We start from the raw sequence: 55,211 nt of genomic DNA, 5'->3' as shown, positions 1-55,211 counted from the left end.
GCACGGATCGGTCTACCACGGCGCCGGCGGGGTGGCCGGAGACATCACCCACACCCGGGTCAGCGCCGCGGGTGAGACACCGTGCTCGTGCGGCAACCACGGCTGCCTGGAGACCGTCGCCTCCGGGGCGGCGCTGGTGCGGTTGCTGCGCGAACAGGGCTATGACGTGACCTCGACGGCGGACGTGCTCGACCGCGTGCGCGATGCCGACCCCGTCGCCACCACCCTCGCCCGAACGGCCGGACGCCACCTCGGGGAGGTGATGTGCGCCGTCGTGAACTTCTTCAACCCCGGGGCGGTCTACCTGGGAGGGGCGCTGGCCACACTCGAGCCGTTCGTCTCCGCGATCCGCAGCCAGCTCTACGCCGGGTCGCACCCGATGATGACCCGGTCACTGGTGATCGAACCGGCGCGTCTGGGGGCCGATGCCACCCTCACCGGTGTGGTGCGAATGCTCGATGAGTCGCTGTTCCGCCTCGGGCGCTGAGTCCCCTCACCGCAGAGCCGGGTCATCGATCGTCACGACGGCCGATCGCGCCCGCGTCAGGGCCGAGCGCAGCACCACCAGACGTGGGTCGGGTAGGTCGTACAGTTCCCGCCGGGGCAGGTCGGCCAAGCGGGTCGCAGGACTGCCGGCCCGGGAACTGCCGGCTCCGGAACTGCCGGCACCAGCGCCGGGCAACTCGGCGAGCACCGCCGCGGCAAGCGCCTTGTCCCCGCCCAACACGAGACCGTTCAGCACGTAACCATCCGATCCGGTATCGCCCTGCCCGAGGTCGTCCCGCGACTCTCCCACCAGTTCTTCGACCACGCCCGCCACATGCACCACCAGCGCATCCGCCTGGTTACCGCGCCGCCGCGCGAACCGCTGCTGGGACCACCCGCCCGCCGCAGTGCGCGACTGCACATACCGCCGCCCGGTGCGGTGCCGGACGAGCCGGTCACTCTGGCTCAGGCCGACTGCCCATCCGCCACGGCGAATCAGCACGAACGCACAGGCCGGCGGCCCTGCAGCCCAGTCGGCCAAGGAATCCCAGCCGATCAGGCCGGTGGGCGATGGCTCCGGCCTGATCCCTGGCCAGGCGGTGACCTCCGCCCACGCGCCGTCCGGGGTGTCCAGCCGGACGCCGTCGGCGCTCACCTGCGCCGTGGCCCCCGGGTGCCGCGCGGCGAACCGCGCCATCCAGCCGGGCAGCCGCGCCGCACCGATCTCCAGGCGGCGGCTCACCCGAGACCTGCCCGACGGCGGGTGGTCCGGTTCGCGTGCACGCTCCAGCGTGGCACCCAGCGCCACAGCGCCAGCACGGCGAGCAACCCGATGCCGCCGGTGGCCGCGATCCCCGCGGCGAGGGAACCGAGAGCGGCACCGGCGGAGACGACGAGCGGGCCGGTGGCCATCCCGGCGTCGGAGTAGAGCCGCCAGACGCCGAGGAACTGTGGGCGGCCGTGCTCGGGGGCGGTGTCGGCCGCCAACGTCATCAGCACACCTGAGCCGATCCCATTGCCCAGCCCCAGCAGCACGGCGACGATCCCCACGGTCACAAGCGCATCGGTGAGTGGGAGAAACAGCATCGCAATCCCGGTCACGAGCATCGAGGGGATCGCGATCCAGAGCCGGCCCATGCGATCCATGACCTTGCCGGCCGGGTAGAACAGCAGCATGTCGACGGCGCCGGCGATACCGAAGACCACACTGGTGACGGCCGGGGTGTAACCGAGGCTCTCCGTCCACAGCGGCAGCACCGTCTGCCGGGCCCCACGCATAGCGCCCACGAGCACGACGGCGATACCGAGCGAGAGGAAGATGGCACGCTGCTCCCGCAGCACCGACCAGGTGGAGGCCCGGGGGCGGTCAGGGGTGTAGTGGCGCGGCGTTTCGTGCGGGGCACTCCGCCAGACCACAATCGCGGACAGGAGCGAGGTGCCGGCGGCGAGCCAGTACGAGGGCGCCGGGTCGGGGCGTCCCAGCACGAGTGCGGCACCGAGGAACGGGCCGACGAAGATCCCGATCCGGCCCACGCCGCCGAGAGAGGAGAGTGCGCGAGCCCGCTGCATCGGCGGGATGACCTCGGTCAGATAGGCCTGCCGGGCGAGCCCGTACACGGCGGCAGTCCCTCCGACGACGAGCACACCGGCACCGAGCACGGCGAGGTTCGGCGCGAGGGCGCACGCGGCCAGGGCGACCATCGCCACCGCGGAGGAACCGATCATCGTGGCACGTTCGCCGAAGCGGGACGTGAGAGCGCCGGCGGGCAGGTCGGCGAGGATGTGACCGACCGGGATGAGAGCTGCGAGAAGTGCGGCGGTCGCGCCATCGGCTCCGAGCGCGGTGGCACTGACGACGACCATCGGCGTCATCGCACCGATGCCCACGCTGAAGAGCAGGGCCGGCAGATACACCCCGCGGATCAGCGGGCGCAGCGCCTGGCCCTCGGCGGTGGAGGAACGAGGAGTGGCTGACGGTGACCGGCCCGGAACACCGGACCGGTCACCGTGGGGCGTAGGTTCAGATGACTTCTTCGTCTGCCCCGTTCCCTCCACCCTGGATCGTGAATCCACCGGCCGTGACCGGTGCATCGGAGCTGAGCGTGCTCGCCCCGGCTGCCACGGGTGCTGCAAGAAGCAGACCAACACCCGTCACGACGGCTGCGATCGTGCGACGTGCCCTCGAGTTGCCCTTCATGGGTCCATCCTCTCGTCACGGCACCGGCTCCCGAACGCCGGTGCCCGAGTTCCCAGCGTAGCGAGGGTTGGCCGGTTGGTCAGGTGGGGAATTCAGGAGTCGCTCGGCGAGCCCGTCTCATCCGTGGACTCCTGAGGGGCCTCAGGCTCCTGGACAGCCTCAGACTCCTGAGACGCCTCGGGTTCCGGGGCGGCCTCGCGCTCCGAGGAGGCCCCGGAGACTTCCGTGCTCTCCACCACGTCGATACCGTGCTCGTTGACGACGAGATCACTCTGAGACCACTCGTGCCCCTGCGGCGTCACATCCGTCTCGGAGTGCGCCCCGCACCCGTGGTCGAGGGAGACGACCTTGCCGTCGTCGGGAGACCACTCGTTGGCGCACACCCCGAAGAGCTGGCCGAGCGAACCGGCCAAGGGGACGACGAAGCCGCATGCTGCGCAGGACTTACCGGCGACGCGCGCGCCGCTGGATTCCGGGCCCTGAGAGCCGTGGTACCAGCGGGTGGCCGCGGCATCGAGCGCCTTGGCGTTCATCACCCGGTCGCGTCCTAGTCCGAGTTCGACGATCGCGATCCGGTCCAGCTCCGGGTCACCCGTGGCGACGTGTCCGCGTTCGAGCCGCTCGTCGTCGGACACGTGCGGGAGCCGGTCGGTCGGGCCGAGGTCGCCGGGGGCGAGGCGCTCCGACCACGGCAACCACGCGGGTGCGAGGAGGGAGCCGTCGCCGGGCAACAGCCCGCTCTCGCAGATGGTCGCGGTACGCGAACGAGGCGCACGGGAGACCGAGACGTACCAGCGCCAGCCGAGGTATCCGGGCATCGTGGCCGCGAACCAGTGGATCCCGAGCCGCTCGGACTCCAACTCGAACCCGAGGTGCTCCCCCACGCCGTCAGTCGTGGAGCTCAGCGCCTCCCGCGCGAGCTCGACCGCGCCCTCGAGCACGGCGTCCTTGGTGGAGCGCCGGGTCGAGGGCGCCTTCCCGGTGAAGGTGACAGTGCTCATGAGGTGCCTTCCATCGGCGGGTGCGGACTCGTCGCGCGAGTCAGGGTCATGCGTCGAACTCGTCGGCAACAGCTCGCAGCAGCTTGGCCAGGCGAGCCGAGTCCGCCGAGTCCGGGTACCGTCCGGAGCGCAGCCGGCCACCGGCCTTGTCGAGCCACTTGATCAGGTCCTCCACGATCGGAGCCATCTCGTCGGCGGGGCGCCGCTTGGCGCGCACGACGGAGGGCACCGGGTCCAGCAGGGTCACCGACAGTGCCTGCGGGCCGCGACGGCCGTCGGCGACGCTGAACTCGACGCGACTGCCCTTGCGCGGCGCGGTGACGTCGGTGGGCAGCGCGGAAGCGTGCAGGAAGACTTCGCCGCCGTCGTCGGCAGCGATGAAGCCGAAACCACGGTCGGCGTCGAAGTACTTGACCTTGCCGGTGGGCACGAGGATGTCCTGACTCTTGACGGGATCGAACGAACGGGCGCGCCCTGAGCGCACCCGCTCACCGAGTTTACCGGCCGGGAGCGGGCGTGGGCGACCTGATTGTGCTGGGCGCTGATCCGCCCGGTACGCCGTCGGTCCGTAGACTGGGCAGGATGTCCATCGGTGTGTCGACCGCGCCCGACCTCGCCGAGGTCCTGCGCTCCTGGGACGACGCCAGGATCACCTCGCTGTTGCGCCACCGACCGGACCTGGCCGCCCCGCCTCCGACGTCGATCACCGCGCTCGCGAGCCGGGCCGGGGCGCGCGGTTCGCTCGCACGGGCCCTGGCCACGCTCGACTCCCCCACCAGTGTGGTCGCCGAGGCGCTCGTGCTGCTGCAGCCGGGATGCACGTCCGAGGCGGTCTCCTCCGCCGTCGGAGCCGATGCAGCGCCACATCTCACGATCCTCACTGAGCTCGCCCTGGTGATGTCCGACGGCGGAGCCTTCCGTCCCGTACCCGGGCTCGCTGAGGCCGTGGGATCCCACCCGCTCGGGTTGGGTCCGCCGCTGGGTGAGCTCGGTGCCCGCCCGGATGCGGGCTGGCCGACCACGGCACACGCTCTCACCGAGACGATGGCCCGGGCACCAGATGGCGCACGGCGGATGCTCGAGGCCCTCACCTGGGGGCCGCCGGTGGGCACCGTGGCCCACGACATCCCGGCGGCGGCGCGCTGGCTGCTCGATCACCACGTGCTGATGCGTCGGTCCGGTACCGAACTGGTCCTTCCCCGCGAGGTCGGGATCGCCGCCCGGGGCGGCCGGCTGGTCCGCGGACTGCAGGCGGCTCCCCCGCTGGCCGAGGCGCCCACCCGGGGTGAGGAGACCGTGGCCGCGGAGTCGGTGCGCGCCGCCGAGACCCTGCTCGGTCAGATCGACCAGGCGTTGACGGCCTGGGGCCAGGAGCCGCCGCGGGTACTGCGAGCCGGTGGGGTCGGGGTACGCGAGCTGCGGCAGCTGGCGAGCCGGATCGGTGCGACCTCGGAGCGCGCGGTGCTGGCGGTGGAGCTCGCCACCATGCTTGGGCTGGTCGGGCGTCTCCACGATGACGACGGGACTGCCTGGGCACCGACCGTGGCGGCCGAGGAATGGGCCGGTGAGGGGATCGGCGAGCGGTGGGCGGATCTGGTGCTCGGCTGGATCGGGTGGCGGCGCACCCCCTGGTTGGCGGGGACGCGCGATGACCGCGGGACGCTACGGTCGGCGCTCGGCCCGGCACTGGAACGTCACTGGGCGCCGGTGCTACGCCGTCGGGTGCTGGCGGCTGTGGCGGCCTGGCCGCCCGGGAGTGCGCCGGAGGTGAGCGCCGTACGCGAACGGCTCTCCTGGTTCAGTGCGCGTTCGGTCCCACCCGAGGCTGCCGTGACGGCGGTACTCGCTGAGGCTGCAGGTCTCGGGCTGACCGGGGCGGGGGCACTGTCCGAGGCCGGTCGGGCGCTGGTGGCGGCTTATGGCAACGAGGCGGAACTGGCCAGCCCCGCTGAGCTCGTGGGTGAGCACTCCCGGGTGCGGGCCGCGCTCGTGGAGGCGTTCACGGCGCAACTACCCCCGGCCGTCGAGGAGCTGATCCTGCAGGGCGACCTGACGGGCATCGTGCCCGGCCGGCCGGGCGGGGTGCTCGCAGGTCTACTGGCCGATACGGCCGAGGTGGAGAGCCAGGGTGCCGCGGTGACGGTCCGGTTCACCGCGGGCAGTGTGCGGCGAGCGCTGGAGCGGGGTGGTACCGCGGAGGAACTGCTGGCACGGTTGCGCGCCGTCTCCCCGCGAGTTCCGCAGCCGTTGGAGTATCTGGTGCACGATACCGCCCGCACGCACGGGCAGGTGCGGGTGGGTACGGCACGGTCCTACGTGCGGGTGGACGAGGCAACCGCCGCCCGCTTGCTCGGAGCGCCGATGCTCGCCGGCCTGGGGCTGCGGGCGATCGCACCGACGGTGCTGATCGCCCGAGCCGAACCGGGTGAACTGGTAGCGGCACTGCGGGATGCGGGCGCGAACCCGGTGCTGGAGGCCACCGACGGCACGGTGGTCGCGGTCCCGGTCCCTCGCGCCCGGGCACCGCACCCGGCGGTCGATCCGGAGCCCGAGACCGGTCCGGACGAGGCGGATCTCCGGGAGTCGGTCCGGCACATGCGCGCCGGGGAGGAGCGAGCCCAGCGGCTGCTCGCCGACCGCGGGACGGACGTTCCGGAACCACCGCAGGTGCTCGAGGCGCTGCGGGTGGCGGCACGCTCCGGTACCGAGGTGGAACTCGTAATGGCGGGACCGCGCGGCGGGAGCGAGTCTCGCGTCGTGCTGCCCCTGACTGTGGACGGCGGATGGGTGCGGGTGCGGGACGTGCGGCGTGATGCCGAGATCACCGTGGCTCCGCACCGGATCGTGGCGGTGCGGCCGGTGTGAGGGTCACACAGAGGTGAGAGAATGATCCGATGCCCGACGGCCCCCTGATCGTCCAGTCCGACAAGTCCCTGCTGCTCGAAGTCGACCACGAGCAGGCCGGTGCGTGCCGGCGCGCCATCGCCCCATTCGCTGAGCTCGAACGCGCACCGGAGCATATCCACACCTACCGGCTCACCCCGCTGGGGCTGTGGAACGCCCGCGCCGCCGGCCACGATGCCGAGCAGGTGGTCGATACCCTCATCCAGTACTCGCGCTACCCGGTGCCGCACGCCCTGCTGGTCGACATCGCCGAGACGATGTCCCGCTACGGGCGGCTGCAACTGATGGAGCACCCCACCCACGGGCTCGTGCTGCACGCGCTGGACGTGCCCGTGCTCACCGAGGTGCTGCGTTCCAAGCGCACCGCCGGCCTGGTGGGCGCGAAGGTCGACGAGACGACCGTCGTCGTGCACCCGAGCGAGCGCGGCCACCTCAAGCAGGTGCTCGTCAAGCTTGGCTGGCCGGCCGAGGATCTCGCTGGCTACGTCGACGGCGAGAAGCACGCCATCTCCCTCAACACTGATGACTGGTCACTGCGCCCCTATCAGGAAGAGGCGGTGGAGACGTTCTGGCACGGCGGAAGCGGCGTCGTCGTGCTCCCCTGCGGGGCGGGCAAGACACTCGTGGGGGCCGGGGCGATGGCCCAGTCCGGCACCACCACCCTGATCCTGGTGACCAACACCGTCAGCGCCCGGCAGTGGCGCGATGAGCTGGTGCGCCGCACGTCCCTGACGGCGGAGGAGATCGGCGAGTACTCCGGCTCCCGCAAGGAGATCCGGCCGGTCACGATCGCCACCTACCAGGTGCTCACCACCCGCCGGAAGGGCGCCTACCCGCACCTGGACCTGCTGGACGCCCGCGACTGGGGCCTCATCGTCTACGACGAGGTGCACCTGCTGCCCGCCCCGATCTTCCGCATGACGGCGGACCTTCAGGCCCGTAGGCGCCTCGGCCTGACCGCCACGCTGGTGCGCGAGGACGGGCGCGAGGACGAGGTGTTCTCGCTCATCGGCCCCAAGCGCTACGACGCCCCGTGGAAGGACATCGAGTCCCAGGGCTACATCGCCCCCGCCGACTGCACCGAGGTGCGCCTCGACCTGCCGCACTCGGACCGGATGGCGTACGCGATGGCCGAGCCGGAGGACCGGTACCGGCTGGCAGCGACGGCGTCGGCGAAGACCGCGGTGGTGCGCGAACTGCTGAAGAAGCACGCTGGGGAGCAGACCCTCATCATCGGCCAGTACATCGACCAGCTGACCGAGCTCAGCGAGGCGCTGGACGCTCCGGTCATCACCGGCAGCACCACCGTGCCCGAGCGGCAGCGGCTGTTCGAGGCGTTCCGCACCGGTGAGCTGACCACCCTCGTGGTGAGCAAGGTCGCGAACTTCTCCATCGACCTGCCCGAGGCGGCGGTGGCGATCCAGATCTCCGGCTCGTTCGGCTCCCGGCAGGAGGAGGCGCAACGGCTCGGTCGGGTGATGCGGCCCAAAGCCGACGGGCGGACCGCGCACTTCTACGCGATCGTCACCCGCGACACCGTGGACCAGGACTTCGCCGCCCACCGGCAGCGGTTCCTCGCCGAGCAGGGATACGCCTACACGATCGTGGATGCGGTGGACCTGCTGGGGTCGGGGGCCTGACCGGTCAGCACGGATCGTACGATCTCCCGCAGCATCGGGCTCTCCCGCTCTGCGGTGAACGCGGGATCGGTGGCGATCTGCTCCAGAAAGCCGTCCATCAGCAACCGCACCCAGGCGACCAGGCGTTCCACCGGGAAATCGAGCCCAGAGAAGCAAATCAGCAACTCCAGCTGAACCATCGTCCTGCCTGCACCCAACCCACGTATAACACTTCTATCTACATCCGTATATAGTTGTGTTATGACGCAGATGATCAGCGTGTCCGAGGCCGCCCGCCGCCTTGGCGTCTCACGCCACCGCATCTACGCGAGGCTGCGCGCTGGCTCGGTCCTCGGCACCCGTACCGGCGGCACCTGGTTAGTGGACGCCGCGAGCCTCTCACCCGCATTGCGCGGGCGGCCGTTGTCGGCGCCGATGGCACTCGCCCTGGCGCAGATGTTCGATGGACACCTACCGCTGGTTCCTTTCGCGAGTCAGCTGGCACGACTGCGCGAGAAGGCAGAACGCATCAAGACCGAGCCCGTCGAGACTGTCATCGACCTCGTCCGCTCGTGGATGGCCGCACGCGCTCAAACGGTCGAGCTCGAAGCCGCCCCGGCTGACCTGGAAGCGATCGGTGAAGATCCGCGCCTCCTGGCGTCCGGCCTGAGCGATCCTCGGACCGATCTGGCAGTAGTCGGCGTCTGCGAGGGCTACATCCAGCGCGCAGAGCTGAACGCTTTCGCCGACCACCACTACCTCGACCCCACCGCACAGGACGCCCGGCCCAACGTCGTCGTACACGTGCTCGACCACCCACTGGAGTCGACCGGCATCGCACCGCGGCTACTCACCGCAGCAGACCTGTTAGACCATCACGGCCCGCGCGAGACTCAGTCCGCGCTGCGCATACTGGGCCGGGCATGAAGACGATCACTTTGCCCACCATGGTCCCTGCGCAGACCGCAGGATGGCTCGCGCTGCTCGAGATCTCCCATCACGTCCCCACCGGTTGGTCCCTGGTTGGTGGTCAACTGGTCCACCTGCACTGCATCGAGCGCGGCCACACCCCAGCACGACCGACGACCGACCTCGATGCAGTGCTGGACGTGCGCGGACGACCTCCGATGCTGCGGATCTTCACCGAGGCGCTCATCAGCGCCTCGGCTTCACCAGCGCCGGCCGCAGCCCGGCCGGCCACGAGCACCGCTGGGTGCGCAGCGACGGCGCCCAGTTTGACGTGCTCATCCCGCGCCACCTGGGCGAACGGGCCTCTGGACGACCCGGCGCTACGGGCGCACCAACCATCGAGGCACCTGGCACCCAGCAAGCGCTCAACCGCAGCGAGCAGGTACGCGTCCGAGTGGGAGACCAGGAAGGAGCGATCACTCGGCCCAACCTGTTCGGAGCGCTGGTCGGAAAAGCTGCCACCCGCGAGATCCTCGTCGACCCAGGCAAGGAGCGGCACGCCGCGGACTTCGTCCTACTCGCATCACTGCTCACTGCCGCAGACCTGCGCGCCGAGACGATCTCCCCGCGCGACGCCAGCCACCTGGGGCACATGATCTACCTTGTCACCCAAACCCATCTGCCCGGGGAGATCGAAGGTGGGCAGCGTGGTATCAGCATGCTCCGTTCTGCGCTTCGCCAGTTGAATTGAGTTGTCTCCACCCGCCACCGGCACCCGGCCTGTACCGGGTGGCACCGAGAAGAGGGCGCCACCTCGTACCGACCGACACCGATACGTCGAGCGCGACACGTGTGTGCTCAGCGCAACGTATACGTGTCGACCCGGTCACGATCGTCCGGCGCCACTGACCACGTAGCGCACCATCTCCCGCAACATCGGGCCCTCCCGCTCTGCGGTGAACGCGGGATCGGTGGCGATCTGCTCCAGGAAGCCGTCCATCAGCAACCGCACCCAGGCGACGAGACGCTCGACCGATAGATCGGTGCGCACCCGGCCGGCCTCCTGCCCCTGAGCAAGGATCTGCGTCAACAGCTCGCGCTGGGCCCGTTCGTCGGCTCCGAGTGCGGCCGCCACCCGCGGCTCGGTCATCACCGCTGCCACAGCACGGACAAAGCCACCCAGACGTGGATCGTTCGCATCCTCGATCTGCTGGTCGACGATCCGCAGCACGGCCGCCACCGGGTCCTCAATCCCCTCAACCGCTTCTCGGAGCCTGCGGACATCGTCGGTCCCCAACTCCAGGATCGCCAGCAGTACGTCTACCTTGGTCGGGAAATAGTGGAAGAAGGTGCCCGACCCGATCCGCGCCTGGCGGCAGATCGCGGCCGTGGTGGCGCCATCGTAGCCACAGGCGGCAATGACGGTGAGGGCCGCATCGATGATGTGCAGCCGTCGTTCCTCATGACGCTGCGGGTCGACGGTCCGTGCCATGACCCGGTTCTCCCGCCCGGCGCACCTGCACCCTGCCCTCCCGGTAGCGCACCACCAGATCCGCCTCACGCAGCGCGGACTCGGCCTCGGCCCGCTCCTTGCCCTTGCGCCGCACCTCCTGCCACCGGCCGATCAACCGGTGCTCAGCCGCGGTGAAACCCGGGCGCCCATCCATCCAGCGGTGATAGTCCGCCTCGAACGGGTCCTCCTCCTGCCACGGATAGTCGTACTCACGCAGGGTCTGCACCAGCCTCGAGCGGTCCAGCGCCTCGGCGTTCAGCCGCACCAAGGCCCGACCACCCGCATCGAGCACGACGACGTCGCTACCATCCCCATAAACGCTCGCCACGTCCGCGCGTTCGATCCACCCCTCCCGGCCCTCCTGGCGGTACTCCAGATGATCGGGCGCCACGGTCAGCTGCAGGGCCTCGTGCACGATCGTCATCGCGAGCAGCACACCGCCGACCACGCCGAGCAGCACCCCGATCGGGATCGACCAGGACCACGGCAGACCGGCGATCACCTGCAGCAGGCCGGGTGTCGGCAGCGGCGAGCGGTCGAGCAGGTCCACCAACCAGCCGGCCAGGGCCGGTCCGCCAAGCCCGAGCCCGATCCCGGGCACCAGCACAGCCACTCCGAATCCGGCCGGTACGGCACGGGCCTGCCGCAGTGTTGTCTCGTCCATGCTGCAATAGTAGAGCATGCACTCTATTAATTGTTCGAGCCGCGATAGGGGCGGTGCACCGGAACCGCCGGCTCAGCCGAGGTCAGGGTGCAATCGCGGGACTGACCGACCCGCCCTGCCACCACCTTCGGTGATCTGCAGCGCGAGTTCGCAGAACATCGAATCGGCCCAGGAGAACCAGGCCCTGGTGAACGTCGCCGGATCGTCCTGATGAAAACTCTCGTGCATCGACCCGGTGCCGGCGTCGGTGGCCATCAGCAGCTCGAGGAGACGGCGCTGCTCCTCCTCGTCAGTGCTGGTCAGTCCCTGGACCGCGAGCGCTATCGGCCAAATCTTGTCCGGACCGGTGTGCGGGCTCCCGATGCCGGCTCCGGCCGTGCCACGGAAGTACCACGGGTTGTCCTCGCTCAGCACGAGCGCACGGGTCGCGCTGTAGAGCGCGGGGTCGATCACGTCGGGGGCCAGGAGCGGAAGGCTGAGCAGGCTGGGCATGTTGGCGTCATCCATGAGCAGCTGCCCGCCCAGGCCGTCCACCTCGTAGGCGTAGACGGACCCCAGCCTCGGATGCTCGACGACACCGTGCTCGGCCACACCCGCCGTCAGCTCGCCCGCCAGCGACCGGGCGCGCTCGGCCAGGTCGCCTTCGACCCACACCTGTTCCGCGAGCTGGGCCAACCCGAGAAGCGCCTGGGCGAGCATGAGGTTGGCCGGCACGTTGTACCCGAAGGTGCAGGCGTCGTCGGAAGGCCGGAATCCGCTCCACGTCATGCCGGTGTATCCGAGCGGACTGCCCAGGCCCCCTCGCGGCAGGGTCTCAGTGACGATGGCACCAGGTCGCTCGAAACGATAGGCAGAGCGCGCCTCGTGATGCTGCTCGCGCGCGATCTGGTCGATGACGGTGTCTGCCACCCCGCGGGCGCGCTGGTCGAGGTGGTCAGTTCGCCCGGTGAGGGCCCAGAGGTGGTGGGCAAGCTGGAGCGGGAACGCGATCGAGTCCACCTCGTACTTCTGCTCCCACACCCATGGATCATCGTTGAGATCTTCCGGCTCATAGTGGGCGCCGCTGGCAGTCCGGTTGAACGCGTTCGCGTACGGGTCGTGATCGAGCTGGCGCATCTGCCGCTGCACCACGCCGACGACGAGGTCGGCCAAGGGTTCGCACGTGCTGACCATCCTCAGGTAGGGCAGCAGTTGGGTGGTGGAGTCACGCAGCCACATCGCCGGGATGTCGCCAGTGATCACAAAGACACCGTGGGAGTCGATCGTGATCGTCTCCCGCAGCGTGCGTTGCAATGCAGCACCGACGCGCCCGGCCACCCGCCGCCCGAGCACCTCGGCGACACGCTCGACCTGCGCGGTGATCTCGTGCGCGATCGCACCGGTCAGCGGGTCCCACCGACGCACGTCCTCTGATGCGCTCATGTTCACGACTTCTCCTCGATCTGGATCCGGCATCCACCTCGGGTCCGCGCCGAGGACGTGCTGGGACAGTCATCCGAAAGCTGGTCAGGACGCACGCAGGTCCTCGACATCGTCCGGGGTCACCACCCGGTCCAGGATCACGGCATCCAGACCGACAGCGAGCTTCTGCCCTGCTTCCAGGGCGATCGGCCCGTCCCATGCGATCGCCGGACCCGCCGCAACGTACTCCCCCAGCCGCACGTGCCACGGCACCAGCTCGGAACCCACCTGCGTCAGCACCACCGACCACGGGCGCTCGCCGTGGCACCGGAGCACGAGCCACGGGGTGCGAGCCCCATGCGGATCGGCCCCGCCCGCCGTGAACGCCTCGACGCCCTCGGCATCGGCGAAGCGCCAGAAGATTCCGCCGTAGCCGGCATCGGCGCGACCGCTGGCGTGCGGGCTCTCGATCACCACGCGCCCAGGGGTCGCCGTCAGGTCGCTACGCCATCGCAACCGCCACCCGGCATTGTCGGTCAGTAGCTGCGCCGTCAGGATCCGCTCCTCCTCCAGCTGCACGGCGCCGTCCTCGGCGTGCCAGCGCAGGCGTTCGGTCAGCTCGGTTCCCGCCACGGCGGCGTCATGCCCCAACTGCGAGCCGTGGTTGGGCAGCAGCACCGGGCCGACATCCCGTACGTGGGTACGACCTCCCCAGTAGCTCGTCCCGTTCACCAGCGGCACCGCGAACGAGAGCCCGTGCTGGTGCCGGTGCAACGGTGGGCTGGCGGCGGTGAGGGGGACTCCCGCCAAGGTGTACAGGGGGTGGAGATAGGGGCGCGGCGAGTACAGGTCCGGCATCACCGGCCGTCGCTCATACCGGGCGAGCACCGATCCGGCGAGTTCGAGAGTCGCGGCCACGTCCTCGTCACGGTGCCACGCGAAGGGCGCCGGCGACTCCTCCAGCAACCGCGGCTCCACACTCTCGCGCGGGGCCAGGCCGATGCTTCCGCGTTCGACCAGCCGAGGCGTGAACCGCAGCACCGGAAGGTCCGTGGCACCCTCGAGCACCCGTGTGAGCTGGTCGAAGGCGAGCCTGCCCAGTTCGGTCTGCGGCACCGCCATCGTCGTCAACGGTGGGGTGGAGTAGCGGGCGAAGGAGATGTCGTCGAAGCCGGCGAGTGAGAGATCCTCCGGGATGCGCACGCCGGCCTCGTTCAGCTTGCCGAGCAGGCCGAAGGCGATCACGTCGTTGTAGGCGATCACTGCGGTGGCCCCGGAGGCCAGCACCGGCCCGAGAGCAGCGGACCCGTCCTCGATGGAACCACCGCAGGCCACCACCTCCACAGCGACTCCCGGGTTCTCCCGCTCCACCGCACGCAACGAGTGCACCCGTGCTGCATTCGTCAGGCTCGCAGCCGGTCCCGCGAGGTAGAGCAGCCGCCGGTGCCCCAGGTCGATCAAACGCTCGGCGAGCAGGCGCACACCTGTGGCGTAGTCCACGATGACCGACGGCGTCCCACCGGCCTCCGCCTCCCGGTTCACCAGCACCACCGGTTGCGTCGCCGTCAGGACCCGGTGCAGCTCGGGTGCTGACATGCGCGGCGAGCACAGGATCAGGGCATCGCATCGCCGCCTGGCCTCGATCGCCAGTTCGGCCTCCCGATCGGGATCCTCGATGCTGTCGGTGACCAGCACCCGATATCCCTCGGCGGCTGCCGCGCGGTTCACGCCGCGCAGCACCTGCTGGAACATGGGATTCGACAGGTCAGGCATGAGCAGGGCCACCGTGTGCGTCCTGCCCAAGGAGAGACTGCGCGCCACATTGCTGGGCACGTAGTCGAGCTGGCCGGCGGCCTGGCGCACCTTCTGCTCGGTCTCGGCGGTCACCGAGGGATGCCCGTTGAGCGCCCGTGAGACCGTGGCTGAGCTGACACCCGCCAGCCGAGCCACGTCCGCGATCGTCACGCCGACCCGACCAGCCATGGCCCCAGCGTATCCGCGGCCGGCACCGCCCACGCCGGAGACCTGCCTGCGATCAGCCCGCCGTGGCATCCGGGGTACTCACTTCATCCCCGTGGTGGCGATGCCGTTGATCAGGTAGCGCTGACCGATGAAGAAGAACCCGATCACCGGGAGCAACGAGAGCACCGACATCGCGAACATCGGCCCCCATGCGCTCGACCCCTCGGCCGCGATGAACTGGCGCAGGGCGAGCGGCACGGTGAACAGCTTCTGGTCCGTGAGGTAGAGCAACGGACCGAAGAACTCGTTCCAGCTGGCGATGAACGTGAAGATCGAGACTGTCGCCAGGGCCGGGACCGTGAGCGGCATGATGACCGACCAGTAGGTGCGGATGGCACCGCAACCGTCGATCTTCGCTGCGTCCTGCAGTTCCATCGGCAACGCCCGCATGAACTGCACGAGGAGGAACACGAAGAACGCATTCGTCGCCAGGAACGCCGGCACGATCAACGGCAGATAGGTGTTGATCCAGCCGAGTTTGGAGAAGACCACGTATTGCGGGATCAGCACGACGTGCGAGGGCAGCAGCATCGTGGCGAGGGTCAGCGCGAACATCAGCCGCCGCCCGCGAAAGCGCAACCGGGCGAAGACGTAGGCCGTGATCGAACACGAGAACACGTTCCCCACGATGTTCGCCACCGCCAGCAGCAGCGAGTTGAACAGGTACAGCTGGAATCCGTGCTCGAGAGCGTTCCACCCGGTGCCGTAGTTCGACCAGTCGGTGGCGGCCGGGATGAGGCCGGTGTCGCTGAACACGTCCCCGCTGGGTTTGAAGGACGCCGAGAGCATCCACAGCAGCGGGTACATCATGAACAACCCGAGGCCGAGCAGCACCACATGGCGCAGGAACCGGGTGGCCGGGGTGCCGGTGAGCTCTTCGGTGTAGACCGCATCGCTGCCGAGCTTCTGGGCGATCGCTCGCCACGTGCTCCGGGTCGTACGAGGTGCGGTGAGCTCAGTCATTGTAGAAGACCCAATACGTCGAGACGAGGAAGTTGATCGCGGTGAAGATGGCGATCACCACGAACATCACCCAGGCCAGCGCGGAGGCGTAGCCCATATCGAACTGCTGGAACCCCTGCTGGTACAGGTAGAGGTTGAAGAACAGCGTGGAGTCGGCCGGGCCGCCGGTGCCGCCGCTGAACACGTACGCCTGGGTGAAGGTCTGCAGCGACCCGATCAGCCCGAGTACCAGGTTGAAGAACAGCACCGGGCTCAGTAGCGGCAGCGTGATCGACACGAACTGCCGGACCGGGGTGGCGCCGTCCACCGATGCTGCCTCGTAGTACATCCGCGGGATCTGCCGCAGCCCCGCCAGGAAGATCACCATCGCGGCACCGAAGCCCCACACGCTCAACGTGATGAGGGTGACCAGCGCCCAGGAGGGGTCCGAGGTCCAGCTCGGCCCCTCGATCCCGAACCGGGCGAGGAACCCGTTGACGATCCCGTCGAAGCCGAAGATCGAACGCCACAGCATCACGATCGCGACGCTCGCGCCGATCAGGGACGGCAGGTAGAACGCCGACCGGTAGAACTTCAGGCCCCGCACGCCGCGGTTCAGCAGCAGGGCAACCCCGAGCGCGGCCACCAGGGAGATGGGAACCGCGATGAAGGTGTACCGCAGCGTCACCTCCGCGGCGGTCATCGCCTTGGGATCGTTCACGAACGCGACGAAGTTGTCCCAGCCCACGAACTCGGCCGGCTGGAGCAGGTTGTAGTCGGTGAAGGCCAGGTAGAGCGAGACGCCGAACGGGATCAGGGTGAACAGCATCCCGATGACCCACGGGATGAGCATCACGTAGGCGGCGTTGTCCTGCCCGGCCGAGCGACGCCGTCGGGAAGGTTCTGAGAGAGCGGCAGACGTGCGCGGGCGAGGCGGAGCGGTGAGGGTGGCCATCGGGCTCAGCCCGCATCCTCGAGGGCCGCGCCGGCCTGGCTCATGAACTCCTCGCCGGCCTGCTGCGGCGTCATCCGCTCGAACTCCACCTCGGTGGACAGGGACACGAGGATGTTCTGCACCTCACCCGCCCCGGCCGGTTCCATCTCGTACGGCGCCAGCTCCTCTTCCTGCAGCGCAACCGTGAAATCGACGAACTCATGGGCGTCCTCATCGAGGCCGGTGGAGACCTCCTCGGCGACATCGGCGTTGATCGGCACCCCGAGCAGCGTGGAACGGGCCGCGAAGGAGTCCGGATCGTTGGTGAGGAAGTCGATCAGCCGGGCCGCCTCCGCGGGGTGCTCGGACGCCTCCGCCTGGCACCACAGCAGGGTGGGCGTCACCGTATAGCCGGGGCGCGGGCCCTCGGTCTCACCGGGCAGCCGGCGCAGCACCAGATCGCCGCCCATCACGGAGTTGTAGTCGCCGAAGGTGTTCGAGGGGATGATCTGCGAGGCGATGAAGTCCCGGCCCAGCGGCGACTGCTCCACCGAGGTGCCGTTGTCCTCCAGCGAACCGGGAGGAGCGAAGGCCCCGGTCGCGCGCATATCGGTGATCATCTGGAAGTACTCGGTGATCGTCTCGCCGCTCACCCCGAGTGTGCCGTCGGTGGTGAACAGATCCTGCCCGTGCTGGCGCGTGTACTGCGTGATCGTCGGCAACCACGGCACGTAGAAGCCGGCACCGTGCACACCGGTCGCGTCGTAGATCTGGGCGTTGAACTCGGCATAGTCCGCCCACGTCCACGTGCGGTCGTCGGGAAGTTCCAGCCCGGCATCGGCAACGATCCGCGTGTTGTAGATCATCGCGATCGCCGTGGAGCCGGTCGGCACCGCGTACTGCGCTCCCTGGTACTGCCCCTGCAGCAGCAGACCGGAGTTCATCGTGGAGAAGTCGAGCTGGTCCGAAGCGCTCAGGTCGGCCAGCACGCCGCGGGTGGCATACTCCCCCAGCCATCGTCCGACCATGAACATCACGTCCGGCGGGTCGCCGGCAGCGAAGAGGGTGTTGAGCTTGTCCTGGTAGCTGCCCACATCCATCCACTCGAGCGAGACAGCAATCTCGGGGTTCTTCTCGGTGAAGGTGGCGAACTCTTGCTCGTAGCGTTCGGCCTGGCCGGCGTCTGCCCACGCCATCACGGTGAGCTCAACGGCTTCCGAGCTCGATCCACTGCTGTTCGAACCGCAGGCGGTCAGCGCTCCCACGCTGACCGTTCCGGCGGCGGCGAGGAATCCCCGCCTGCTGAGCTGAGTCATCGTCGACTCCCTTGAATCATGGTCACGACATCGTGAAACCGGTTACTTGCTGATGACCTGATGGACTATAAACCATAGATACCCGCTCATGGAACCGCTTACATGAAATCGGAGAACCCGTTAGTGTGCTGGGCGGAGCACCGATGCCACCGACGACCGGACACACCGTGAACACCGACCGCACAGCACCCACCGAACCCACCCGCCTGCCAGAGCCTGCCGAACCAGCCGATCTAACGGGCCTGTCCGGCCTGTTGGACCTGGCTCGATCACATGGCCCGCTGTTCGGCTCCGACGAGCCCTCCGGCGCTCAGATCCGGCAGCGGTTGATCGACACCCTCGGCGTATGGACCGAGCCTGAGTTGCCCGAGGCGCAGGAGGTCGCGGCCTGGACGCGGGACGGCGTCACCGGGGTGGAGCTGGAGTGGGACACCGGCGTCGGGTCACCGGCGCGCGGACGGCTGCTACGCCCCGCCGGCGAGACCGACCCGCTCCCCGGGGCCGTGGTGCTGCACTGCCACGGCGGGGTGAAGTACGTCGGCAAGGAGAAGGTGGCTGACGGGCCCGATCCCACGCCAGCCGGGGTGCTGCGGACCCGCGAGACTGGGTACGGCGGGCGCGCCGTGGCCGACGATCTCGCCCGCCGCGGGTACACCGTGCTCGCCCATGACGCCTTCGGCTGGGGCAGCAGGCGCATCCCGGTGACGGCGATGCCCGGCCGCACGAGGGCCGTCGCCGAGTTGCAGCTCGCCCAGGCAGAGGCGCAAGCGCAACGAGGAGGGCGGGATCTCAGTGAGGCCGAACGCTACGACGTCCACGCCGGCCCGCACGAGGACGCGATGGCCAAGCTGCTGGGCGTGCTGGGCACCTCCTGGGGCGGGATGGTCGCCCGGGAGGATCTCATCGCCGTCGACCTGCTCGCCAGGCGGGCCGATGTACAGGGCGGAGGGGTCGCCGTCCTCGGGCTCTCCGGTGGAGGCGCACGCGCCGCCTTGCTGACGGCGTTGAGCGACCGGGTGCGTGCGGCCGCCGTGCTGTGCATGATGGCCGCGTTCGAGGAGATCCTCGACGGCTTCGTGCACACGCACACGTGGATGATGATGAACCCGGGGATCGGGCGGGTGGCTGACTGGCCCGACATCGCGGCCGCAGCCGCCCCCCGGCCGCTGCTGGTGGGCTACGGCGAACGCGACGCACTGTTTCCGATCGCGGGCATGCGGGCCGCACACGAGCGCATCACCGCCCGATACGAGCAGGCGGGGGCAGCATCGGCCTATCGAGGGGTGTTCCTGGATGCGCCACACGCGTTCGGGCCCGAGCTGCAGGCGCGGGTGTGGGAGTTCCTGGACCAGACGATGCGCTGAGCGCGCGTCAGAGGCCGAAACCCGCCGCACTCACCTGCCGGCGAATCTGCGCGGTGAACGCGACTCCGACCTGCTTGGCCACCATCGCGAGCGCCTCGCGGTGACTGTCATAGCCGGAGGCCAGTTCCTCGGGGTCGAGCCCCTCGCTGACGGCCCACCGGCGCATGATCTCCTCGTCCGCCTCCGGGTGGAACTGCAGGCCCAGGGCGCTGCGGAGCCGGAACGCCTGGTAGGGGTACTGCAGCGAGGACGCGAGCCAGGTGGCGCTCTTGGGTAGCACGGTGATCGCGTCGCTGTGCATCGAGGGCACCGGCACGTCCCGCCCGATCGCCTCAGCGAGGGGGCCGAGCACTGGGTCCTTGTACGCGTCCGGGCGCATCCGCACCTCGACTACGCCACGCTCGGGTCCGATCGGCGCCGACACCTCGAGCTGCCCGCCACCGGCGAGGGCAAGCATCTGGGCCCCGAGGCAGATCGCCAGTGTGGGGACGTCGCGATCGACGGCATCGGCCAGCAGGTCGCGCACCGCCGGCAACCACGGGTGCTCGGCATCGTCGATCGCAGCCATGGTGCCGCCGAGCACGATCAGGGCATCGATCTCGGCAGCGGTGGGCAACGGGTCACCGGCGTCGGGTCGCACGATACGCACGTCCACGTCGGCCAGGGTCTCGGCGAGCAGGCCCAGCGGGACGTCGTCCTGGTGCTGGATCACCGTAACCATCGGAGTGACGTGTTCGAGGGAAGGATTCTGGGGCACGGCAGGCAACATAGCTCCGGATGTCGGCACAACCCAATCGGCTCGTGACAGCGGTCACAACGCCGTGTTCGTGCGGCGCAGCGCCGATGTGGTCAGGCCTGCCCTCCGGGTGTCATTGCGCCGGCGCGGCCGAACGGCGAAGATCGAGGAGTGAACCGCACCATCTCGCGCCTGCTCGCCGTCGCCGCCTCTGCCGGGATCCTGACATTGCTGACGGCGGCGCCCGGGCTGGCGGAGGAGCCCTTCCGTGTGGGAAGTCACGTGGAGGACCGCACCTCCGATGCGGTCCTCTCGGCGGATACGGACGTCGAGGCCGCGACCGAGCGGCTTGCCACGGAGACCGATCTGGACCTGTTCGTGGTCTACGTGGACTCCTTCGACGGGGCGACAGCGCAGGCCTGGGCGGACGAGACGGCCCTCATGTCCGACCTGGGGGTCAACGACGCGCTGCTCGCGGTCGCCGTCGAGGACCGCGCGTACTCCTGGTCGCTGGACCAAGGCTTCCCACTCACCGACGCCCAGGTCCAACGGGTCGCGGCCGACGCCGAGAACTACCTGGCCACCGACGACTGGTCCGGGGCCGCGATCGCGTTCGCCGACGGGCTGCGGGACGAGGCGACCGGGGGGTCAGGTGGATCGGGCGGATCGACGATCTGGTGGCTGCTCGGTGGCGGTGTGGTCGTCATCATCGCCGTCGTGGTGCTGCGCTCCTGGTCGCGCTCGCGGCGGCGGGCGGGCGCTCCAGCCCGGGGCGGCGCGTCCGGACGGCCTGCGACGCCACCGCCTCCGCCGGATTCGCTGGAGGCACAGCTGGCGCAGGTGCCGTTACCAGAGCTGGAGCAGCGGGCCGGCTCGGCCCTGGTTGCCCTGGACGACGCCGTCCGCAGCTCCGAGCAGGAACTCGCCTTCGCCGAAGCGCAGTTCGGTTTGCAGGCGATCCAGGAGTTCCGTTCGACGCTGGACGGTGCGAAGAAGCAGTTGGGTGAGGCGTTCGCGACGCAGAACCGGCTCGAGGGTGCCGGGTCTGCGACCTCAGAGTCTGAGCAACGTGCCCAGCTCATCCGCATTCTCACCCTCTGCGACGAGGCGGACCAGGCCCTGGATGACCAGGCGGAGGGCTTCGCCGAACTGCGCAATGTGCAAGCCCGCGCTCCGCAAGCGCTCGATGAGATCGAGCAGCGCGTCCAGGAGATCGCCGACACCATCGGCCCGGCCGAGCACGCGCTCGGCCAGCTGCGTGCCACGTATCCGGCCACGGCGCTGGAGTCGGTGGCCAAGGCGCCCGACCAGGCGCGTCAGCTCCTCACGGCTGCGACGGAGGCGGTGCGAGCCGGTCGCGACCGGCTCGCCGAGGAGGACCGAAGCGGGGCGGTGGCCTATGTGCGCACCGCCGAAGACGCACTCGGCCAGGCCGTGGCACTGGTCGAGTCGGTGCACCACGGCAGCCTGCAGCTGGCGGAGGCCCGCTCGAAGCTGGATCCGGCCCTGGCCTCCATCCGGGCCGACCTGGTGGATGTGGAGCGGCTCGCCGGCCAGGACTCGCGGGTGCAGGGACTGCTCCCGCGAGCGCATGCCGCGATCGAGCAGGCCGAGGCGGCCCGCGAGAGCGGGGACCCGATCGCCGCTCTCGCCGAGATCACCGGAGCCGAGGATGCCCTCGACGACGCCCTGGCACCTCACCGGGAGGAGGCCGAGTCCCGGCAACGAGCGGTCGCGAAGATCCCGGCCGGGTTGCAACGGACTGAGGACCTCATCCGGCAGGTCAACGCCTACATCGAGACCCATCGCGGGGCCATCGGCCCGCAGGCGCGCACCCGGCTGGCCGATGCGACGGATCTGCTCGGGCAGGCGCGCACCGATCGGGAGTCCGATCCTGCCCGCACCATCGAACGGATCAACAACGCCTGGCACGCAGCCTCGCAGGCACGCGACCTCGCTCACGCGGACGTACGCCGCTGGGAGGAGAGCCACCATGACGGTGGCTTCGGTGGCAGCGGATACGGCGGTCGCAGCAGCTACGGGCGGCGCGGAGGATCCGGGGTCGATGTCGGTTCGCTGATCCTCGGCGGCATCCTCGGCCAGACACTCGGGGGCGGTCGTAGCAGAGGCGGCGGGCTCGGCGGTCTCGGCGGCTTCGGTGGCGGTTTCAACGGTGGCTTCGGCGGCAGTCGCTCGCGCGGCGGCGGAGGCGGCTTCGGCGGCGGTTTCGGAGGCGGCGGTGGCCGCGGACGAGGAGGTGGTGGTCGCTTCTGAGAGGGACACCCGCCCGAGACGATCTCGGGTACTCGCACGTTGAACATCACGAGACAGACCCGACTTTCACGCGAAAGGACCGTCCATGACGGAGAAGCAGACCATCCTCGGCCGGATCGCCCAGCTCACCCGGGCGAACATCAACTCCCTGATCGACCGCGCCGAAGACCCGCAGAAGATGCTCGATCAGCTCGTGCGCGACTACACCAACAACATCGCCGAGGCCGAGCAGGCCGTGGCCCAGACCATCGGCAACCTGCGCCTGGCCGAGCAGGACTACCACGACGACGTCGCCGCCGTGCGCGAGTGGGGGAACAAGGCGCTGGCCGCCTCCCGCAAGGCCGACGAGATGCGTCAGGCGAACGACGCGGCCGGAGCCGACCGCTACGACAACCTCGCCAAGGTGGCACTCGGCAAGCAGCTGGAGTTCGAGCGCGAGGTCAAGCAGGCCGAGCCGATCCTCGCCTCCCAGAACGAGGTCGTGGAGAAGCTGAAGAACGGCCTCGCCGTGATGAAGGACAAGCTCGGGCAGCTCAAGGTGAAGCGGGATCAGCTCGCCGCACGCGCCAAGTCGGCCGAGGCACAGGCGAAGGTGCAGGAGGCCGTGTCCTCGATCAACGTGCTCGACCCCACGAGCGAGCTCTCCCGCTACGAGGAACAGGTGCGCCGTCAGGAAGCCCTGGTGGCCGGACAGGCGGAGATCGCTGCCAGCTCGCTCGACGCTCAGTTCGACGAGCTGGAGACCACCGGTGACACGCTCGAGGTGGAGGCACGCCTGGCAGCGCTGAAGTCGGGCGGTGCGGCCGGGCAGATCGGCAGCTGAGGCACGCGCCGGCTGACGCGCGACTGACGCGCCGGCCCGACGCGCCGCTGACGTCACCCCGGGCGCTTCGCGCCCCCACCCGAAATCCCTCGTCGATGTGGCTGGTCACATGACCAGCCACATCGACGAGGGATTTCTTCGTGGGGTGGTGTCGATGGCACCACCCACGCTGCGCACTACTGTGGGTCCATGTCGCAGACCCCGGACGGCCCCCGCACCTATCTGCTGGTGGACGGTGAGAACATCGACGCCACCCTCGGGATGAGCGTGCTGGGACGCCGCCCCAACCCGGACGAACGCCCGCGCTGGGATCGGATCACCGAGCACGCGCGCTCGCGCTGGGGCAATCCGGTCACGGCGCTGTTCTTCCTCAACGCCACCAACGGCCAGATGCCGATGAGTTTCGTGCAGGCGCTGCTCGCGATGGGCTACCACCCGATCCCGCTGTCAGGCGATCCGGGCGAGAAGGTCGTCGACATCGGTATCCAGCGCACGCTCGCCGAGTTGCGCTCACGGCCCGGGGACGTGCTGTTGGCCAGCCACGACGGCGACTTCCTCCCCCAGGTCGAGGACTTGCTGGACGGCGAGCGCCGGGTCGGCCTCATCGCGTTCCGGGAGTTCGTCAACCTCCAGTTCGCCGAGCTGGCCGACCGCGGCCTGGAGGTGGTGGACCTGGAGGATGACATCCACGCCTTCACTGTGCCACTGCCGCGCGTGCGCATCATCCCGCTCGCCTCCTTCGACCCGGCGCGCTACCTGTAGCAGCCGGTCGCGGAGCCGACGGGGCCGAGTTCCGACGGGTTCGCGGGCCCACACTCAGGGCCGAGCCGCTCCATGGGCCCGATAATCGGGGTCGCCCCCTCTCAGGGGTCGAATAATCGGCCCCTGAACGGGGTTGACCCTCACTTTCGGACCCTTCTCCTGGAATCGAGCACCGCGACGTAGGCAACTCCCAGCACCTTCCCAGGAAACATCCAGCCATCGCGCGCAGACTGGAGCCATGAGCACAGCACAGGACACCTCCGCCGAGGCGCGGTTGCTGGTGGTCGACGACGAGCCGAACATCCGCGAGCTGCTCTCGGCCTCCCTCAGGTTCGCCGGCTTCGAGGTGAGCGTCGCCGCCGACGGGCAGGAAGCACTGCGCCTGGCGCGCGAGTGTGACCCCGATCTGATCGTGCTGGACGTGATGCTGCCCGATCTCGACGGTTTCGCCGTGACCCGGCGGCTGCGCCAGAACGGTACGCACGTACCGGTGCTGTTCCTCACTGCCAAGGACGACACCGGCGACAAGGTGGCCGGCCTGACCGTCGGCGGCGACGACTATGTGACCAAGCCCTTCAGCCTGGATGAGGTGATCGCCCGGATTCGCGCGGTGCTGCGCCGTGCCCAGACGGCTGCAGTAGCCGAGGAGGAATCGCTGCTGCGGGTTGGTGACCTGGTGATGGACGACGATGCGCACGAGGTGCGCCGTGCCGGTGAGGAGATCGACCTCTCCCCCACCGAGTTCACACTGCTGCGCTATCTGATGCTCAATGCCGGCCGGGTGCTGTCGAAGGCGCAGATCCTCGACCATGTCTGGGCCTACAACTGGGGTGGCGACGGCGCCATCGTGGAGTCCTACATCTCCTATCTGCGCCGCAAGGTGGACGCCCCGTTCGCCGAGTCCTCACCGTCCGGATCGTTGATCCACACCAAACGCGGCGTGGGGTACGTACTCCGTGAACAGTGAGGCACACGACGAGCCGGAGCAGGAGCCTGCCCAGCAGCGCGACACTGCCCTGACGCGGATGCCGCTGCGGGTGCGCCTCGTGATGATCATGGTGGCCCTGCTCGTGGCGGCGCTCGTGGCCACCGGCGTGGTGACGATGACGCTGCTCAAGCAGTCCCTGATCGCCCAGGTCGATGACAATCTCGACAACGCCGTCCAGTTGCTGGAGAACCGTGGCCCGTTCGACCCGCAGGACGAACGGGAGCAACCGGTCACGACCTACTACGTGCGCGTGCTGGCCGCCGACGGCTCCACGTTCATGGACATCCCCGCCACCACCGGGACCGACGCAGTGCCCGATATCCCGTCGGTCACCTACGAGCAGCTCGACACTCTGGCAGGCAAAACCCAGACCATCGGTTCCGTCGAGGGCACCTCCATGTGGCGGATGGTGTTGCTGCGGGGGTTCGTCGGCCAGGACACGCCCGTCACCGTAGCCGTCGCCCTCCCAATGGACGATGTGACGGCGACCCTCGCCCGGATGCAGCTGTTCACCCTGCTCGTGGGCCTGGGCGTGGTGACCCTCGCTGCCGCCGCGGGGTACGTCGCCGTGCAGCGCTCCCTTCGCGGGTTGCGTGACATCGAGGACACTGCCGCCGCCGTCGCCTCCGGAGATCTCAGCCGCCGCGCCCCGGTCGCCCCCGACACCACCGAGGTGGGCCGCCTGGGGATGTCCTTCAATGCGATGGTGGCCAACTTGGAGACTTCCTTCGCCGCACAGGCGGCTTCCGAGGCGCGGATGCGACGCTTCGTCTCCGATGCCTCGCACGAGCTGCGCACACCGCTGGCCTCGATCCGGGGCTACGGAGAGCTCTACCGCATGGGAGCCGTACCGTCGGCGGAGCTGGCCACCACCATGGGGCGGATCGAGAGCGAGGCGATCCGGATGGGGTCCCTGGTGAACGACCTGCTCGCCCTCGCACGCCTCGACGAGGGCCGGGACCTGCACCGCGACGACGTGGACCTGACGGCGATCGCACGGGACGCCGTCGGGGATCTGAAGGCATTGGACCCCTCCCGCCCGGTGGAACTGATCGCCTCCGGGCCGGTGCGGGTGACCGGCGACGCCGACCGGCTGCGGCAGGTGGTGACCAACCTCATCGGCAACGTCGTCCAGCACACCCCTGCCGGCACGCCCGTCGAGCTGCACGCGGGCACGATCGACGGCGATGCGATGCTGGCGGTCGTCGATCATGGCCCTGGTGTGCCCGAACAGGACGCCGACCGGATCTTCGAACGCTTCTACCGGCCCGACACCTCCCGCACCCGCTCCTCCGGCGGCTCTGGACTGGGCCTGGCGATCGTGGCAACCATCGTGGCCGCGCACGGCGGAACCGTCGCACATCAGCCCACACCCGGTGGCGGGGCGACCATCACCGTCCGGCTCAGACGATCAGCGACGCCGGAGTGAACCGGATCGGGAACGGGTCGGCGACCTCGAACCCTTCCTCACTCGTGGCGCGGGCGGCCTGGCGGAACGCACCCTCGGCCAGGGCCCATGCCGTGACCGACGGCTCGTCCGGGTCGACCACCCAGTAGTTCGCACAGCCAGCGCGTTCGAGCCGGTCCTTCTTCAGCAGCAAGTCGATTCCCCGGGTCGAGGGCGAGAGCACCTCGATCGCCAGCAGCGGCGCCGTCGGGAGGTCCCGCGCCGTGAACGCCTCCCGTTGGGCTACCAGCAGGTCCGGCTGCATCACCGTGTCGTCCGCGAGTGCCACATCGAAGGGCGCAAAGAGGACCTCGACGGCGCCCGTGGCAGCGGCGCGCAGCACGAGGTGCAGGTTGCCCAGGGCCCGCTGATGGATGTGGCGCGGCGCCGGGCTCACGATGAGGACCCCGTCGATGAGCTCGTAGCGGTGCCCGTCATCGGGATCGAGCGCGTCCAGGTCGGCGCGCGTGAGTGGCCGTCCGTGCGGCAACCCGGGCGCCCGCGTGGTCATAGCAGTCATGGTAGTCAGTCCCTTCGGTCACGACAGCATGAAACCGCGCGCCACCCGCACTTCGCCGGACCGGTCCGCCCGGGTTGTGGACAGACCAGCATCTACCCAGCCCCGACGCTCACCCGCCCCGGATCCAACCGCACCCCCACGGTCGCCCCCACTTCCAGACCCGGCGCCACCTGCGCCGGGTCGACGTCGGCGAGCAGCTCCGCACCGTCGGCACCGTCGGCATGGATCAGGCGCGCCCGAATCCCGCCCGCGGCGGGTTCGAGCCACCGCACTCTGGCCGGCACGCCGTCACGCTCACCGGTCACCACCACGGCGGCCGGCGGCACACGCACGGCGCACCGGACGCCGTCCGGAATCTCCGACGGCACCGGCCCCCAGACGGTGTGCACGTTCCCGCCCCGGGCGCGGCCTGGAACGAGCGTCACGCCCATCAACGCCGCGGTGAACGCGGTGGCCGGGGCCGCCAGCACCTGCGCGACCCGGCCGTGCTCGACCACCTCTCCGTCGCGCAACACCATGATCTCGTCGGCGAGCAACGCGGCGTCGAGGATGTCGTGGGAGACCACGATCGCCGTGGTGCGGGTCGCGCGGAGTTGATCCCCGAGCAGCTGGCGGATCTCCGGTGCGGCCTCGGCATCCATAGCGGCCAACGGTTCGTCCAGCAGCAGCACCTGCGGCTGCGCGGCCAGCGCCCGGGCGAGCGCCACCCGCTGCCCCTGCCCGCCGGAGATCGTGCTCGGACGCCGGTCCCCCAGGCCGGCCATCCCCACCCGTTCCAGCCACCGTGCCGCCGACTCACGGGCCGGACCCCGGCGCATCCCCGCCGCCCGCGGACCGAAGGCGACGTTCTCCAGCAGACTCAGGTGGCCGAACAGCAGCGGGTCCTGGCCGAGCAGCCCGATCCCACGCCGCTCCGGCGGCACATGGAGACCGTCCCCGGTCAGCACCCGCTCTCCCAGCCGCACCGATCCGGATGTCGGTCGCGCCAGCCCGGCCAGCACCTGCAGCAGGGTCGACTTGCCGGCCGCATTCGGCCCGACGACCGCCAGCACGCGCCCAGCCGGGACCTCCAGCTCGACGTGGAGCCGGAAGTCGGGGCGCTCCAGGCTCACCTCGGCGTGAAGATCACTCACCAGGCCTCCCGGCGGCGCCAGTCCCGCAACCCGATGAGGATCACCAGCGCGACGACCACCAGCAGCACGGCGAGCGCCAGGGCCGAGTCGCGGCTGACCCCGGCACCATTGAACGCGGTGTAGATGGCCATCGGGATGGTCTGCGTGCGCCCGGGGGCATTCCCGGCGACCATCGCTGTGGCGCCGAACTCCCCGACGGCCCGCGCGAACGCGAGCACGGTGCCGGCGATCAGCCCCGGCATGGCCCGTGGCAGCGTGATCCGGCGCAGCACCGTCCACCGGCCGGCCCCGAGAGTCGCGGCCACCGAGGCGTAGCGCCCGCCTGCAGTCCGGAGCGCACCCTCCAGGGAGATCACCAGGAACGGCAGCGCCACGAACGTCTGCGCCAACACCACCGCCGCCGTGGTGAACGGCACGGAGATCCCGACGGCGACCGTGGCCTGCCCGAGCCAGCCCTGCCTGCCGAACAGGTACAGCAAGGCGAGGCCGCCGACGAGCGGCGGCAGCACCAGCGGGAGCGTCACCAGCACCCGCAGCACGGCCGCGACCGGTCCAGGTGCGCGGGCAAGGACCAGTGCGAGCGGGATCCCGAGGATCAGGCAGCACCCGACGGCGACCAGTCCGGTCCGCAGGGAGAGGCTCACCGCGGCGAGTGCTTCCGGTGAGGTGAGCGCCTGCGGCGCACCCGCCCAGTCCACCCGGGGCAGCAGCGCGAGCAGCGGGAGGGTGAGCAGCGCGACGGCGACGACTGCGGGAGCCAGGAGCACCGGCGGGATACGACCGCCGGGTTCGCGTGCCGGGCGCGGGCTGCTCACCGGGAACCGAACCCGTAGTCAGCGAGCACCGCAGTGCCGCGTGCGGAGCCGAGCAGCTCCAGGAACTCGGCACCGGCAGGGCCCGCGGTGGTCAGCGCGGCGGCCGGATAGCGGTTGACGACTTCCTCGGCGTGTTCGGGCACGATCGCGTCGAGCTGGTCCTCACGGGAGGCGACGTCAGTGGCGTAGACGAGGGCGGCGTCGGCTGCGCCGGACGTCACGCGCTCGGCGGCTGCGGTGACATTCTGCTCGAGACTGAGGGGATCCACCTCAACCTGGTTCAGCTGCAGCAGCGTGGCGGCGGCGTCGCCGCAGGGCACCTGGGGTGCGCACAGAACGGTGTCGACATCTGCGAGATCGGTCAGGGAGGCGATACCGGCAGGGTTCCCTTCGGGGACGGCGATGACGAGACTGTTGGTGGCGACGACATGGGGCTGGTCGACCAGCCCGGCTGCGGTCAGGTCGGCCATGGTGGTCTCGTTGGCGGTGACGATCACATCCGGGGCGGCACCCTCGCTGATCTGGGTGACGAGAGTGGAGGACCCGTCGAAGACAGCGGGTTCGACGCTCACCTCGGGGTGGTCGGTGGCGTACTCGGCGAGCAGGTCGCTGACGGGCCCGGCCAGGGAGGCTGCGGCGTAGACGGTGAGAGATTCCGCTGGTTCGGGCGCCGCGGCGGTGCCGCACCCGGCCAGCCCAAGGAGACCAGCGACCAGGGCGGGCACGCCGACGGCGGCGAGCCTGCGCCGTCGTGATGTCATCTCGGCGCCTCGACGATCACCGTGGTCGCCTTGACCACGGCGGCGGCGCGGGAGCCGACCTCGAGGCCGAGATCACGCACGGCTTCCGAGGACATCAGCGAGACGATCCGGAACGGCCCGCACTGGAGTTCCACCTGGGCCATCACAGTGTCGGTGGTGATCGCGGTGACCAGGCCCTCGAGCCGGTTCCGGGCGCTGGAGACGCCGCTCTGTCCCGGCCCAGCAGGCACAGCGGCTCGCTGCTGCGCCCACCGCGCGAGCGCCTCCCCTGGCACGACCGCGCGGCCGGACTCATCGGTAGCGGCGGGAAGGTCACCGGCGTCGATGCGGCGGCGCACGGTGTCATCGCTCACCCCGAGCAGGGCGGCGGCTTCGCTGATCCGGAAACGCGGCATGATCTCATGCTACGTTCCGCATCTGCGCTACCAGGAACGGAGGTCTCACGAACCTGAGACAAGCAGCCCACCCTCGCGCGTCCGTTGCCCCGGACGTGCCGGACAGGCCTGTGGATGGCGCCTGCACTGATCCCTGGTGTGCTCCTACCGTGCTCCTATGGGCTCCCAAGCACTACAGGACTGGCGGGGCGTTCGACGCGAGCGGCTCGACAAGCTCGTCGCTGCCCACCGCGCAGTTGCGGGTGCCGGGCCCGGGCGGCGGTGGGTCACAGAGGAGATCAACCACGCGTTGCTGATCCGGCTGGCGTCGGAGTTCCAGGGGTTCTGCCGCGATCTGCACGACGAGTCCGTTGGACGTTTCGTCTCCCTCGGGGTTCGCAACCATCCCGACATCACGAGCATCGTGAGGCTCAGCCTGATGGGCAGTCGACGAATCGACCGCGGAAACGCTTCATGGGGCAACGTGAAGCACGACTTCATGAGCAGCCTGGGGATCGATCTGGCGCGCAGCCTCAAGAACCAAGCCGTTCAGTACCCCCACTGGGTGCGCTACTTGGAGTGGCTCAACGCCACCAGGAACGCACTCGCTCATGCCGACGAGGAGAAGCAAGCGCTCTGTGCCGAGCAGCACCCGCTCACGCTGGCCACGTACCGAAAGTGCCGTGCAGCCGTGAACGCAATCTGCACCCACATGGACCGGTCCCTCGACGTACACTTGAGCGATATACGCGACTCCACTCGCGACAGGAGCACACGATGAGCAAGACGACCCAGAAGCAGCCTCTGACGCTCAAGTCGTTCAAGCGCGGTGACCTGGTGCTGGCCCAGCTGGGGGTGGAGCGGCGACGGGCCACCGTCATCGAGGTGACGCGCCAGTTCGTGCGCGTACGCTTCTCGGTCGACGAACTCCCTGAAGAGGACCACCCCACCTCGATCTACAAGCCCGACGAGCTCGAGTTGATCTCGGAGTAGGGTCACCCGATCCGAGGCGGCCGACCGGTCGACGACGTACGGTCAGGTCATGAACATCACCGACGAGTCCGTTGCCCTCATCTCAGGCGGTGCCTCCGGCCTCGGCGAGGCCACGGCCCGCAGGTTCATCGCCGACGGCGCCCGCGTCGTCTTGCTGGACCTGCCCACCTCCCGCGGGGCTGCTCTGGCCGAGGAACTGGGCCCCGTCGCAAGCTTCGCCCCCGCAGACGTGACGGACGAGGGACAGGTCAGGGCCGCCGTCGAGCAGGCGACGCGACGGGGAGAGCTGCGGGCCGCCGTCTGCTGCGCCGGAGTGGCCACCCCGGGCCGGATTCTCGGCAAACAGGGGATGCTCCTCCTAGCCGAGTACCGGCGGGTAGTGGAGATCAACCTGATCGGCACGTTCGCGGTGCTGGAGGCCGCCGCGGAGGCGATGGCCGGCAACGATCCGCTGGACGGCGACCGCGGGGTGATCGTGATGACCGCGTCCGTGGCCGCCTTCGACGGGCAGATCGGTCAGGCGGCGTACTCCTCGTCCAAGGGCGGGGTGGCGAGCCTGACGCTGCCGGCTGCCCGGGATCTCGCGAGCCGGGCGATCCGGGTGATGACGATTGCCCCCGGAGTGTTCGAGACGCCGATGATGGCGGGCCTCGGGGAGGAGGTGCGTGAGTCGTTGGAGGCACTGGTACCGCACCCCGCACGCCTCGGCCGACCCGCGGAGTACGCCGACCTTGTGGCACACATCGTGGCCAACCCGCTGCTCAACGGTGAGGTGATCCGCCTGGACGGTGCCCTGCGGATGCCGCCGCGGTGAATCCAGGGCATCTGCACCCTGGCACCACCCTCGTGGCAGGATCACCGGCACTCACTGACGCAATCGACGGCCCTCAGCGAACCTGTGCCACATCTGGCACGGCATGGCTGTGGGCAGTCGTCTGTGTTCGCACATCGGGCGGAACCGGCCGGGCTAGGCGAGCGGCTACCCGGCCTACCCTGGCCCACAGTGCCCAGCCCCACGCGCCGCGGCGCGCCACGAGCCGACTACCGTAGGACCATGCCGCTACCGCCGCTCGTCGAACCGGGTCCGGCGCTCAGCCGCGCCGAGACCGACCGTCTCTCCCGCCACATCCTGCTGCCGCAGTTGGGGGAGATCGGGCAGCGTCGGCTGCGCGGGGCCACCGTGGCGATGGTGGGCGCCGGGGGGCTCGGCTCCCCCGCGCTGATGTACCTGGCCGCTGCGGGGATCGGCACGCTGCGGATCATCGATCACGATGTGGTCGAACGGTCCAATCTGCACCGGCAGATCGCCCACGGGGTCTCCGACCTGGGCCGGCCCAAGGTGGACTCGGCCGCCGCCACCCTGTGGGAACTGGCGCCGGACCTGACCGTCGACCGTCGAAACGAGCAGCTCACCGCCTACAACGCCGATGATCTCCTACGTGGCGCGGACGTGGTGCTCGACGGCACGGACACGTTCGCCACCCGGTACGTGGTCGACGACGCCTGCGCGCGGCTCGGTCTGCCGCTGGTGTGGGGGTCGGTCCTACGTTTCGATGCGCAGGTCTCGGTGTTCTGGGCGTCTCCGCCGCAGGGCCGGGATCCGGTGCGGCTGCGTACCCTCTTCCCACACGAACCCGGCGAGGGTGAGATCCCCTCGTGCGCCGAGGCCGGAGTGCTGGGTGCCCTGTGCGGGCAGGTGGGCGCGGTGATGGCACACGAGACGATCAAGCTGATCGCAGGGATCGGGGAACCGCTGCTGGGCCGGGTACTGGTGCTGGATGCGCTCAACGCCCGGTGGAGCGAGGTGCCGCTGCGGTCCGGATCCACCACCGGCTCCCCCGACGAGCGTGGCCTGAGTGTCGATGTCAACGCGAGTTCCGACACTGAGCCCACCCTCGGCGCACCCGGGCGGCCAGAATCGCCGCCCCTCGCCCGCCTCACCCCCGCCGAGCTCGACCGTCGCCTCACCGAACGACGCCACCGCCGCGACGACTTCATCCTCCTCGACGTGCGTGAGCCCGAGGAGTACATGCGCTCCTCCATCCCGGGCTCCCGCCTGGTCCCCCTGGCGCGCGCCCTCACCGAGGCCGGCCGGGCCGAGATCGGCGAGACCCCGGAGGTGATCGCGTACTGCGCCCTCGGACCGCGCGCCGAGCAGGCCGCCACCGACCTCGCCGCCCACGGGTACGCCGTCACCGTGCTCGAGGGCGGCATCGCCGCCTGGGAGAGCCGATGACCCGCACTGCGGCCGAGCACCGCCGCGCCGTCCTGACCACCGTCACCCCGCTCCCGCCGGTCACCGTAGACCTCACCGAGACCGGCGGCCTCGTCCTCGCCGAGGACGTCGCCTCCACCACGCCGATCCCGCTGTTCGACAACTCCGCGATGGACGGGTACGCCGTCCGCGCAGCCGAGCTGACCGGCACCAGCGAGCAGCACCCGCGCACCCTGGAGGTCTGCGCCGACATCCCCGCCGGCGCCACCCGGATCGCCCCGCTCGTCCCGGGTGCTGTCGCGCGCATCATGACCGGCGCCCCGCTGCCCGAGGGCGCTGATGCGATCGTGCCGGTGGAGTACTCCGACGGCGGAACCGAGCACGTGCGCCTCACCCTCGCCCCCGATGTGGGCCGGCATGTGCGCCGCGCCGGGGACGATCTGAGTGCCGGAGACGTGGTGCTGACCGCTGGCACCACCCTGGGCGCGCGACAGGTCGCCGCCGCGGCCGCCGCCGGTCACGGCCGGCTTCGGGTCCACCCCCGCCCGCGGGTGGCCGTCATCTCCACCGGCACCGAGCTCATCACCCCCGGCACCCGGCCCGAGCATGGGCAGATCCCGGACTCCAACTCCTACCTGCTCGCTGAGCTGGTGCGGCAGGCCGGCGCTGAGCCGGTGCGCATCGGTGCCGTCCCCGACGACGAGGCCGCGTTCGCGCGCCTGATCGCCGAGACCAGCGGCCAGGTGGATGCGATCGTCTGCTCCGGCGGCGTCAGCGTCGGCGCCTACGACGTGGTCAAGGCCGTGCTGGCACCGGAGCCGCAGATGTGGTTCGGCCCGGTCGCGATGCAGCCCGGCAAGCCGCAGGGATTCGGTCGCCTGGGCGACGGCACGCTCGTGTTCACCCTGCCGGGCAACCCGGTGAGCGTGTACGTCTCCTTCGAGGTGTTCGTCGCCCCCGCCCTGCACCGGCTCGCCGGCCGTCTGGTCCCCGAGAAGATCCCGGTGACGGCGGCCCGTGCGTGGCAGGGATGGGCCTCACCTGCCGGGCGGGAACAGTTCATGCCCGTGCGGGTGGTCACCGCCGCCACGGGAACCGACCCGGTGGAGGTGGTGCGGGTCCAGCCCGCGAGCGCCCGCGGGTCGGGATCACACCTGGTGGGCACCCTCGCCTCCGCCGATGCGCTGGCGCGCGTTCCGGCAGACGTCACGGACGTGCACGCCGGAGACATGATCGAACTGCTGGAGGGAACCGACCCATGACCGAAGCACCCCGCTTCACTCACCTCGACGACGCCGGCCATGCGCGCATGGTGGACGTGACCGAGAAGCAGCCGACGGTGCGCTCTGCGACGGCCGAGGGACTGGTGCGCTGCGCCGGCCACGTGGTCGCGGCACTGCGCGAGGGGTCGGTGCCCAAGGGTGACGTGCTCGCCGTGGCGCGGGTCGCCGGGATCGCGGCCGCGAAACGCACCCCGGAGCTGCTCCCGCTCGCACACGTGATCGGCGTGCACGGCGTCGTACTCGACGCCGAGATCACCGACGAGGGCGTCGTGCTGCGGGCCACCGCACGCACCGCCGACCGCACCGGGGTCGAGATGGAGGCCTTGACGGCGGTCAGCGTGGCTGCGCTGAACGTGCTCGATATGGTCAAGGGGCTGGACAAGAGCACCTCGATCGAGCAGGTCCGGCTGGTCGCGAAGACCGGTGGGAAGTCCGGCGACTGGCACCGGGCGGAGTAGCCCGATGTCCGACGGCGATCCCACCCCTCGGCCTGGTGCGCCGGCCGGGGTGGTGCGGGACGCCGTCGTGCTGGCCGGTGGGCGGGCCTCCCGCCTCGGCGGGGCGGACAAGCCATCGCTGGAGGTCGGCGGGCAGACCTTGCTGCACCGGGCTCTGCGCGCGAGCGCTGGGTCGCGGCGCACCGTGGTGGTCGGGCCGGAGCATCACGCGCTGCCGGACGGGGTGCTCCGCACCCGGGAGGAGCCGGCATTCGCGGGGCCGGTGGCCGCGCTGCACGCCGGTCTTCAAGCCCTGTCGGACGCGATACCGCCGACGTCACCCAGAACGGCCGGACCGGCGCCCTGGGTGCTGCTGCTGGCAGCCGATCTGCCCAACGCTGAGGAAGCGGTGGCCGACCTGCTGTCCGTGGCGGCGCATGCGGAGACAGGCACAGACGGGGTGTGTCTGCAGGACCCGGAGGGGCGCTGGCAGTGGCTCGCCGGTCTCCATCGCCGGACGTCACTGCAGAGCGCGCTCGACCGGTTGGGTCAGGTGGAGGGTGCCTCACTTCGGCAGTTGCTCTCGCCCCTGCGTCTGCGCGCGGTCACAAGTTCGGCCGGGCGCGATGTGGACACCGAGGACGATCTGCGGGCGGCGCGATCGGCCCAGCGTCTGGCAGACTCGGCACCAGCCCTGCGGCAGCGGAGAATCGAGGCACGCGATGAGCACTGATCTTCCCCCGATCGACGCCTGGGTGCAGCATGTCTGCACCCAGTTGGACGTTCATCCGGGCCTGGTCGACCTGCGGCCGTTGCTGGATATGACCCGCGACGTCGCGCACCAGGTGGATCGTCCGGCCGCACCCGTGACGGCGTTCATCGCCGGCATCGCCGTCGCCTCCGGCGGTGACGCGCGCGTCGTCGCGGAACGAATCAGCGAACTGGCACATGCCTGGAAGAGCGAGCAGCAGGAGGTGGACCGATGACCGAGGTGCGCTACTTCGCCGCCGCTGCGGAGGCCGCAGGCCGGCACGGGGAGTCACTGGCCGCGAACACGATCGGGGAACTGCGGGCGCTGATGGTCGAGCGGCACGGGGAGCCGCTGGAGCGGGTGCTGACCCGTTGCTCGCTGTTGGTCGATGGGGTCGTCGCGGAGAACGACACTGCGTTGGAGGAGACCGACGTGGTCGACGTGCTCCCGCCGTTCGCGGGTGGCTGAGCCTCAGACACTCGGGTGAGTGCCCACCCGCATCCGATGGGTGTTCAGATCAAGACGGATGTGCCACCATTGGTGTGAGAGCACCGCTCACATCAGGCAGCACCGCTCATGTCGAGAAGAGGCAGAATGCCCGCCCGAACCACATCGGCCATCGCCTTCACCGCCGCAGGCTTGGGATTCGTTCTGTTCCCCACGCTCCGGCCATGGTCGGATGAGGACCTGAGCACTCGCGCGGAGACCTTCGCCTCCACCGGCTGGGTCGTCTCGCACACGTTGGGCATGGCGGCCTTCATCGCCCTCGGTCTCGCGGTGGCCGCCGCCATGATCGCCGACGGCGGCCCTCGCCACCGCGATCCCCTCACCGTGGCTGCCGTGCTGGCCTGGGTGGGCACGGTGCTGGTGCTGCCGTACTTCGGGGCGGAGACCTTCGGCTTGCAGGCACTCGGCGAGTACGCCACCGGCGACGAGGAATGGCTGGCGGCCGTCTCCGAGCAGGTGCGCGGAGGTGGAGTCCAGACCGTGATGTTCGGTCTCGGCCTGCTCGCTGTGGCGGCTGCCGGCGTGGCTGTGGCAGTGCGGACCTGGGCCCACGGGCCGATCGCGCGGGTTGCCGGCGTCCTCACCGGACTGGGCCTGGTCACCTACTTGCCGCAGTTCTTCCTCAGCCCCGCGCTGCGGACCGCGCACGGTGTGGTGCTGGCGATCGGGTGCCTGCTGGTCGCGGTCTACCTCACCCGCATGATCGCCCCACTGCGCGGCCTCAACGAGCGCCGAGCGCCCGCGCAATCGGCGGACTGACCGCCTCGAAGATCTGCGGCGTCGCTGCGGCCACCATCCACCCGGTGAGCACGCGCGGGTCGTAGGCTCGGCCGTCGAGACGTCCGACGTACCCACCGGTCTCGGTGACCAGCAGCGAACCGGGCGCGTGATCCCACGGCCAGTCCTTGCGGTAGGCGAGGTAGTCGATCGTGCCGGTCACGAGGTTCGGGTAGTCCACCCCGGCGCACCACCAGGACTCCTGCATGGCGGGCAGCTCAGCCGGTGCCGCGGAACCGCCGAGCACCGACGACGTCGCACCCCGCAGTCCCGCCGGCCCGCTCTCCCGGGCGATCGGTGCCACCCGCTCACCGTTGCGGTAGGTACCGGCACCCTTCTCGGCGACCCACGCCACCTGGTGCTCGGGCTGCCAGATCAGCGCCCGCACGACCTCCGAACCACGCAGTTCGGAGAGCATCACCGCATGATCGGGTGAGCCGTTCACAAAGTTCTTCGTCCCGTCCACCGGGTCGATCGTGAAGCTGTGCTCGGCGGCGGCGAACGCCTCCAGCAGGCTCGGGTCGGCAGCCGTGGCCTCCTCGCCGAGGATCAGGGCATCCGGGTAGGCCTCCTGCAGCGCCTTGGTGAGAACCACCTCCGACTCACGGTCGGCAACGGTGACGAGATCACCGGGGCTCTTCTCGATCACCTCCTCGCTGGCCAGGGCGCGGAACCGCGGGGTGATGACGGTTGCGGCCGTCTCCTTGAGCAGATCGAGCAGCGCGGCAGAGTCCATACCCCTAACCTGCCAGAGTGGCTCGGGCCGTGTGGGTCCGTCTCACCGACCGGGTCGCACCGTTCACCCGGCGTTCAGACGCCGTCCGCCTCGGCGAGCCAGTTGCGCAGCATCGCAGCCTTCTCCCGGCGCCCCATCAGCCGGTACGCGAGTACCCAGTCGCGCGGATCGGAGAGCCACAGGCCGTGCCATCGGCGGAACGGACGCACCGGGATCGGCACAACCTGCCCGCCGTCGACGATCGCGAAATCCACCATGATGTCGATCTCCCGGCCCGTTCCTGGGTCGGTCAGCTCGAACAGCGCACGGGTGGCGAACCTGGTGCTGTCACCGGCGACTTCCTGGGCAGAGAGGCCCAGCCCCTCGGCCACACCACGTACGAGGTCCGGGGCGACGTCGGTGAGGAGGTCCCAGTCGTTGACCGCCACGTCGAGGCCGAGAGCGCGCAACAGACCAGATCCGCCGAGCGCCACGGTGCCATGGGCGACGAGTGCGTCATGGAGCTGCGGGAGAACGCCCAACTCCGGCGGCACCTGCGGTGCGGGAGTCTCAGCCACCGATCGCACTCATCGGCCGGTCCGGCTGCAGGAAGCCGGGATCGTCGATCCCGTGGCCCGGCAGCTTGCCGGCGATGCACCGGTGCATGAGTGCGGCCACATCATCGTCACTCCCGCCGGAGCGCAACACCGTCAGCAAGTCCGACTCTTCCCGTGCGAACAGACAGTTGCGCAACTGTCCGTCAGCGGTGATCCGGACCCGGTCGCACGCTCCGCAGAACGGTTTCGTCACCGACCGGATGACGCCCACAGTGGTGGGGCCGCCGTCGACGAGGAACCGTTCCGCAGGCGCCGCCCCACGCCCGGGAAGCGGAGTGAGTTCGAACGCCTGCTCCAGCTGCGCCAGGATCTCCTCCCCGCGCACCATCGCCACCCGGGACCAGATGTGCCCGGCATCCAGGGGCATCTGCTCGATGAACCGCATCTCGCACCCGGCGCGGGCAGCGAAGCGCACCAGTTCCACGAGCTCATCGTCGTTCACGTCCCTCATCGCGACGGCGTTGATCTTCACAGGGTTCAGCCCGGCCGCCAGCGCCGCATCGATCCCGGCGAGCACATCCTCGAGCCGATCGCGGTGGGTGAGTTCGTGGAAGCGTTCCTCGTTCAAGGTGTCGAGGCTGATGTTGACCCGCGCCAGGCCGGCATCGGCGAGATCGGCGGCCACCCGCGGCAGCGCCATCCCGTTCGTGGTCATCGAGACCTCGAGTTTCCCGGTGGCCCCCTCGATCGCCGCCATCCGGCGCACCACGTCCACCGCGTCCTGCCGCAGCAGCGGTTCCCCGCCAGTCAGCCGGACCTCCACGATGCCCAACGCTGCCGCCACCTCGGCGACACGTACGAGCTCATCGGTGGTGAGGATGTTGTTCTTGCTCAGCCACGGCACGCCCTCAGGCGGCATGCAGTAGGCGCAGCGCAGATTGCACTTGTCCGTCAGAGAGATGCGCAGATCCCGGTGCACCCGGCCGAAGGAGTCGACCAGGGGCCGGGCGAGGTGTTCGGATACCATCAGAGCGCACCCACCCACGTGTGCGATCCGTCCGCCAGCACCTGCTTCTTCCAGATCGGCAGCTCGGCCTTGACGGTCTCCACCAGGTCCCGGCAGGCATCGAACGCCGCCGCCCGGTGGGCTGACGCCACACACGCCACGATCGCTGCGTCCCCCACGCCCAGTTCACCGGTGCGATGGCTGACGGCGACGCGCACCTGCCCGTACCGGCCGGCCACGTCCGCGGCGATCCGCTCCAGCGTCTCCTGCGCATCCGGATGCGCCACATACTCCAGCAGCACGACGCGTCCGGCGGCATCCGGGCTGTGGTCACGCACCGTCCCGACGAAGCACGCCATCGCACCGTCCGCGGGCCCGGTCACGGCGTCCTGGTGGGCGCCCACGTCCAACGGTTGTGCGGAGATCGTCGCGCGGACCACCGGTGCCAGATTCGATGGGGAACTCACGCGTGATCACCCCCGTCCAGCTGATCGAGCAGGTGCTGGATCAGGGGCAAGATCACGCGCACGGCTGCGGTGGCGCCCCCGACCGAACCGGGTGCGTTCACGACCAGGGCCTGCCCAGCCACCCCCGCGAGCCCACGGCTGAGGACTGCGGTGGGGACGTCGTCGGCGTCCTGCCTGCGGATCTGCTCGGCCACCCCGGGAAGCTGCCGTTCCAGCACACGAGCGGTGCCCTCCGGCGTCAGATCTCGGGGTGAGACCCCGGTGCCGCCTGTGGTCAGCACCACCCGGGTTCCCTGGGCCAGCGCGGAGCGGATGGCGTTCTCGACCGTGTCCTCCCCGTCCGGGATCAGCAGCACAGGTGCAACGGCGTAGCCCGCCTCGGCGAGCATCGCGGCAGCCGCGGGCCCCGACCGGTCCGCCCGCTCACCGCGGGCGCAACGGTCCGAGACCGTGATCACGGCGGCCGGAACAGCTGCTGACATGGTCCCAGCGTAGTCGCGGGTGGGCCTGCTCCCCGCTGGCGCAGATGACATGGCGGTAACAGTTGGCGCCGGGCCCCCGCTCGTCGGTCCGAGAAATGGCTGTGCGGGTCTACGATGACGTGAACCTGTTCTCCGAACGAGGAACGTGAGCGTGATGGGCGTCGTTGACGCACCGGGATGGGTACTTGCGGCATGGCGCCGGAGCCTGGAGGCCGTGGGTGCCACGGCCGACCGCGAGGCGATCGAATCCTGCGGTGAGCGGCTGATCGAGCGTTGGTCCGATCCCAGCCGGATCCACCACAACCTCAAGCGGCTCATCGGGGTGCTGGCCCGGGTGGACGAGCTCGGTCCCGAGACCCACAACCCGGACGTGGTGCGGATCGCGGCCTGGTTCCACGGTGCCGCCTTCGACGCGGCCGCCCGCCAGGCCTACGCGCACCGCGGCGGTGTGGACGAGATCGCCTCGGCCGACCTGGCCCGCGCGGAGCTGACCGAGTTGGGCGTGCCGAGTGACGTGGTCGACAGGGTCTCGGAGCTGATCATCGCCATCTCGCGGCACTCCGCACCGAAGGGTGATATCGACGCCCAGGCGCTCTGCGATGCCGACCTGGGCGGGCTGGCCGCCGAACCGCAGCGCTACCAGGCCTACCGCCGTGAGGTGCGCGAGGAGTACCGCCACATCCCGGACCGGGACTACCTGGAGGCCCGGCTGGCGATCGTGACCAAGTTGCTCGGCCGGAACAATCTGTTCGCCAGCCCACTGGCCCAGTCGTGGGAGGACGCCGCGCGCGAGAACCTCACCGCCGAGCACGACCGGCTGACCGCTGCACTCGCCGAGATCCCGGCCGCCGGTAGTGCCGATGCCGAGGCGACACTGGCCGAGGAGGAGCGGCCGGATCTCGAGGACCACGACCGCCCGGCCCCTGCTCATGCGGACCCCGAACAGGAGTCCGAGTCCGAACAGAGGTCTGAGGCCGAGGAAGAATCCGACGCAGAACGGACGGCATCACGTGCCGGTCAGGGCGAGCAGGTGGAGGACCGCTCGGACGCGGGGACCGTACCGTCGCTCAGCCGCCCCCCGAAGATGCCGGCTATCAAGTACGGGCGGCGCGCTTCCCGCCAGTGAGGTGGGAAGCATCGGTGCAGGTGCTCATTCTGCCGTGGGTGCCGATTCATGCGTGTCGATGCACATGCATCCACAACCCCCACGACGGCGCACCTCACCTGTGCGCCCGTCTTCCTAGCCTCCTGGTACCGGGCGCGCACAGGGCCGCCCGGAAGACGAGGAGGACGAGATGGCACAGTTCCAGGTGGACAGCGCGGAAGTGGCGCGGGCGGGTGCGAGTGCCCGGGTGTCGGCGGCGGCGATCCGGACCGAAGTAACGAACATGATGCGGCACCTCACGTCGCTGCAGAGCTCGTGGCACGGCAGCGCCGCGGCCTCGTTCTCGGCGCTCATCACTGACTGGCGTGCCACGCAGCAGCAGGTGGAAGCATCGTTGGAGCAGATCTCGCTGGCGCTGGACACCGGCGCCCGTGAGTACGAGGCTGCCGAGACAGCGAACACCAGACTCTTCGCCCGCTGAGCGGGTCGGCTCGCCCCGGATCTACGCTGAGGAGGTGGCCATCCTCATCGACCCGCCGCTGTGGCCGGCGCACGGCACCTGGTTCTCGCACCTGGTCTCGGACGTCTCGCTCGCCGAGTTGCACGCGTTCGCCGCAGCGGCCGGGGTCAGCACCCGGGCCTTCGATGCCGACCACTACGACGTGCCCGCGCGGATGCACGACGATCTGGTCACGCGCGGCGCAGTGAGCGTTCCGGCCGGCGAACTGATCAGGCGCCTACGGGCGAGCGGGCTGCGGATCCCGGCACGGCAGCGCCCGCACTACCGCCGGGCCGCATTGCTGAACCGCTGGGAGCGGATAGTGCCCGAACTCGCGCCAGGCACAGCCATGACCACGGGGAACGACCTGCTCGACCGGTGGGAGGAGACGCATCGCAGCTATCACACGAGTGCGCACCTGCTCGATGTGCTGGAGGCGCTGGACCTCCTCTGCGCACCCGCGACTGCGCCGCGGCCGGTGTTGCTCGCTGCCTGGTTCCACGACGCCGTCTACCGCGGAGTCGCCGGTGCGGACGAGCGGGCGTCCGCCGAGCTGGCGCAGTCCACGCTCGCCGCGGCCGGTCTGGAGCGCATGGAGATCGACGAGGTGGTGCGTCTGGTGCTGCTCACGCGGGGCCACTCCCCCGGGCCCGGCGATACGAACGGTGCGCTGCTCTGCGATGCCGACCTGGCGGTCCTGGGCCGGGACGAGGCCGGCTACCGCCGCTACCTGCGGCAGGTGCGGGCGGAGTACGCCCACGTCACGGACGCGGACTGGCGGACGGGTCGCTCCGCCGTCGTGAAGCACCTCCTCGCTCAGGAACCGCTCTTCCGCACGACGGTCGGTGCCGCACGGTGGCAGGAGCAGGCGCGCACGAACCTCGAGGCGGAGCTGCGCGGGCTCTGAGCTACCCGGAGTTGCTGGCGGCCGGCGGAGAACGGTGCCGGCAATGCGAAAGCCCCCGGCTCCGCAAGGGAACCGGGGCCTTTCGGCAGGGTGCTGAGCTCAGCGGCTCAAGCGGTGCCGGCTTCTCAGAAGCCTTGCCCGCCCTGGCTTATCAGAAGCCCATACCGCCCATGCCACCCATGTCGTCGCCACCAGCCGGTGCGGCCGGAGCCTTCTCCGGCTTGTCGGCCACGACGGCCTCGGTGGTGAGGAACAGCCCGGCGATGGAGGCCGCGTTCTGCAGAGCGGAACGGGTGACCTTCACCGGGTCGTTGATGCCGGCGGCGAGCAGGTCCTCGTACTCGCCGGTCGCGGCGTTGAGGCCGTGGCCGGTGGGCAGTCCGCGCACCTTCTCCACCACGACGCCGCCCTCGAGACCAGCGTTGACCGCGATCTGCTTGAGCGGGGCGTCCACTGCGATCTGCACGATCGAGGCACCGGTGGCCTCGTCGCCTTCCAGCTCGAGCTTGGCGAAGGCGAGCGCAGCAGCCTGGATGAGCGCGACGCCACCACCGGCGACGATGCCCTCCTCTACGGCAGCCTTGGCGTTGCGCACCGCGTCCTCGATGCGGTGCTTGCGCTCCTTGAGCTCGACCTCCGTGGCGGCACCGGCCTTGATGACCGCGACACCACCGGCGAGCTTGGCGAGGCGCTCCTGGAGCTTCTCGCGGTCGTAGTCGGAGTCGGAGTTCTCGATCTCGGCGCGGATCTGGGCCACGCGTCCGGCGATGGCGTCGGCGTCGCCGGCACCCTCGACGATCGTGGTCTCGTCCTTGGTCACGACGACCTTGCGCGCGGTACCGAGCACCTCGAGGCCGACGTTGTCGAGCTTGAGGCCCACGGTCTCGGAGACGACCTCACCACCGGTCAGGATGGCGATGTCGTTGAGCATGGCCTTGCGGCGGTCGCCGAAGCCCGGGGCCTTGACGGCAACGGACTTGAAGGTGCCGCGGATCTTGTTGAGCACCAGGGTGGCCAAGGCTTCGCCCTCGACATCCTCGGAGATGATCAGCAGCGGCTTGCCGGACTGGATGACCTTCTCCAGCAGCGGCAGGACCTCCTTGACGTTGGAGATCTTGCCCTCGACGAGCAGGACGTAGGCGTCCTCCAGGACGGCCTCCTGGCGGTCCTGGTCGGTGACGAAGTAGGCCGAGAGGTAGCCCTTGTCGAAGCGCATACCTTCGGTCAGCTCGAGCTCGAGACCCAGCGCCTGGGACTCCTCGACCGTGATGACGCCTTCCTTGCCCACCTTGTCGAGGGCCTCGGCGATCAGTTCACCGATCTGCGGGTCACCGGCGGAGATGCCAGCGGTGGCCGCGATCTGCGCCTTGGTGTCGACCTCGGTGGCCGAGGAGAGCAGCTGCTCGGTGACGGCGTCGACAGCCTTCTCGATGCCCCGCTTCAGGGCGATCGGGTTGGCGCCGGCGACGACGTTGCGCAGGCCCTCGCGCACGAGCGCCTGGGCGAGCACGGTAGCGGTGGTGGTGCCGTCGCCCGCGACGTCGTCAGTCTTCTTGGCGACCTCCTTGACGAGCTCTGCACCGATCTTCTCGTAGGGCTCCTCGAGCTCGATCTCCTTGGCGATGGACACACCATCGTTGGTGATCGTGGGAGCGCCCCACTTCTTCTCGAGGACGACATTGCGTCCCCGCGGGCCGAGGGTGACCTTCACGGTGTCGGCGAGGCTGTTGAGGCCACGCTCCATCCCGCGACGGGCCTCCTCGTTGAAGGCAATCTGCTTAGCCATTGGCGGTTCGATCCTCCGGAACTGGCTTTCGGTTTCGGTCGGCGGGACGCCCGCGACGGACGACGTCGATCCGATGCGTTCACGTCACGCACCGGGCCGGCGCCTCATCTCGCTGACCACAGTTGTCACTCTCAGTGCGAGAGTGCTAATGCCATTATTGGCACTCTCGGGCCGAGAGTGCAAGCAGCGGGACGAATCGGCTCACCGGAGGTGGGCCCGCGTGACCGGCGCGACACGGATACGTGGAGTGCGGCACCATGTCGCCGCACTCCACGTATCCGTGTCGGCCCGGTCAGCACGCCCGTCAGACCAGCAAGCAGCAGTCAAGATCGGCAGGAAGTATCAGGGTGCGAGCGAGGGCACCGGGAGCGAGAACCGCTGCGCGAGGGCGCGACGGGCGGCGTGCCATCCGGACATCCCGTGCACCCCGGGTGCGGGCGGAGTGGACTGCGAGCACAGGTACACCCCCGGGATCGAGGTGGCGTACGGATCCCACGCCAGCCGTGGCCGCGCCAGCAGCCCCCAGGTGGAGAGGGCGCCGGCGGCGATGTCCCCGCCCACGTAGTTGGCGTTGTGCTCACTCATCTGGGATGCCGGGGTGCAGCGGGCACTCACGACGACGTCCCTGAAGCCGGGCGCGAAGCGTTCGATCTGCGCCGTCACGGCCTCGGTCACGTCTCCCGGATACCAGGCGGGCACATGGGCGTAGGCCCATCCGGGGCGCAGGCCGCCCACGATCCGGCCAGCATCGGCGATGCTGGGATCAGAGAAGAGCGCCATGGGCCGCTGCGGCATCCGCCCGGCCGCGACCTCAGCCTCGGCGAACGCCATCTCCGCCCGCGTTCCCCCCAGGTGCACCGTGGCGGCGGCACCCACGCGCGGGTCCGCCCACGGCACGGGCTCGGAGAGTACGTAGTCGACCTTGGCGGCGGCGTCGCCGTAGCGGAACCGTTCGAGCGCGCGTCGCACCGCTGGGCGCATCCGATCGCCCCAGATCCGGAGCAGACCGGCGGGTGAAGTGTCGGCAAGGTAGGCGCGCGCGCGTGGCAGCTCCTTCCACGAGCGCACCTCGGCCCCGGTGACCACACGGCCGCCGTGCGCCTCCAGATCGGAGATCAGGGACGCCGTCAGGGCGCCGGATCCACCCACAGGGATGGGCCAGCCGACGGTGTGGGCGTGGGTGGCCAGCATCACGGACGTGCCGGAGGCGGCGGGGCTGGGCAGTGGGGAGATGGCGTGTGCGGCCACCCCGGTCAGCAGCGCTGGGCCGAGATCGGTGCGAAAGCGCATGTTCCAGGCGGGCGTGGCCTGTTCGATCACCCGGAGGCCGGCGCGCACGAGGGCACCGATTCCCTGCGGGTTCAACAGACCACCCGGCAGGTGGCGTCGGTCACCCAGGGCGACCTCGGTGAGCAGGTCCACATTCTCGACCAGCGGGTCGAAGAAGTTGCGCCACGCGGGTCCGTCGGCGCCCAGCTCGGCCGCGGTGCGCTCCAGGGACCGGTAGGCGATCGCTGCCTGGTGGGCGTCGATGGGCTGGGCGTAGGACGTTTCGGGAGCGATCAGCTCGACGCCGCGGGCGGCGAAGTCGAACTGGCGGAATGCCGGGCTGGCCAGGGCCAGAGGGTGCACGGCGGAGCAGATGTCGTGGTGCAGCCCGTCGGCCTGGTCGGACTCCAGCGTGCGGGCTCCCCCACCAGCGACAGGCTGGGCCTCCAGCACCAGCACGTCGAGCCCGGCGCGGGCGAGCGTGACCGCGGCGGTCAGCCCGTTCGGGCCTGATCCGATCACGACGGCGTCCGTGCTGGTGCGCACCATGCCTCCAGTCTGCCTGGTCGTGGGTGAGGGCGGGGTCAGTGCGTCACGGAGGCGCGCGCCCGTGCGGGTTCGTCCGGTGGGTCGGAGTCTGCGCCGTCGGGTTCCTCCGGTGGACTCTCGCCAGTCTCACCGTTCTGGTCACGAGCACTTCGCCAGGCCTCGCTGATCCGGTCGGCCAGCTTCCGCCAGGTGACGTCGCGGATGAAGATCGCGTCGATCGCGATCATCGCCAGGGAGAACCAGGGCAGCCCCATGAGGACGGCGATGCCGATGTGGAAGGAGGTGATGCCGAACAGCGCGATCACCCGGGAGGGTCGCCACAGCAGCGCGAGCGGGAAGATCATCTGGAGGATGATCGAGCTCCAGGAGATGATCGTGACCACGGGCGCCCACGCGGTCAGCAGGTCACTGAGTTCTGGCCAGGACCCGAAACGCACCGTCTGCAGCGGGTTGTAGATGGCGTACCCGTGCTGCCACGGCGCTCCCCCGGCCTTGAAGAGGGCACCGGAGGCGTAGACGAAGCACACGTGGCACGTCACCGCCACGAGCACGAGGTTGTGGCACAGATTGGTCAGCCATGCGGGTACCCACGGCTCACCGTTCCAGGCGCGCCGCAGCCAGGGTCCGGTCTGGGCCTCGGTGTCAGCACGGCGGCGGGCATCCAGCGACCACCGGCCCGCGGTATCGGCGAACAACAGTGCCAGCAGGGTGATGCGGAACATGTTGTCGCCCTGATCGCCCAGGGTGTCGTTCATCTCGATGAACGAGGTCCAGGCGACGAAGAAGATCGGCAGCACGATCTTCATCCGCCAGCCCAAGGTCACGAGGATCGCGAGCCAGGCGAGCGCGATGTAGAGGATGGTGAAGGACCAGTCGTTCAGCGCCACCCGGTGGAAGATGCTGAACAGCGGGATCTGCGGGAAGTCGCTCAGCGGCTGGGCTGCTTCGCCGTTCCAGACCGAGCCGCTACCGAAGGCGTAGTAGCGGGTTCGCCAGTTGGTGGCGAGCAGGCCGAGAGCGGTCAGTCCGAGGAGGATGCGGGTGACGGCGAGGCCGTACCGGGCACGCTTGGCCCCGACGAGCCAGTTCTCGGTCCAGGTCAGAGTGCGGTGTACCAGTGAGGCGACGGCTCTGTAGAGGTCGCCGACGAGTGTGCCGGTCGCACGGGCACTGGTGCGAGCAAATGTGCGGGCGCGCGACGTCATCGGGTGGACTCCTCGACGGCTGGGCGGAAGATCTCCGCGAACCGCTCGCGGGACTGACCGGGGTACTCGATCAGTCCCCGCCATCCGGTGACATAGGGCTGCACAGCAGGGCGTTCGGCATCGGGCTCGTTTCGCTGGCCGTAGGGCACCACGTTCTGGCGGCTGATGACGAACTGCACGAGGGTGACGTCCTCACCCCACATGGCGTAGGCCACCTGCGTGGCATAGGCGTTGGCCAGTTCTTCTGCCTCCATGTACTCGGTCACAGCGCCACCGTTGCCTAGCGAACGCAGCGCTGACTCCAGCCGCGGACGCCAATCATCGCCGTTGTAGTAGCCGAGTGCGACGATCTCTTCCTGCTCCTCGTCGAGGTCGAGGTAGGCGCCACGGAAGGTGCTGGCTACCTGGCTGGCCGTGATCGCTGCCCGCGGAGGAAAGAGGTTGTGGGTGAGCATGTCGAGCTCGGCTGCGGTCGCATCGACCCACTCGGTCTCGATCTCCTCACCGTCTCGGTTGAGCGTGGCACGGACCTGGAGACGGTAGTCGCCGTTGATGGGCTCAGGCGCGAAAACACTCCAGCTCTGCCCGTGCATCGGGATCATGTACCGGTGCAGAAGGTCGCCTGGGATCACCTGGCGCAACCCGGAGGCGGGCGCGATCCAGAGGAACGTGGCGAAGATGTGGAAGGCGGTGAAGAGGACCGCCGCCACCACCACGGCGCGCTTGAGGCGGTTGAGCGGTGTGCGGACCTCACCGTTGCCGGCCGTGTCCGGGCGTTCCTCCGGCCGGTCCGCGTCCTCGCCGGCGGGAGCGTCGGTCTCAGCCGCGGCGTTGTTGCTCGTCATGTCAGTTCGTTCCCCACCGGGCCATCATGCTGCAGAAAACGTCGGCGAACGAGGTTCGGTCCCGGAGCGTCGCCGCGCTCCGGGACCGAACCCCTCACTCTGTGCTCATCCGCGGTGCGGATCAGCTCACGGTCGACCGCCGGTTGCCGGTCAGCAGCAGTCCGGCTCCGAGGCAGAGGAGTGCTGCAGCGATGAGGCCGAACAACTGGTCGAGCTCGGCACCCGTCGAGGGCAACTCCGGCCCACTGGCTTCGGTCACCTCGAAGTCGGTGTCGAGGTTCTCGGCAGGAATCTCACCGGAGACCTCACCGACGAACTCCACGTGGTGGCCGCCGAGCTCGAAGTCGGCATCGATCGGGAAGGACACCGCGATGTCGCCCGACTCGTCGGCGACAGCCGCGATGTCGAACGGGGTGGAGAACACGGTCACGGTGACCGCCTCACCCGGCTCGAACCCGGAGGCGTAGGCCTCCTGCTCGACGCCGGTGCCCCGCACGATGCTCTTGTAGAGCACCGAGGCGCTGAGCTCGCCACCGTCGGCGTCGGAGTCCGCGTCGCTGGCGCTCGTCGCGTCCGCGGTGTCATCCGCGGTCGCGTCAGCAGTGTCGTCTGCCGTGGCGTCCGCGTCCGCTGATGCCGCCGCCGAGGCGTCGGTGGAGGAATCCGCCGTGGCCGCCGCGTCAGCCGCCGAGGCAGCTTCCGAAGTGGCGTCAGACGTCGAGTCCGCCGAGACCGCTGCCGAAGCGTCCGCGTTGGTGTCGGAGGTGTTATCCGCGTTCGCCGCCGCCTCAGCTGCCGCAGCAGCCGAAGCATCCGGGTCCGTGGTCGCATCCGCCGACGCATCCTGCGAGGCGTCCGTGTCCGCTGCAGTCTCAGCCGCAGCAGCCGCGGTCACGTCAGCGGCAGCCGACGTATCCGTCTCGTTGTCCTCGTCCGCCGCAGCCTCAGCCGCGGCCTCAGCCGCCGCGTTGGAATCGTCATCAGCATCCGCCGACGCCGCAGCTGACGCCGAGGCATTGGTGTTTGTGTCCGCATCCGTGGACGAGTCCGGGTCCGTCGAGGAGTCCGGGTCCGTGGACGAGTCCGGGTCCGTCGAGGAGTCCGGGTCCGTGGACGAATCAGCGTCAGCCGATGCCGCGACCGAGGCGTCAGTGGAGGAGTCAGCCGTGGCCGCCGCGTCGGCAGCCGAGGCGGACTCCGAGGTGGCGTCCGACGTGGCGTCCGCAGACATTGCAGCCGACGCATCCGCCGCCGTGTCGGAGGAGTTGTCCGCGTTCGCCGCCGCCTCAGCCGCCGCGGCAGCAGAAGCATCCGGGTCTGTGGTCGCATCCGCCGACGCATCCTGCGAGGCATCGGTGTCAGCAGCAACATCGGCAGCAGCAGCCGCGGTCACATCGGCAGCAGCCGAGGAGTCCGTGGTGTTGTCTGCGTACGCTGCGGCTTCAGCCGCAGCATCGGCCGCTGCATTGTTGTCATCGTCCGCGTTCGCCGATGCGGAAGCCGACGCCGAGGCGTTGGCGTTCGTGTCTGCGTCGCCGCCATCGTCGACAGTCGCCTGCACCGAGGAGGAAGCCAGGTCGATGCCCGTCTCAGCACCAAGGCCAGGCAGGACGTCGATCGCCAGGGCACGGACCGTGAAGGAACCCTCACCCAGGTCACCGCCCGCTGCGTTGATCGGGGCTGCGGTCGGCTGCTCGTTGATCGTGATGGTGAGCAACTGGCTCAGCAGCGGGTCGAGCACGTCGAGCTCGCCGATCACGCTAGACAGGGTGTCCTGCAGGATTCCCACGACACCTAGCACGGGGGCACCGTCGGAGTCGTCCGGGTTCAGTAGACCGTCGAAGGCTCCACCGATCGCACCAAGCACGTCAAGGATCGCCGGCTCGATGAGATCGAACAATCCGTCGGCGTCCAGCGTGACATCCGGGAGGATCGGCAGGTCGATCGTGATGCTCCCCGTGACATCGAGCACGGGGTCGTCTTCCGTCAGCCCGAGGAAGTCCCCGAGCGAGCCAGTGAGTTGGACTCCCACATCACCAGTGAGCGTGCCCGAAAGCACGTCCAGGCTCGGGTCAAGCGTCACATTGAGGTTCGTGCCCAGGATCGCGTCGTCGACGGCTTCGACGATCTCGTCGAGCAGATCGTCGAGGAGGTTCGTCACCCCGATCTGTACCTGGTCGATCTGAGCCGAGGTCAGCACCTGGGTGTTCGGGTCCAGATCGTTGAGACCATCCGGGTGCAACTGCGCCAGGTCAATGCCGATGGTCCCGTCGGCCAGGTTGATCGTCACTGCACCGTCACTGATCGAGTCCGTGAGGATCCCGTCGGTGACACCCGTCAGGTCAACGCTCGCGTTGAGAGTCGGTGAGCCCAGGTCGATCGCGAGAACGCCCGGGAGACCAACGCTTCCGACATCGATAGCGTCCAACAGGCCCTGGACTGCTCCATCCGGCCCGAGGGTGCCGTTCACCGTGTCCTCGGCGGTCCCCACGGTGTTCTGGACAGTCGTGCTCAGATCCCCGACCAGCGGGCTGCTGATGATGACCTGCGCGTCAGCGATCACATATTCGCTCGTGACGTTGTTGCCGTCGGTGACCTCCGCACGGGAGGCGATCGCTCCGAGCTGCAGGCCCACCTGATCGACGATCTCGTCCGTCAGGCCGTCCACACCGACCTGACCGAGCAGCGCGGTCAGGTCAACCGTCGCCGCCTCTGAACCGCCGCCGGCGTCAGCGTTGATCGCGCCGTCGGCGCCGAGCGCACCGGATGCGGCGATCGAAGACTGACCGTCGGGCGACGAAGCGTAGCCGTTGAGGAGTCCCGCCTCAGCACCGGGACCGAGGTCGAGCAGGCCTTCGTTGCTGCCATCGCCGATCAGCGGGATGCTGACACCGCCAACGGTGATGTCAGCGAGGCCCTCCAACACGGACACGTCGAGATCAGCGTCGTTCGGGCCCTCGTCGCTGGTGAAGCCGGACTCGGTCCGGACAGCGTCAACGACGCCGAGTCCCAGCGCTTCCAGGTCGATCAGTTCGGCAAGCGCCTCACTGTCATCGCCCGGCGCAGCAACCGCCGGCGACAGCGTGCCGGAGAGCCCAACGGCTCCCAGGGCAACTGCGGAGACCATGGCGGTCGCACCCGCCAGTGGCCGCTGCCATGCGGTGCGCGCTCGTCTGCGCGCGACATGCTTATTTTTCTGCACGTAACTCCCCCGAGCCTGTGTGTGCGTGGTGCCCGTGACCCCGATCGGGGGCCCGTGGCCATTTGCAGTTGGATGCCGCCCGCGGACAGACGACGACAGCCAGACTCTACGGATGTTCAAGGTGTATGTCACCTCACAGATGTCACAAATCGATAACGTCTCAGATCGTGAGCGTGGCGCGCTGGACGACCGGCACCGGATCCATGTGTGCCTCCGAGATACCCTCGACGCCATGTCCGGACGCCTGCTGCCCGTCGTCTGCGGCACCGTTCTCGTGGCTGCGTTGGTCGCTGTCGGACTGCTCACAACGCCGCAGACCCGCGCCGACAGCATCACCCTCTACCAGGAGGGGATCGCCCTCACTCCAGCGGGAGAGCTGACCACCGTCCCAGCCGGGGAGCACCACGCGTACCTTCCCGGCAGCCGCGTCCTCGCCCCAGACCCGGACGCCGACGAGGACACCGTTGCCGCCGCCGAGCATCTCGCCGAAGAGACCCGCACCTGGCTCGCCGCGGGAAGCCTCCCAGGAGCCGACACCCAGTTCGCCGACCTCGGCCACGACGCCCTACTCGACCTGCACGCACTGCTGCGCGGAGGAGGAGGCGCCATCGCCGGCGCCAGCACGGCCTGGCGCTACGTCTGGCCACGTGACGCCGCCTTCGTCGCCGCGGCACTCAGCGCTACCGGCCACCACCGCGACGCCTTCGAGATCCTCGACTACCTCCAGACCGTCCAGGCCCCCGACGGCTCCTTCCACGCCCGGTACACCGTCACCGAACAGCTCCCTCCGGACGACCGCGGCACCCAGACGGACGGAACCGGCTGGGGACTATGGGCTCTCGCACAGGCGATTGACGCCGTCGAGACCAACCGCGAACGCGACGCGCTGCTGACCCGCTTCGCACCGCTCATCGAGCGTTCGACGGCCTTCCTGCTCGCCCAGGTGAGTGACCGGTCGCCGCTGCCTGCGCCGTCGTCGGACTACTGGGAGCACCGCGAGACCCAGGTGACCCTCGGGACCGCCGCACCCGTACTCGCCGGCCTGGAAGCCGCCGCGCGACTGCACGATCTGCGCGGCGACACCGGCAACGCCGCCCGCAGCACCGCAGCGGCCGCTGCCCTGCGCGAGGCCATCACCGCAGAGTTCGGCACCTTCGGCTACGGCCGCTACCCGGGCCGATCCCTGCAGGACGCCGCTGCTTCCTTCGTACTGCCGCCGTTCGTGGCCGAGCCGCTCCCAGGTGCGGCCACCGCGTGGCGGGCATCCATCGAGACGATGACCCGCCCCGGAGGCGGGTTGGCACCCGGAGCAGCATGGCCGGAGACCCAGTATTCCTGGACCCCGCAGACCGCGCTCTACGCCTGGACCGCAGCCAGCCTCGGCGACCGCACACGTGCCATCGAGATGCTGGACTGGCTCGACAACCATCGCACCAGCACCGGCGCGATCCCTGAGAAGGTCGGGCCCGACGGCGCACCGGCCGCCGTCGCTCCGCTCGCCTGGACCTGCGCACTCATACTGCTGACCCTGGTCACCCTCGAACAGAACCCCTGACGGCGTCCCTCACGTTCTCCTCAGCCGAGACCGTTCGTCAGCCGACGAAGTCCGGACGCAGCACCACATAGATGCCGTTCGGCGCAGCCGCTGCGTCCTCGACCAGATCGGTGATGCCCAGCTCGGCACCGATCGCCTCCGCCTCAGCGGCGATCTCCGCATCGCGGTAGTAGATGGTGGTCGTCGCCGGCTGGCTGTAGGCGTAGTCGTCGGCCACGACGTTCGTCCACCCGGCCGCGGTCAGAACCCCCTGGTTCTCCCCGGCGAGGCCCCCCACACCAGCACCGTTGAGCACCCAGACAGCGGCGCCGAAGTCCAGGTCGGCCGACTCGTCCGTGGTGTCGGTCTCGTCGTCGGTGGGCTCCTCGGTCGCGTCACCATCACCAGCGCCGTCGGCGTCCGTCTCGGACTCGCCCTCCGCAGGCTCCTCGCTGGCTCCTGTCTCACCGCCGGTCTCCGACGAACTCACGCTCGCGGTGGGTTCCGGGTCGCCACCCGAATCCCGGGAGACCGCCTGCACCACCACGAACGCCAGCAGCGGGGCCAGCACCAGCACCACCAGGAACGGCAGCGCCTGCCGCCACCACGGCACCCGCGCACGGTGCACACCCTCGGGTGCGCGATCGGCACCGAGGGTGTCGAACTCGTCCTCGTCGTAGGGGTAGGAGGGGTCCGGGTTGCTCACGACAGGCAGGCTAACCCGTCAGCGGGCAGTCACAGCTCGTGACCGAGACGACGCGCGGAGCGCTCACGCTGACGCACGCTGCGCATCCGCCGCAGGCGCTTGACCAGCATCGGCTCGGCCGCGAGCGCCGCCGGCTCGTCGATGAGGGCGTTCAGCACCTGGTAGTACCGGGTGGCAGACATGTCGAAAAGCTCACGGATCGCGGTCTCCTTGGCGCCGGCGTACTTCCACCACTGCCGCTCGAAGGCGAGGATCTCGGCATCACGTTCACTGAGCCCGGACTCGACCGTACTGCTCGACGTGGGGAGCGGTTGCGCTGCCGCCATCGGTCCTCCTCGTGTGGTCGTCATGCATCGGACGTCTGCAAACTGACGGCCATCCTACGGGCAAACAACACGCGTGTCATTCGCCCTCGCCGCACGTCGGTGTGATAGATGCGTGTCGCCGTGGAAGCCGCTCGAGAGCCTGCGATCTCCTACCCTGGGCGGGTGGAGACGACGCCAGCACCATCGCACCGCCCCCTCGCCGACCTCGTCGACCCGGGATGGGCCACAGCCCTGGCGCCGGTCGAGAGCGACGTTCACGCGATGGGCGACTTCCTGCGAGCCGAGATCGCCGCAGGGCGCGGGTACCTCCCGGCGGGTGAGCATGTGCTGCGGGCGTTCACCCACCCCCTGGAGCGGGTGCGGGTGCTGATCGTGGGTCAGGACCCCTACCCCACCCCCGGGCACGCAATGGGCCTGTCGTTCTCGGTGCAGCCGCACGTGCGCCCGATCCCGCGCTCGTTGCAGAACATCTTCCGCGAGCTCACCGAGGATCTGGGGGTGCCGGCCCCCTCGACCGGCGACCTCACCGCCTGGGCTGATGCCGGGGTACTGCTGCTCAACCGCAGTCTCACCGTGCGACCAGGCGAGCCGGCCTCCCATCGCGGCAAAGGATGGGAGCGCGTGACCGATGCTGCGATCCGGGCCCTGGTCGCGCGCAACCAGCCGCTCGTGGCGATCCTGTGGGGGCGCGATGCCCAGTCGTTGCGCACTCTGCTCGGCCAGACCCCGATCATCGCGACCACGCACCCGAGCCCCCTGTCAGCCTCGCGAGGGTTCTTCGGCTCACGTCCGTTCTCCCGCGCCAACGCACTCCTGACCGAGCAGGGTGGTGCCCCGGTGGACTGGACCCTCCCCTAGGGCGATCACCTCCCAGGGAGGTGACCGGTCGCCGTCGGGACGGCAAAGACCTGGCGCGAGGGCACCGTCCGGGATAGGAAGGACGGGTGAGCACCTCGAGCCCGAGTCCCCCGTGGCGCCGGTACGTCGCGATCGGCGACAGCATGACCGAGGGCCTGTGGGACGAGTACCCCCACCGCCCCGGCGAGCTCGGTGGGTGGGCCGACCGGCTCGCTGCCGCGATCGCCGGACGCCAGGCCCAGCACGGCGCGGAGCCGCTCGAGTACGCCAATCTCGCCGTCCGCGGCCGTCTCCTCGGCCCGATCCTCACCGACCAGCTACCCCG

The 55,211-nt window shown here is 69.7% G+C and carries 58 protein-coding genes (2 of these 58 cut by a window edge); 27 read left to right on the top strand and 31 right to left on the bottom strand.

All coding sequences use genetic code 11. The features are described from left to right. On the top strand, nt 1-487 hold the 3' portion of the coding sequence (locus FV560_RS09365; protein ID WP_159621263.1) for an ROK family transcriptional regulator. The gene continues 662 nt to the left of window position 1, outside the view; only the last 487 of its 1,149 coding nucleotides appear in the window; the start codon falls outside the window, past its left edge; its stop codon occupies nt 485-487. Between the two features lie 6 nt (nt 488-493). Here the strand turns inward: FV560_RS09365 and FV560_RS09360 are convergent, their stop codons facing one another. The 5 genes from FV560_RS09360 to FV560_RS09345 all read right to left on the bottom strand — a co-directional run bounded on the left by FV560_RS09360 (nt 494) and on the right by FV560_RS09345 (nt 4,114). After that, on the bottom strand, nt 494-1,228 hold the full coding sequence (locus tag FV560_RS09360) for an acVLRF1 family peptidyl-tRNA hydrolase (protein ID WP_159621262.1): 735 nt from the start codon (nt 1,226-1,228) through the stop codon (nt 494-496). Then, nucleotides 1,225-2,577, bottom strand: a complete 1,353-nt coding sequence (locus tag FV560_RS09355; protein ID WP_159621261.1) for an MFS transporter — start codon at nt 2,575-2,577, stop codon at nt 1,225-1,227. The genes FV560_RS09360 and FV560_RS09355 overlap by 4 nt, the downstream gene beginning before the upstream one ends. Then, a complete protein-coding gene (locus FV560_RS20340; RefSeq protein ID WP_235020033.1) occupies nt 2,507-2,683 on the bottom strand; it encodes a hypothetical protein in 177 nt (58 codons plus the stop codon). The genes FV560_RS09355 and FV560_RS20340 overlap by 71 nt, the downstream gene beginning before the upstream one ends. A gap of 92 nt (nt 2,684-2,775) precedes the next feature. Continuing rightward, nucleotides 2,776-3,684 carry a DUF3027 domain-containing protein gene (locus FV560_RS09350; protein WP_159621260.1) on the bottom strand — a complete coding sequence of 303 codons (909 nt, stop codon included), beginning with the start codon at nt 3,682-3,684 and terminating at the stop codon, nt 2,776-2,778. Nucleotides 3,685-3,730: 46 nt separating this feature from the next. After that, a complete protein-coding gene (locus FV560_RS09345) occupies nt 3,731-4,114 on the bottom strand; it encodes a cold-shock protein (RefSeq protein ID WP_159621259.1) in 384 nt (127 codons plus the stop codon). 152 nt (nt 4,115-4,266) lie between these two features. Between FV560_RS09345 and FV560_RS09340 the strand changes: the two genes are divergently transcribed. Both FV560_RS09340 and FV560_RS09335 read left to right on the top strand, forming a co-directional pair. Next, nucleotides 4,267-6,549 carry a helicase-associated domain-containing protein gene (locus FV560_RS09340; RefSeq protein WP_159621258.1) on the top strand — a complete coding sequence of 761 codons (2,283 nt, stop codon included), beginning with the start codon at nt 4,267-4,269 and terminating at the stop codon, nt 6,547-6,549. Nucleotides 6,550-6,578: 29 nt separating this feature from the next. Next, on the top strand, nt 6,579-8,228 hold the full coding sequence (locus tag FV560_RS09335; RefSeq protein ID WP_159621257.1) for a DNA repair helicase XPB: 1,650 nt from the start codon (nt 6,579-6,581) through the stop codon (nt 8,226-8,228). On the opposite strand, the gene FV560_RS09330 is transcribed toward FV560_RS09335, so the two are convergent. Beyond that, nucleotides 8,183-8,407: an acylphosphatase gene (locus FV560_RS09330; RefSeq protein ID WP_159621256.1), complete on the bottom strand. Its 225-nt coding sequence runs from the start codon at nt 8,405-8,407 to the stop codon at nt 8,183-8,185. The two genes, FV560_RS09335 and FV560_RS09330, sit on opposite strands and share 46 nt — an antisense overlap. Before the next feature lie 61 nt (nt 8,408-8,468). Here FV560_RS09330 and FV560_RS09325 point away from each other — a divergent pair, with 61 nt between their 5' ends. Continuing rightward, nucleotides 8,469-9,134 carry a helix-turn-helix domain-containing protein gene (locus tag FV560_RS09325; RefSeq protein ID WP_159621255.1) on the top strand — a complete coding sequence of 222 codons (666 nt, stop codon included), beginning with the start codon at nt 8,469-8,471 and terminating at the stop codon, nt 9,132-9,134. A gap of 286 nt (nt 9,135-9,420) precedes the next feature. After that, nucleotides 9,421-9,867 (top strand): hypothetical protein, encoded by a 447-nt coding sequence (locus tag FV560_RS09320; protein ID WP_159621254.1) that lies wholly within the window; start codon nt 9,421-9,423, stop codon nt 9,865-9,867. Between the two features lie 135 nt (nt 9,868-10,002). On the opposite strand, the gene FV560_RS09315 is transcribed toward FV560_RS09320, so the two are convergent. From FV560_RS09315 to FV560_RS09285, 7 genes are all read right to left on the bottom strand, one after another. Continuing rightward, nucleotides 10,003-10,608, bottom strand: coding sequence for a TetR/AcrR family transcriptional regulator (locus FV560_RS09315; protein WP_159621253.1), 606 nt, complete (start codon nt 10,606-10,608; stop codon nt 10,003-10,005). Further along, the gene (locus FV560_RS09310; RefSeq protein ID WP_159621252.1) at nt 10,577-11,293 is read right to left on the bottom strand and encodes a YqeB family protein; all 717 of its coding nucleotides are present in this window, start codon (nt 11,291-11,293) and stop codon (nt 10,577-10,579) included. Before FV560_RS09310 ends, FV560_RS09315 begins: the two co-directional genes overlap by 32 nt. A 72-nt stretch (nt 11,294-11,365) precedes the next feature. After that, nucleotides 11,366-12,715, bottom strand: coding sequence for a glycoside hydrolase family 125 protein (locus FV560_RS09305; protein ID WP_159621251.1), 1,350 nt, complete (start codon nt 12,713-12,715; stop codon nt 11,366-11,368). A gap of 84 nt (nt 12,716-12,799) precedes the next feature. Continuing rightward, a complete protein-coding gene (locus FV560_RS09300) occupies nt 12,800-14,677 on the bottom strand; it encodes a DUF6807 family protein (RefSeq protein ID WP_159621250.1) in 1,878 nt (625 codons plus the stop codon). Between the two features lie 78 nt (nt 14,678-14,755). Beyond that, complete coding sequence (locus FV560_RS09295; protein WP_159621249.1) at nt 14,756-15,679, bottom strand: carbohydrate ABC transporter permease; 924 nt, start codon at nt 15,677-15,679, stop codon at nt 14,756-14,758. Next, nucleotides 15,672-16,613: a carbohydrate ABC transporter permease gene (locus FV560_RS09290; RefSeq protein ID WP_159621248.1), complete on the bottom strand. Its 942-nt coding sequence runs from the start codon at nt 16,611-16,613 to the stop codon at nt 15,672-15,674. Before FV560_RS09290 ends, FV560_RS09295 begins: the two co-directional genes overlap by 8 nt. A gap of 5 nt (nt 16,614-16,618) precedes the next feature. Continuing rightward, nucleotides 16,619-17,908 carry an ABC transporter substrate-binding protein gene (locus FV560_RS09285; protein WP_159621247.1) on the bottom strand — a complete coding sequence of 430 codons (1,290 nt, stop codon included), beginning with the start codon at nt 17,906-17,908 and terminating at the stop codon, nt 16,619-16,621. Between the two features lie 143 nt (nt 17,909-18,051). Here FV560_RS09285 and FV560_RS09280 point away from each other — a divergent pair, with 143 nt between their 5' ends. Then, nucleotides 18,052-19,272: a dienelactone hydrolase family protein gene (locus FV560_RS09280; protein ID WP_159621246.1), complete on the top strand. Its 1,221-nt coding sequence runs from the start codon at nt 18,052-18,054 to the stop codon at nt 19,270-19,272. 7 nt (nt 19,273-19,279) lie between these two features. Here FV560_RS09280 and FV560_RS09275 read toward each other — a convergent pair whose 3' ends face one another. Continuing rightward, nucleotides 19,280-20,029 carry a type 1 glutamine amidotransferase gene (locus FV560_RS09275; RefSeq protein ID WP_235020032.1) on the bottom strand — a complete coding sequence of 250 codons (750 nt, stop codon included), beginning with the start codon at nt 20,027-20,029 and terminating at the stop codon, nt 19,280-19,282. Nucleotides 20,030-20,179: 150 nt separating this feature from the next. Here FV560_RS09275 and FV560_RS09270 point away from each other — a divergent pair, with 150 nt between their 5' ends. The 5 genes from FV560_RS09270 (at nt 20,180) to FV560_RS09250 (ending at nt 26,284) form a co-directional block, all read left to right on the top strand. Continuing rightward, entirely contained in the window at nt 20,180-22,282 is a 2,103-nt protein-coding gene (locus FV560_RS09270) for a TPM domain-containing protein (protein ID WP_159621245.1), read from the top strand. An 85-nt stretch (nt 22,283-22,367) separates the two neighbouring features. Further along, the gene (locus FV560_RS09265; RefSeq protein WP_159621244.1) at nt 22,368-23,105 is read left to right on the top strand and encodes a PspA/IM30 family protein; all 738 of its coding nucleotides are present in this window, start codon (nt 22,368-22,370) and stop codon (nt 23,103-23,105) included. Between the two features lie 189 nt (nt 23,106-23,294). Further along, nucleotides 23,295-23,867: an NYN domain-containing protein gene (locus FV560_RS09260; protein WP_159621243.1), complete on the top strand. Its 573-nt coding sequence runs from the start codon at nt 23,295-23,297 to the stop codon at nt 23,865-23,867. Nucleotides 23,868-24,105: 238 nt separating this feature from the next. After that, nucleotides 24,106-24,834, top strand: a complete 729-nt coding sequence (locus FV560_RS09255; protein ID WP_159621242.1) for a response regulator transcription factor — start codon at nt 24,106-24,108, stop codon at nt 24,832-24,834. Next, a complete protein-coding gene (locus FV560_RS09250; protein ID WP_235020031.1) occupies nt 24,824-26,284 on the top strand; it encodes a sensor histidine kinase in 1,461 nt (486 codons plus the stop codon). Before FV560_RS09255 ends, FV560_RS09250 begins: the two co-directional genes overlap by 11 nt. On the opposite strand, the gene FV560_RS09245 is transcribed toward FV560_RS09250, so the two are convergent. The 5 genes from FV560_RS09245 to FV560_RS09225 form a co-directional block, all read right to left on the bottom strand. After that, entirely contained in the window at nt 26,259-26,813 is a 555-nt protein-coding gene (locus tag FV560_RS09245; protein ID WP_200837592.1) for a Uma2 family endonuclease, read from the bottom strand. The two genes, FV560_RS09250 and FV560_RS09245, sit on opposite strands and share 26 nt — an antisense overlap. 101 nt (nt 26,814-26,914) lie before the next feature. After that, nucleotides 26,915-27,955: a sulfate/molybdate ABC transporter ATP-binding protein gene (locus FV560_RS09240; RefSeq protein WP_159621240.1), complete on the bottom strand. Its 1,041-nt coding sequence runs from the start codon at nt 27,953-27,955 to the stop codon at nt 26,915-26,917. After that, nucleotides 27,952-28,770, bottom strand: coding sequence for an ABC transporter permease (locus FV560_RS09235; protein WP_159621239.1), 819 nt, complete (start codon nt 28,768-28,770; stop codon nt 27,952-27,954). The genes FV560_RS09240 and FV560_RS09235 overlap by 4 nt, the downstream gene beginning before the upstream one ends. Continuing rightward, nucleotides 28,767-29,531, bottom strand: coding sequence for a molybdate ABC transporter substrate-binding protein (modA, locus tag FV560_RS09230; RefSeq protein WP_159621238.1), 765 nt, complete (start codon nt 29,529-29,531; stop codon nt 28,767-28,769). The genes FV560_RS09235 and modA overlap by 4 nt, the downstream gene beginning before the upstream one ends. Beyond that, entirely contained in the window at nt 29,528-29,926 is a 399-nt protein-coding gene (locus FV560_RS09225) for a TOBE domain-containing protein (RefSeq protein WP_159621237.1), read from the bottom strand. Before FV560_RS09225 ends, modA begins: the two co-directional genes overlap by 4 nt. A gap of 289 nt (nt 29,927-30,215) precedes the next feature. Here FV560_RS09225 and FV560_RS09220 point away from each other — a divergent pair, with 289 nt between their 5' ends. The 10 genes from FV560_RS09220 to FV560_RS09175 all read left to right on the top strand — a co-directional run bounded on the left by FV560_RS09220 (nt 30,216) and on the right by FV560_RS09175 (nt 36,850). Beyond that, nucleotides 30,216-30,686: a hypothetical protein gene (locus FV560_RS09220; RefSeq protein ID WP_159621236.1), complete on the top strand. Its 471-nt coding sequence runs from the start codon at nt 30,216-30,218 to the stop codon at nt 30,684-30,686. Continuing rightward, complete coding sequence (locus FV560_RS09215; protein ID WP_159621235.1) at nt 30,683-30,898, top strand: hypothetical protein; 216 nt, start codon at nt 30,683-30,685, stop codon at nt 30,896-30,898. The genes FV560_RS09220 and FV560_RS09215 overlap by 4 nt, the downstream gene beginning before the upstream one ends. Nucleotides 30,899-30,947: 49 nt before the next feature. Beyond that, nucleotides 30,948-31,712, top strand: coding sequence for an SDR family NAD(P)-dependent oxidoreductase (locus FV560_RS09210; protein WP_159621234.1), 765 nt, complete (start codon nt 30,948-30,950; stop codon nt 31,710-31,712). A gap of 240 nt (nt 31,713-31,952) precedes the next feature. Further along, a complete protein-coding gene (locus FV560_RS09205) occupies nt 31,953-33,134 on the top strand; it encodes a ThiF family adenylyltransferase (RefSeq protein ID WP_159621233.1) in 1,182 nt (393 codons plus the stop codon). After that, the gene (locus FV560_RS09200; RefSeq protein ID WP_159621232.1) at nt 33,131-34,375 is read left to right on the top strand and encodes a molybdopterin molybdotransferase MoeA; all 1,245 of its coding nucleotides are present in this window, start codon (nt 33,131-33,133) and stop codon (nt 34,373-34,375) included. Before FV560_RS09205 ends, FV560_RS09200 begins: the two co-directional genes overlap by 4 nt. Next, nucleotides 34,372-34,854 (top strand): cyclic pyranopterin monophosphate synthase MoaC, encoded by a 483-nt coding sequence (moaC, locus tag FV560_RS09195; RefSeq protein ID WP_159621231.1) that lies wholly within the window; start codon nt 34,372-34,374, stop codon nt 34,852-34,854. The genes FV560_RS09200 and moaC overlap by 4 nt, the downstream gene beginning before the upstream one ends. 4 nt (nt 34,855-34,858) lie before the next feature. Beyond that, nucleotides 34,859-35,566 carry a molybdenum cofactor guanylyltransferase gene (gene mobA, locus FV560_RS09190; protein WP_235020030.1) on the top strand — a complete coding sequence of 236 codons (708 nt, stop codon included), beginning with the start codon at nt 34,859-34,861 and terminating at the stop codon, nt 35,564-35,566. Next, entirely contained in the window at nt 35,556-35,819 is a 264-nt protein-coding gene (locus FV560_RS09185; protein WP_159621230.1) for a DUF6457 domain-containing protein, read from the top strand. The genes mobA and FV560_RS09185 overlap by 11 nt, the downstream gene beginning before the upstream one ends. Further along, nucleotides 35,816-36,052 carry a MoaD/ThiS family protein gene (locus tag FV560_RS09180; protein ID WP_159621229.1) on the top strand — a complete coding sequence of 79 codons (237 nt, stop codon included), beginning with the start codon at nt 35,816-35,818 and terminating at the stop codon, nt 36,050-36,052. Before FV560_RS09185 ends, FV560_RS09180 begins: the two co-directional genes overlap by 4 nt. Nucleotides 36,053-36,178: 126 nt before the next feature. Continuing rightward, on the top strand, nt 36,179-36,850 hold the full coding sequence (locus FV560_RS09175; RefSeq protein WP_159621228.1) for a hypothetical protein: 672 nt from the start codon (nt 36,179-36,181) through the stop codon (nt 36,848-36,850). Here the strand turns inward: FV560_RS09175 and FV560_RS09170 are convergent. The 5 genes from FV560_RS09170 to FV560_RS20110 all read right to left on the bottom strand — a co-directional run bounded on the left by FV560_RS09170 (nt 36,813) and on the right by FV560_RS20110 (nt 40,095). Beyond that, nucleotides 36,813-37,604: an inositol monophosphatase family protein gene (locus FV560_RS09170; RefSeq protein ID WP_159621227.1), complete on the bottom strand. Its 792-nt coding sequence runs from the start codon at nt 37,602-37,604 to the stop codon at nt 36,813-36,815. The genes FV560_RS09175 and FV560_RS09170 overlap by 38 nt on opposite strands. Before the next feature lie 74 nt (nt 37,605-37,678). Further along, complete coding sequence (locus tag FV560_RS09165; protein ID WP_159621226.1) at nt 37,679-38,161, bottom strand: hypothetical protein; 483 nt, start codon at nt 38,159-38,161, stop codon at nt 37,679-37,681. After that, entirely contained in the window at nt 38,154-39,167 is a 1,014-nt protein-coding gene (gene moaA, locus FV560_RS09160) for a GTP 3',8-cyclase MoaA (protein ID WP_159621225.1), read from the bottom strand. The genes FV560_RS09165 and moaA overlap by 8 nt, the downstream gene beginning before the upstream one ends. Beyond that, on the bottom strand, nt 39,167-39,613 hold the full coding sequence (locus tag FV560_RS09155) for a molybdenum cofactor biosynthesis protein MoaE (protein WP_235020029.1): 447 nt from the start codon (nt 39,611-39,613) through the stop codon (nt 39,167-39,169). The genes moaA and FV560_RS09155 overlap by 1 nt, the downstream gene beginning before the upstream one ends. After that, the gene (locus FV560_RS20110; protein WP_200837591.1) at nt 39,610-40,095 is read right to left on the bottom strand and encodes a MogA/MoaB family molybdenum cofactor biosynthesis protein; all 486 of its coding nucleotides are present in this window, start codon (nt 40,093-40,095) and stop codon (nt 39,610-39,612) included. Before FV560_RS20110 ends, FV560_RS09155 begins: the two co-directional genes overlap by 4 nt. A 154-nt stretch (nt 40,096-40,249) precedes the next feature. Between FV560_RS20110 and FV560_RS09145 the strand changes: the two genes are divergently transcribed. From FV560_RS09145 to FV560_RS09135, 3 genes are all read left to right on the top strand, one after another. Further along, nucleotides 40,250-41,221 (top strand): HD domain-containing protein, encoded by a 972-nt coding sequence (locus FV560_RS09145; protein ID WP_200837590.1) that lies wholly within the window; start codon nt 40,250-40,252, stop codon nt 41,219-41,221. 169 nt (nt 41,222-41,390) lie between these two features. Then, a complete protein-coding gene (locus FV560_RS09140) occupies nt 41,391-41,681 on the top strand; it encodes a WXG100 family type VII secretion target (protein WP_159621222.1) in 291 nt (96 codons plus the stop codon). Between the two features lie 34 nt (nt 41,682-41,715). Then, nucleotides 41,716-42,606: a DUF4031 domain-containing protein gene (locus FV560_RS09135; protein ID WP_159621221.1), complete on the top strand. Its 891-nt coding sequence runs from the start codon at nt 41,716-41,718 to the stop codon at nt 42,604-42,606. 151 nt (nt 42,607-42,757) lie between these two features. Here FV560_RS09135 and groL read toward each other — a convergent pair whose 3' ends face one another. From groL to FV560_RS09110, 5 genes are all read right to left on the bottom strand, one after another. Next, nucleotides 42,758-44,392 carry a chaperonin GroEL gene (groL, locus tag FV560_RS09130; RefSeq protein WP_159621220.1) on the bottom strand — a complete coding sequence of 545 codons (1,635 nt, stop codon included), beginning with the start codon at nt 44,390-44,392 and terminating at the stop codon, nt 42,758-42,760. Between the two features lie 342 nt (nt 44,393-44,734). Continuing rightward, a complete protein-coding gene (locus FV560_RS09125; RefSeq protein WP_159621219.1) occupies nt 44,735-46,210 on the bottom strand; it encodes a phytoene desaturase family protein in 1,476 nt (491 codons plus the stop codon). A gap of 35 nt (nt 46,211-46,245) precedes the next feature. Further along, nucleotides 46,246-47,415: an HTTM domain-containing protein gene (locus FV560_RS09120; protein WP_159621218.1), complete on the bottom strand. Its 1,170-nt coding sequence runs from the start codon at nt 47,413-47,415 to the stop codon at nt 46,246-46,248. Then, on the bottom strand, nt 47,412-48,260 hold the full coding sequence (locus tag FV560_RS09115; RefSeq protein WP_235020028.1) for a DUF5819 family protein: 849 nt from the start codon (nt 48,258-48,260) through the stop codon (nt 47,412-47,414). Before FV560_RS09115 ends, FV560_RS09120 begins: the two co-directional genes overlap by 4 nt. A gap of 121 nt (nt 48,261-48,381) precedes the next feature. Further along, nucleotides 48,382-51,387, bottom strand: a complete 3,006-nt coding sequence (locus tag FV560_RS09110) for a choice-of-anchor G family protein (protein WP_159621217.1) — start codon at nt 51,385-51,387, stop codon at nt 48,382-48,384. A 307-nt stretch (nt 51,388-51,694) separates the two neighbouring features. Here FV560_RS09110 and FV560_RS09105 point away from each other — a divergent pair, with 307 nt between their 5' ends. Next, nucleotides 51,695-53,017: a glycoside hydrolase family 15 protein gene (locus FV560_RS09105; RefSeq protein ID WP_159621216.1), complete on the top strand. Its 1,323-nt coding sequence runs from the start codon at nt 51,695-51,697 to the stop codon at nt 53,015-53,017. Between the two features lie 37 nt (nt 53,018-53,054). Here FV560_RS09105 and FV560_RS09100 read toward each other — a convergent pair whose 3' ends face one another. Together FV560_RS09100 and FV560_RS09095 are read right to left on the bottom strand one after the other, a co-directional pair. Beyond that, nucleotides 53,055-53,702: a LytR C-terminal domain-containing protein gene (locus FV560_RS09100; protein ID WP_159621215.1), complete on the bottom strand. Its 648-nt coding sequence runs from the start codon at nt 53,700-53,702 to the stop codon at nt 53,055-53,057. Nucleotides 53,703-53,731: 29 nt separating this feature from the next. Next, entirely contained in the window at nt 53,732-54,028 is a 297-nt protein-coding gene (locus tag FV560_RS09095; protein ID WP_200837589.1) for a DUF3263 domain-containing protein, read from the bottom strand. Between the two features lie 162 nt (nt 54,029-54,190). Here FV560_RS09095 and FV560_RS09090 point away from each other — a divergent pair, with 162 nt between their 5' ends. Further along, nucleotides 54,191-54,886, top strand: a complete 696-nt coding sequence (locus tag FV560_RS09090; RefSeq protein ID WP_235020027.1) for a uracil-DNA glycosylase — start codon at nt 54,191-54,193, stop codon at nt 54,884-54,886. Nucleotides 54,887-54,972: 86 nt separating this feature from the next. Continuing rightward, on the top strand, nt 54,973-55,211 hold the 5' portion of the coding sequence (locus tag FV560_RS09085) for an SGNH/GDSL hydrolase family protein (RefSeq protein ID WP_159621212.1). Its footprint extends 595 nt past the window's final position; the window shows 239 of its 834 coding nt (coding positions 1-239); its start codon is at nt 54,973-54,975; the stop codon falls past the right edge of the window.

The organism is Ruania rhizosphaerae, assembly GCF_009805705.1.
In the GTDB taxonomy this organism is placed as follows: Bacteria; Actinomycetota; Actinomycetes; order Actinomycetales; family Beutenbergiaceae; genus Ruania; species Ruania rhizosphaerae.
The sequence above is the reverse complement of the archived record's forward strand: the minus strand, read 5'-3'. Positions and strand labels throughout refer to the sequence as shown.

What these genes read in the sequence shown, in the direction of transcription:
- FV560_RS09210 (WP_159621234.1), top strand. Translation starts at nt 30,948, where the DNA reads ATGAACATCACCGACGAGTCCGTTGCCCTCATCTCAGGCGGTGCCTCC.
- FV560_RS09305 (WP_159621251.1), bottom strand. Translation starts at nt 12,715, where the DNA reads ATGAGCGCATCAGAGGACGTGCGTCGGTGGGACCCGCTGACCGGTGCG.
- FV560_RS09330 (WP_159621256.1), bottom strand. Translation starts at nt 8,407, where the DNA reads ATGGTTCAGCTGGAGTTGCTGATTTGCTTCTCTGGGCTCGATTTCCCG.
- FV560_RS09290 (WP_159621248.1), bottom strand. Translation starts at nt 16,613, where the DNA reads ATGGCCACCCTCACCGCTCCGCCTCGCCCGCGCACGTCTGCCGCTCTC.
- FV560_RS09260 (WP_159621243.1), top strand. Translation starts at nt 23,295, where the DNA reads ATGTCGCAGACCCCGGACGGCCCCCGCACCTATCTGCTGGTGGACGGT.
- modA (WP_159621238.1), bottom strand. Translation starts at nt 29,531, where the DNA reads ATGACATCACGACGGCGCAGGCTCGCCGCCGTCGGCGTGCCCGCCCTG.
- FV560_RS09310 (WP_159621252.1), bottom strand. Translation starts at nt 11,293, where the DNA reads ATGGACGAGACAACACTGCGGCAGGCCCGTGCCGTACCGGCCGGATTC.
- FV560_RS09355 (WP_159621261.1), bottom strand. Translation starts at nt 2,577, where the DNA reads ATGCACCGGTCACGGCCGGTGGATTCACGATCCAGGGTGGAGGGAACG.
- mobA (WP_235020030.1), top strand. Translation starts at nt 34,859, where the DNA reads ATGTCCGACGGCGATCCCACCCCTCGGCCTGGTGCGCCGGCCGGGGTG.
- FV560_RS09265 (WP_159621244.1), top strand. Translation starts at nt 22,368, where the DNA reads ATGACGGAGAAGCAGACCATCCTCGGCCGGATCGCCCAGCTCACCCGG.
- FV560_RS09185 (WP_159621230.1), top strand. Translation starts at nt 35,556, where the DNA reads ATGAGCACTGATCTTCCCCCGATCGACGCCTGGGTGCAGCATGTCTGC.
- FV560_RS20110 (WP_200837591.1), bottom strand. Translation starts at nt 40,095, where the DNA reads ATGTCAGCAGCTGTTCCGGCCGCCGTGATCACGGTCTCGGACCGTTGC.
- FV560_RS09350 (WP_159621260.1), bottom strand. Translation starts at nt 3,684, where the DNA reads ATGAGCACTGTCACCTTCACCGGGAAGGCGCCCTCGACCCGGCGCTCC.
- FV560_RS09140 (WP_159621222.1), top strand. Translation starts at nt 41,391, where the DNA reads ATGGCACAGTTCCAGGTGGACAGCGCGGAAGTGGCGCGGGCGGGTGCG.
- FV560_RS09095 (WP_200837589.1), bottom strand. Translation starts at nt 54,028, where the DNA reads ATGGCGGCAGCGCAACCGCTCCCCACGTCGAGCAGTACGGTCGAGTCC.
- moaC (WP_159621231.1), top strand. Translation starts at nt 34,372, where the DNA reads ATGACCGAAGCACCCCGCTTCACTCACCTCGACGACGCCGGCCATGCG.
- FV560_RS09115 (WP_235020028.1), bottom strand. Translation starts at nt 48,260, where the DNA reads ATGACGAGCAACAACGCCGCGGCTGAGACCGACGCTCCCGCCGGCGAG.
- FV560_RS09110 (WP_159621217.1), bottom strand. Translation starts at nt 51,387, where the DNA reads ATGGTCTCCGCAGTTGCCCTGGGAGCCGTTGGGCTCTCCGGCACGCTG.
- FV560_RS09120 (WP_159621218.1), bottom strand. Translation starts at nt 47,415, where the DNA reads ATGACGTCGCGCGCCCGCACATTTGCTCGCACCAGTGCCCGTGCGACC.
- FV560_RS09170 (WP_159621227.1), bottom strand. Translation starts at nt 37,604, where the DNA reads ATGGACTCTGCCGCGCTGCTCGATCTGCTCAAGGAGACGGCCGCAACC.
- FV560_RS09335 (WP_159621257.1), top strand. Translation starts at nt 6,579, where the DNA reads ATGCCCGACGGCCCCCTGATCGTCCAGTCCGACAAGTCCCTGCTGCTC.
- FV560_RS09145 (WP_200837590.1), top strand. Translation starts at nt 40,250, where the DNA reads ATGGGCGTCGTTGACGCACCGGGATGGGTACTTGCGGCATGGCGCCGG.
- FV560_RS09245 (WP_200837592.1), bottom strand. Translation starts at nt 26,813, where the DNA reads ATGACCACGCGGGCGCCCGGGTTGCCGCACGGACGGCCACTCACGCGC.
- FV560_RS09225 (WP_159621237.1), bottom strand. Translation starts at nt 29,926, where the DNA reads ATGCCGCGTTTCCGGATCAGCGAAGCCGCCGCCCTGCTCGGGGTGAGC.
- FV560_RS09105 (WP_159621216.1), top strand. Translation starts at nt 51,695, where the DNA reads ATGTCCGGACGCCTGCTGCCCGTCGTCTGCGGCACCGTTCTCGTGGCT.
- FV560_RS09125 (WP_159621219.1), bottom strand. Translation starts at nt 46,210, where the DNA reads ATGGTGCGCACCAGCACGGACGCCGTCGTGATCGGATCAGGCCCGAAC.
- FV560_RS09200 (WP_159621232.1), top strand. Translation starts at nt 33,131, where the DNA reads ATGACCCGCACTGCGGCCGAGCACCGCCGCGCCGTCCTGACCACCGTC.
- groL (WP_159621220.1), bottom strand. Translation starts at nt 44,392, where the DNA reads ATGGCTAAGCAGATTGCCTTCAACGAGGAGGCCCGTCGCGGGATGGAG.
- FV560_RS09325 (WP_159621255.1), top strand. Translation starts at nt 8,469, where the DNA reads ATGACGCAGATGATCAGCGTGTCCGAGGCCGCCCGCCGCCTTGGCGTC.
- FV560_RS09180 (WP_159621229.1), top strand. Translation starts at nt 35,816, where the DNA reads ATGACCGAGGTGCGCTACTTCGCCGCCGCTGCGGAGGCCGCAGGCCGG.
- FV560_RS09280 (WP_159621246.1), top strand. Translation starts at nt 18,052, where the DNA reads ATGCCACCGACGACCGGACACACCGTGAACACCGACCGCACAGCACCC.
- FV560_RS09285 (WP_159621247.1), bottom strand. Translation starts at nt 17,908, where the DNA reads ATGACTCAGCTCAGCAGGCGGGGATTCCTCGCCGCCGCCGGAACGGTC.
- FV560_RS09340 (WP_159621258.1), top strand. Translation starts at nt 4,267, where the DNA reads ATGTCCATCGGTGTGTCGACCGCGCCCGACCTCGCCGAGGTCCTGCGC.
- FV560_RS09255 (WP_159621242.1), top strand. Translation starts at nt 24,106, where the DNA reads ATGAGCACAGCACAGGACACCTCCGCCGAGGCGCGGTTGCTGGTGGTC.
- FV560_RS09205 (WP_159621233.1), top strand. Translation starts at nt 31,953, where the DNA reads ATGCCGCTACCGCCGCTCGTCGAACCGGGTCCGGCGCTCAGCCGCGCC.
- moaA (WP_159621225.1), bottom strand. Translation starts at nt 39,167, where the DNA reads ATGGTATCCGAACACCTCGCCCGGCCCCTGGTCGACTCCTTCGGCCGG.
- FV560_RS20340 (WP_235020033.1), bottom strand. Translation starts at nt 2,683, where the DNA reads ATGAAGGGCAACTCGAGGGCACGTCGCACGATCGCAGCCGTCGTGACG.
- FV560_RS09175 (WP_159621228.1), top strand. Translation starts at nt 36,179, where the DNA reads ATGCCCGCCCGAACCACATCGGCCATCGCCTTCACCGCCGCAGGCTTG.
- FV560_RS09215 (WP_159621235.1), top strand. Translation starts at nt 30,683, where the DNA reads ATGAGCAAGACGACCCAGAAGCAGCCTCTGACGCTCAAGTCGTTCAAG.
- FV560_RS09295 (WP_159621249.1), bottom strand. Translation starts at nt 15,679, where the DNA reads ATGACTGAGCTCACCGCACCTCGTACGACCCGGAGCACGTGGCGAGCG.
- FV560_RS09315 (WP_159621253.1), bottom strand. Translation starts at nt 10,608, where the DNA reads ATGGCACGGACCGTCGACCCGCAGCGTCATGAGGAACGACGGCTGCAC.
- FV560_RS09300 (WP_159621250.1), bottom strand. Translation starts at nt 14,677, where the DNA reads ATGGCTGGTCGGGTCGGCGTGACGATCGCGGACGTGGCTCGGCTGGCG.